The following is a 46,622-nucleotide window of genomic DNA, read 5'->3' as shown; positions in this document are numbered from 1 at the left end:
ATAAGACCCGACGGCCTACTTCGTTCACGCGGCGAACCTCCGTCAGACTTTCGTCCATTGCGTAAGATACCCTACTCCTGCCTCCCGAACGAGTCTGGGCCGTGTCTCAGTCCCAGTGTGGCCGATCACCCTCTCAGGTCGACTACGCATCGTCGCCTTGGTGAGCCATTACCTCACCAACTAGCTAATGCGCCGCGGGCCCATCTATAAGTGACAGCGTAAACCGTCTTTCCATCTTCTCTCATGCGAGAAAAGAACGTATCCGGTATTAGCTCCGGTTTCCCGAAGTTATCCCAGTCTTATAGGCAGGTTGCCCACGTGTTACTCACCCGTCCGCCGCTAATCTCAGGGAGCAAGCTCCCATCGATTCGCTCGACTTGCATGTATTAGGCACGCCGCCAGCGTTCGTCCTGAGCCAGGATCAAACTCTCCGAAGAAATGTTTGACTTGCTCATTTTGCTTTTTTGATAGTGTGTGCTCACTTAAAATTTAACGTTGGCGCTTTGTTTTGTTCAGTTTTCAAAGAGCAATTTGTTGTCGTTTCTCTCAGAAGCGACTTCTATAATGTAACACATTGTGTCTCGTTTCGTCAACAACTTTTTTTGAATTTTTTTCATCAAGTTGTTGGTTGTTTGTGTTGCTGTCTTAGCGACAAGAAATAATATACCATGTACCAAAAATGTTTGCAATACGTTTTTTAAAACTTTTTCAAAAAAAACGTTTTTTTCTTTTTTCCTCTATATATCCTTTTCATCATCCCCACCACCCTGTCCCCTTCTTCCGGAACAAGCGCATGTTTCATGAATAAACGAAGCATATTTCCAAAGAAACACAAATAGACATATATAGATATCTTTTTCCCTTGAGGTGAAGCGATGAATCTATCATTAATCGGATTACTCATTTCTTACAGTATGGCCCTTTATTTATTCAGTTCTGCTTATTATGAAGCCATTAGGTTCAGCAAAGAAAAAGGCAGGGTGAATGGCACAACGTTTTTATTCAGCTTTACTTTCGCTTTGATTTTCACACGGATCACCTATTTGTTTCACCCCTATTAAATAAAGCAGTAAGTCGGGAGACTTACTGCTTTTATACGGAGACCTTCGCTTCTTTATATACCTTACTTTTCTTTTCATCCTTTAGGAACATCATCAAACCACCCAATATGATTGTACCTCCAAGGACCTGCGTCCAGAGTATCGGTTCATCCAATATGAAGTAAGCCAGAACCGTTGCTCCAACCGGTTCAAGTAAGATTCCCATCGAAAGCGTCGAAGTGCTTAACCACTTTAAAGACCAATTGAATAAAGAGTGTCCTAATAAAGTCGGGAAAATGGCAAGCAAAACAAAATAGATCCAATCGGCAGCCGGATACGGGGCCAATCCCTCTTCCTTGAAGATCACATAGAAAAACAAAGTAACAGCACTGATTGCATACACGACAAATGTATATGTTATAGAAGAGACGCGTTTTCGAACATTTTGGCCAAATAGTAAATAACCGGTTACCAACGCACATGCGATAAGCGAAAGAATATCTCCCCAAAGCGCCATACCGCTGACTCTCAAATCTCCCCAGCTAATGACAAGGCTGCCTGCTATTGCAATGATGCCGCTCAATATTGCCTTCATTGAAAATCTTTCTTTGAAAAACAAATAGGCTCCAGCAAAAGCGAATAATGGCTGAAGGGTGACAAGCACAGTTGAACTGGCGACAGACGTGTAATTAAGCGATTCAAACCATAAAATAAAATGAAAAGCCAAGAAAACTCCTGCCGCAATCGAATATAGCCAATCCTTTTTCCCAATGAATATAAGTTCATGGCGGTATTTCACCAAAAACACCGGCAGCATAAGAAGGACGGTAAATAATAAACGGTAAAAAGCTATAACACCCGATGGAGCAGTCGCCAATTTAACAAGGATGGCCGAAAATGAAACGGATGCAACACCGATCGCCAACGCAACATAGGGATTCACTTTTGGCATTTGCATTTAAATTCCTCCTTTCAATCGGAATGACGTTACGTAGCATTGAACTCTATTCTACTATGTTAAAATTATAAGGGTAAGCTTTTTTGAAAAACGGGTATATGGCAACACACGATCTTATTCATCGATAATATTTGGAAGTGGTGAAACAAATGGAATGGACATTCGACCCGCAATCGGAACTGCAAATCCTTATAAAATTGGGCATTTCAGCTCTCCTCGGCCTAATCATCGGACTAGAGCGAGAAATGAAACGAAAACCCGTTGGATTAAAAACAAGCCTGGTCATTTCAATCGTCAGCTGCTTATTAACGATCGTTTCCATGGAATCCGCTTATAAGTTCCCAGGGAGTGAACACGTAAACATCACAATGGACCCCTTGCGTCTAGCCGCTCAGATTGTTTCTGGCGTCGGCTTTATCGGGGCTGGCGTCATTCTCCGGAGGGACAATAACAGCATATCCGGTTTAACGACAGCTGCCATCATCTGGGGAGCTGCCGGTATCGGGATTGCCGTTGGAGCAGGATTTTTTCTTGAGGCCATAGCCGGCGTCATACTATTGATTATAAGTGTCGAATTGGTGCCCTTAATCGTTACCTGGCTCGGACCGATGAAATTGCGGCAAAAAGAAATCTTTCTGCAGCTGGTGGTGAAAAATAAAGATGACATTGCCGTCGTGCTGAAAAAAATCAAAGACGAAAAAATATTCATCAAAAACCTAAGAATCAAAGATGTGGAAGAAGACCACCACCTTTTGACGCTTAAAGTATTGGTCGATCATAAAGTTAGAACATCGGAAGTGTATTATACCGTTTCCAACCTTAAGGAAATTGCACGGGTAGAGATTGAAAATGCCTAATAAGAAAACCGTTTGACTTACCCTCAAACGGTTCACTAATAAAAGGGATTCGGAATTAAACATTCCGAACCCCTTTTGAAATTCCCTTTGGATTTTCCTCAATATTAAGAGATTGATCTTCTACGAGTCCACTACGTTTAGACCATTTTTGACCCCGGGCAAGTCCAATTGCCTGCATAAACTCAATCCTCAGGTTTTATCTTTAACACCAGAATCCAACACCTAATATGCATACATGGACATTTACTATCATCCATCGGTCAGTGAGAAAGTCTAGTGTTACGTGACTTCACTGGGGCCTATTCCTTTATTTAAGGGTCCTCTATACATTTATTTTAAGTTTGCAAAATAATCAAACCGATATCCTTCTCCATACGTTTATATATAGTGAAAGGACGAACTCTGACTTGATTAAACATTTCAAAGAAAGGTGGTTAGGACAACCAGCAAGATATTGACAGGGATTTAAACAATGATCAAGAAAATAACTTCCCGAGGTGAGTAATGTTTAAAAAGATGAAGTTAAAGAGTATATGGATTATTCCCTTACTATTTGTGGTTTTTATACCAAATGTAATTGGTGCTTCTTCTACTAAATGTAAAAGCCCAGTGTTAGGGACAGGCTTTGACACCCACATCACCAACAATTCCCTTGCTGTTAGTCCGGATGAGCGAATAGCGATTGTCTCAGATAGCCGAGAACAATCCATCCTGGTCTATGATCTCGCCAAAGGCAAGTTGCGCAAAAAGATTGACGGCTTCGGTTCACCGAGAAACATCGTGTTTATTGATGACGGTTCAGAGTTTGTCGTCTCAGACAGCACGCTCGGTACACTCCGGTTTTACAGTATTAAAAATTTCACCTTGAAAGATGAAGTTGTCATTGGTCCAGGTGCATTCGGGACTGCTGTCAGTCCGGATGGAAAGACATTGTATGTGAACAATCAAGCACACAATTCCGTCACGGTCGTCGATCTGGAAAAACGAAAACCGATTGACGTCATTACCGGTTTCGCCCAACCAAGGCAAGGCATTAAAGTCTCTTCAGACGGAAAATATATCTTTGTCACGAACTTTCAAGGAGATAAAGTGTCCATCGTTGATGCCACCACTAAAAAAATCATTCGTGAAATATCAGGGTTCTCCAGTATTCGCGGAATCTCGATTACCGCTGATGGAGGAACATTATATGCCGCCAACAGCGGACGCAACAGCATTTCCGCAGTTGATACGCTAGACGGTAATATTAAGGGTGAAATCAAAGTGGGACGTGAGCCATATGGAGCGGCTCTATCGCCTGATGATAAACTCCTTTTTGCAAGCAACAAAGCTGATAATACGATTGACGTGATCAATGTCGCTGATCACCGCGTAGTTAAAACAATCGGGGGTTTCAAAGAACCAAGGCAAGCAATTGTCTTTAGCCATGACGGGGATCAGGCTTATGTATTAAATCGGGATCTCTCTATTGCGCGTGTTGATGTTAAAACATACACCATCACGGATATAATTCAGGATAAGCCAAAAAAATATAAGCTTAAAATACTAGAATCTGACGAAGTGGGGAAATATGTAGCAGATCAAGACGGAATGACACTTTATTATTTCACTAAAGATGATTCTAGTGTCAGTAATTGCAAAGGCCAATGTCTTGAAATTTGGCCGTCATTCCATGCAGATAACATCAGCTCGAATAAAGGATTCGACAAAAAAGACTTTAAAACAATCATAAGAGATGACGGACAAAAACAAACAACATATAAAGGGCACCCACTTTATTACTATGCGAAAGATAAACATGCAGGTGATATAAATGGACAAGGCGTCAATAATGTCTGGTATGTAATCAAAAAAAAGGTTTATGAGGAATAAGCGCAAGAACAAGGAATCAGGAACGCTGAAAAGTGGCACAAAAAATCGTTTAAGATAAAAACCGTTAATATTTTTGAACAGATGAAAAAAACAAACCGAGAGATGGATTAACATGATCAAATCAATTATTATTTAGTGGTAATGATTTTTTGCCTTTAATGACAGCTGGCTGCAGCTCTAATGTTGAAAAAGCGATTTCGTTGGTGTAATGGTTACATTATTATGCTTCAGGTCTTTTACCTCTAAATCGTATAAACAAAAAAACTGTAGGTTAACTTGATTCATCGCTTCTATAGTCTGATCCGTTTGACTACCCTCAAACGGTTTTTTATCATTTTTGCAAAAATCTCATATTTAATATTGACTTTTCACCAAAATCCGATAAAATAATTATTGTACCTCAATTCGGGGCATTAGCTCAGCTGGGAGAGCGCTACGCTGGCAGCGTAGAGGTCAGCGGTTCGATCCCGCTATGCTCCATACTTAGAAACCCTTGTGTATCAAGGGTTTTTTTCTTTGGCTAAAAAAAATAATAAGCGCGCGGATCATACTTTGGTCATAAAACGCTAATATGTATTAAGTGTAACTTTTAGTTGAATTAAAAACATTTACACTATCATAATCATTCTTGTTCTTTACCCAGATACTACTTCTTTACGTGCATATATCAGATAAGCTTAGAAAAAAATAAAAAATTGGTCAGTTCCTTTCAAGAATTAACCTTCATTGTGATCATTTGAATCATCACAATCTACATATACACATTTTTTGTGTGCTTTAGTAGTGGGCCTTATCTACGGTGCTTATCATTTCCAAAAGTTTGAAAGAATTTGCGATAAAATCAGCGCAAAGGAGTTAAAGAATCCTTTTATTACAAAATACACCTACCTCCTTTTAGGAAGTAGGCGCATTCAATTTATTTCAAATTTATTATCAATAAAAGCTTCGAAAAGCTTAGTTAATAAACCATTGCAATGATTTACTAACTAACAATCCTTCAGGACAATCTATGAAAAAAAGATGTGATAAGCTTCCCTAGTCTTCGAATTCCCTCGATTATTTCTTTCTCATTGGCATAACTGAACGAGAGCCGGAGAAACTCGGTTCCATCGTTTTGATCCAAGAAAAAGTATTTCCCTGGAACATATGAAACACCCTCAGCTAGAGCCTGTGATAATAAATGCGATGTATCAACACCAGGAATTCTCACCCATACAAAGTAACCACCATCTGGTACATACCAGGAAACGGATTCTGGAAGAAATTGTTCCATCGAACGGATTAACGCAGTACATTTAGAGCGATACACATCTTTTAGAAGGTCTAGTCTTTGCTCAAAATCGGTGTTTTCTAAGTATGCAGCCATTGTGCTTTGAGCAAATGGATGGTCTAAATCTTTTTTAAACCACTCTAAAGCCTTAATGAATTCACTTTCTCCTGCTATCCATCCAATCCGCATTCCTGGCGCAACAACCTTGGATAATGACCCAACGTGGAGGACCCGCCCGCTTTCATCAATAGATTTTATTGGCAGCGGATTTTTGCCGAAGGATAATTCCCCGTATGCATCATCCTCTAGAATGAGGAAATCAAACTCGATGGAAAGCTCCAATAAATGCTTCCGCCGCTCAGTAGTCATAGTCGTCCCAGTTGGATTTTGAAAGGTTGGGATTGTATATAGAAAACGCGGCAGGGTTAGACCTGTACGTTTCCTTTCATCCAGCATTTCTTTTAATCGGTATGTTTGGAGTCCCTGTTCATCTATTGATATACTAATAATTTGATTCGTATAGTTTTGAAAAATCTCTAAAGCCTCCATATAGGTGGGAGATTCTACAGCTACGACAGCAGTATCATCAAGGAGAATGCGGGCAATAAGATCTATCCCCTGACAAGCACCTGATGTAACCAAAAGCTTTTCTTCCAAAACGGAAATTCCACGCTCTGCCAACCTTTTCTGAATTTGCTGCTTTAGTCTTGCAATTCGTGGACTTCCGATATAATGGAGCGGCAAATCCTGCTCCTCATCAAGAAGTCTGGTTACAGCTACCTTGAGCTCCTCGGCAGGAACGAGAGCTGGATCCGGATAGCCTGAACTCAAGCGAATACAACCATCTGGCAGATCTGGCATCCATGCACCAGGCGGATCATTCTTAAGTGCCGCTTTAATGTTTTCAGAAAAAAAAGATTCTACATTCACTTCAACCATACACCTTTCCGTCAATCGAACCATGATTGATTTTCTCAATTTTTTTATAGATAGCTGCTTATGCAGATAATCATCAATCTTTTGCAGAAACACCCTTACATGTACTTTAGACTTTCTTCTCTGGACAACCTATTATTGATGCAAATTCAGAAGTGCCTTTTGCACTGAACTCTCTTGGCCGCTCCAATACATTAGGAGCTTTTTTCTTTAAGCTATGTGTGTATAGATTAAGTCGTTATTTTTATCTTTCAGTATCTGTAATGCAGGTAAAAGAAAGTAAAAAAGTGAAGAAGGCAGATCATCCGCCTTTCTTCACTTTTTATGAAACTCTTCGTATTTCTTAACCAAACGCTTCGGTGCCGCACGTAAATAGGCTTCTTGAATTAGAATGGTCAATTCACCCCAGCCTTCCCCATCCGGATTTTGAATGGAGACCCAGCCGTGACGTCCTATATACGGTGTTTTGAAAAAATTCTCTTTCTGCAGCAAAAATTCTTGGGTTTCCCGATCTGACTTGAACGACAATCTGAATCCATTCTCACTTTTGCCTGAAATCACGAAGGACTTTCCATTGATTTTAAAAGTATTGTGACCAAAACCATCAATATGTTCGACAGCTTCGGGCAGCGCAAGACAGATATTACGTACATTTTCAAGCATGCCTGCCGTGTCATGTAATTTCATGTTCCATTCACCTATTATAAAATCTATTTTGCATTCACATCGGGTTGATGAATTCCGAATATATTTCCTTCTGTATCAATATAGTATCCTTGCCACGCCATTCCAGGCAGGGCATATTTGGGCTTGGCGACCTTACCGCCAATCTCAATAATTTTAGCTTCCGTTACATCGTAATTTTCCACTCCCATTGTACAAGCAAATGCATTTAAAGCTTGGTTTGTTTCCGGCGGAGCACTTTGACGCTGCATCAAAGCTCCATTGACCCCAGGTTCATTCTCCTCGCCAGTTACTGCTCCAAAGTAAGGCATTCCTGCATAATCACTCCAATCTTGAAATGACCATCCGAATACCTCTCCATAAAACTTCTTTGCCCGTTCCATATCATCTACATGAATTTCGAAATGAACTAATCTTCCCATGAGATCCCCTCCTACTTTTTACAAGAATTAACCAATTCATTAAATTATCCAGTGTTTTCGCTTACAATATCCCACTTATTATTATAATAGATATGGAAATAAATACAATTATTCCAATTGAGATTAAATCAATTTTTAGAGCCTCATCATACATCCTGATATAAACCTTTTAGAATGATAACAGGAACCGTTCTTCAAAATATAGATAGTTCCGACCAACAGAATCGGCTTCATGCTCCTACTACATATCTTTTCAATTATTTTTTTAATAATTAATTCTTTTAATTTCTTATTCTATAGTGAATAGTCACTGCGTTATCCGCAGAAACCTTCGACTCCACAATACATCCAATTGCTCACTTTGTCCGTGATACCAAATATTTGCGAAACTATGTGTATATTTTTGTGAAAATTGGACGAGACTGCTAGTAAATTAAATCTAGGAGGTTATCAAAATGTTTAGATTCGGGAAAGGTAAGGCGCGAAGTAAGGTCGGTAAATTCATCGATAAGCACGGATATTCACAAGAGGAGTTTGTAAGTGCGTCTGGAATCTCACGCAATACAATAAGCAGAGTTTGCAGCGATCCAAAGTATGTGCCATCAGCTGGAGTATTAAAGAAAATCATGAAGGCAGTTCGAAGTATAGATGCTGGAGCAAAGGCAGATGACTACTTTGATTTGTAAACAAAAAGGCCCTAGCGTAATGGCCGGGGCTAAATGTATTTGTTCAATACTGTTCATACTCTCCTTATCCAGGCTCCCATGATCCATGCTTTCCTTTCACTGGAATAAAGTCATCCAGCAGCTGCATGTCCTTAACTTCCCAAGCGTACCCTCCCAGTTTATAGTCTCCTAAGAAATAATCATTGCCTGATAACGATTGTAGTAATGCCTGCATCCCGTTATTTTCATTTACCTTTAAACAATTTTCATGCTTACATATACCAATGATCATACCAGTTGGGAGGTTGCCCTTTGAGTATCCATGCTTACCAAGCAACAACTGGATTGGCTTCTCGCTTCAGAAAGCCTTATCCATTTTTTCACTAGTATGAATCGTCAGCGGACCACGAATCGTTCTCAACGACCTTGTTTCATATTTGACCTCTCCCAGGACAAATAGACTCGCCCAAGGCTGGATCATTGATAATACCTTCATTCCAACGGCCCCCAACTGAATTTAAAAATTAAAATCCCCCACTTCCATTAAGAGCGGGGGATTTTCTTCATTTTCGGATGATATGTTAATATCTTGCAGTTCATTTGTCCTTTTTAGACAAACCCTGCAGGATTTCTTTAAACAAGGGCTTGTTATCGGTTAGGGACAAAGGGGGATGTATGTATTCCGCTACATCTATTTTCGACTGACCAGTTTCTTAATGAAGCGAACAAAAGGTGAAACAACGGCTCCACGGACATTCGTGAGGGCATAACCGATCAGCCCCATTATAACCAGAGCCAATATTAAGCCTATTATCAATCCTGATGTTTCTTTAAGTTCTTCAAATACAGCATCAAATACAGCACCCATTTCTTACCCTCCCCGGCTTGCCGATGCAACTTATTTTTACGGTTTTCACCCATTTAAATTCTGAACAGCTTCATAAATCGTGTTTCTTTGAACCCTTGCACCCATTCTGGTAAATAAGGTTCATTATAACGCATTGGATGATTATGGTCGAGTTAGCACCTCTAAACGTACTATCTAATTTCATTTCCGTTATCTCTTTCTACTTATTGTCTTACCTTCTAGCTTTTCTCTTTAAGTAAATATATAAACCTCCCCTTCTTTCCACTAAAAATGCTGAAATGAAAACCTTTTCATTTGTCCATAACCGACAAAAGCGAGGCATTATTATTGTTTTTTTAGAACATTGTGAAAATTGTCGAAAAATCGTAAGCTTAATTTATTGAAATACATCTTCTTAGGGGGTGCGCTTATATGGAAGCCATTACAAGAGACTTTTTCTTATTCTTATCTAAAAATAATCTGCTTAATAATATTGCTAAGAAAAGCGGCGGAAGTTTTGCTGCTGGAAAGATCATTGGGGGAACTGATTTCCAAAGTTCCATTAAATTCATCAAACAACTTAATAATAGTGGCTTGTCGGTTACTGTCGACCATCTTGGGGAATTCGTTGATTCCAAGGAAGTGACTCAGGAACGGACGGCAGAATGCATCGAAACCATCGAAATGATCAGCAGGGAAAAACTTGATTCACAAGTTTCCCTAAAAATGACTTCATTGGGACTAGATATCGATCATAATCTCGTCATTGAGAATATGACGAAAATCCTTGATACAGCAGAAAAACATAAAGTCATGGTCACAATCGATATGGAAGATGAAGTTCGCTGTCAGGCTACAATCGATATCTTTAGACATTTCAAAGAAAAATACAGCTGCATAAGTACTGTTCTACAAGCATATTTATTCCGCACAGAGAAAGATTTGGATGACCTTGCCCAATATAAGCCATTCCTGCGTCTCGTAAAGGGTGCCTACAAGGAATCTCCCGAGGTGGCTTTTCCCGAAAAGGATGATGTAGATGAAAACTATAAAAAGTTGATTAAGCAAAGTCTTCTTAACGGAAATTATACGGCCATTGCCTCACATGATGACAAAATCATCGAATATACAAAAGAGCTGGCCAAGAAATATGACATCCCAAATACACAATTCGAATTCCAAATGCTTTATGGCATGAGGAACAAGACTCAATACGAATTGGTCAAGCAAGGTTACAAAATGCGCGTCTATGTACCATATGGTCTGGATTGGTATGGATACTTCATGAGAAGGCTTGCGGAAAGGCCATCCAATATTGCTTTTGCCTTCAAAGGGATGGTCAGAAGCTAAATATATTCAATATTCAACATTCTTGATTGCTACAAAAAATCTATTAAAAGGTGTGATTATCAATGATTTCATATAAACATGAACCATTTGTCGATTTTACAAACGAGGAAAACAAGAAAGCTTATCAGGAGGCTCTTCAAACTGTTGAAGGCTACTTAGGGCAAGACTACCCTCTTTATATCGGTGCAGAGCAAGTGACGACTGATGAGAAAATCGTTTCATATAACCCTGCAGATAAGCAAGAGGTCATCGGCCGCGTATCGAAAGCGAATAGGGACCTTGCTGAAAAAGCCATGCAAGAAGCTGTTACCGCTTTTGAAAGCTGGAAAAAAGTGAAGCCGGAAATCCGTGCTGACGTTTTATTCAAAGCTGCTGCCATCATTCGCAGACGCAAGCATGAGTTCTCTGCGTTATTGACGAAAGAAGCGGGAAAACCTTGGAATGAGGCTGATGCCGATACAGCGGAAGCGATCGATTTCCTTGAATTCTATGCCCGTCAAATGTTGACGCTTAAAGATGGTGTGCCAGTTCAAAGCCGTCCAGGAGAATTTAACCGCTATGATTACATTCCATTAGGAGTCGGCATCATCATTTCTCCTTGGAACTTCCCATTTGCCATCATGGCAGGTACAGCTGTTGCGGCTATCGTAACTGGTAACACAATCCTATTGAAACCAGCTTCGACTACGCCTATTGTTGCTGCGAAATTCGTTGAAGTGATGCTTGAAGCCGGCCTTCCAGCAGGTGTGTTGAATTTCGTTCCAGGAAGCGGGGCAGAGGTCGGCGACTACCTGGTCGATCATCCTAAAACACGTTTCATCTCCTTCACAGGTTCACGTGATGTAGGTCTGCGCATTTACAAACGTGCTTCAGAAGTGAATGAAGGCCAAGTTTGGCTGAAGCGTGTCATTGCTGAAATGGGCGGAAAAGATACGATCGTCGTCGACAAAGAGGCAGATCTTGAATTGGCTGCTCAATCGATCGTGAAATCTGCATTTGGCTTCTCGGGACAAAAATGTTCTGCTTGCTCCCGTGCTGTCATCGTAGAAGATGTGTATGATCAGGTTTTAGCTCGCGCTGTTGAATTAACAAAACAGCTTACAGTTGGTAATCCTGTAGAAAATCATTTCATGGGGCCTGTCATCGATCAAGCAGCTTTTGATAAAATCATGAGCTACGTTGAAATCGGAAACCAAGAAGGACGCATTTTGACTGGAGGAGAAGGAGATAGCTCTACAGGCTACTTCGTTCAACCGACAATCGTTGCTGATGTCGATCCGCAAGGCCGCTTGATGCAAGAAGAAATCTTCGGGCCAGTCGTTGCCTTCACAAAAGCGAAGGACTTTAACGAGGCTCTTGAGATTGCCAATAACACTGAATATGGTTTGACTGGGGCTGTCATTACGACAAATCGCCTTAACATGGAAAAGGCACGCGAAGAATTCCATGTCGGTAACTTGTATTTCAACCGCGGCTGTACTGGTGCAATCGTAGGTTATCAGCCATTCGGCGGGTTCAACATGTCAGGAACTGATTCCAAGGCAGGCGGACCGGACTACTTGCAGCTTCATATGCAAGCCAAAACAACATCCGAAACATACTGATAATGTTCCATTGAGCTATTTGAAGATGATTTGAATCCCTATGGTTTTCGTATCCTCCATTCTGGATACGGAAACCAAAATGAAGTTAAATGGAGGAAGTGACAAATAGGTTGCTTCCTCTTTTAAAACAAAAATTTATATATTTCATCACGAAGGGAGTCTTTTATGGATTACGCATTAATAATTTCGATCAGCATTTACATGGCTGGCATGCTTCTCATCGGTTACTTCGCTTACAAAAGGACATCCAATTTAAATGATTATATGCTGGGCGACCGGGGTCTTGGACCTGCTGTCACTGCATTAAGCGCCGGTGCCGCTGATATGAGCGGTTGGCTTTTAATGGGGATGCCTGGTGCCATGTTCGCAACAGGACTAAGTTCAATCTGGATCGTAATCGGGCTGACATTAGGAGCCTACGCGAACTGGCTGTATGTTGCACCAAGATTGAGAACCTATACGGAAGTCGCCAATAACTCCATTACGATCCCCGCTTTCCTGGAAAATCGTTTTGGCGAGGGCTCACGGATCTTAAGACTCATTTCCGCTTTGGTTATCCTAATATTCTTTACCTTTTACGTTTCTTCCGGAATGGTATCAGGCGGAGTGTTATTCCAAAGTACATTTGGCCTTGATTACCATACAGGTTTATGGATCTTGACAGGTGTCGTCGTTGCCTATACTTTATTCGGCGGATTCCTGGCAGTAAGCTGGACAGACTTTGTTCAAGGAATCATCATGGTCGTTGCCCTGGTTCTTGTACCGATCGTCACCCTTTTCCATGTTGGCGGTTTCGGTCCTTCGATCGACACGCCACGTTCCATTGATCCAGCTCTATTGAACATTTTCACAGGGACGAGCTTTTTAGGCATCATCTCATTGTTTGCCTGGGGACTGGGTTACTTCGGACAGCCTCATATCATTGTCCGCTTTATGGCAATCAGTTCTGTTAAGGAAATAAAGAAAGCCCGTAATATCGGGATGAGCTGGATGATTTTCTCCAGTATCGGTGCGATGTTGACTGGATTCATCGGAATCACGTATTATTCCCAGAACAACCTGAAGTTAGCTGATCCTGAAACGATTTTCATAGAGTTAGGGGAAATACTATTTCACCCATTCATTACTGGTTTCTTGATTTCAGCAATACTGGCAGCCGTCATGAGCACGATTTCTTCGCAGCTTTTGGTTACAGCCAGCTCTTTAACCGAGGATATATACAAAACCTTCTTCCGTCGTTCCGCTTCAGATAAAGAACTTGTTTTCCTCGGCAGACTTTCCGTACTGATCATTTCAATCATCGCGCTTATTCTCTCTTGGGAGAAAAATGACACGATCCTTGGACTTGTCGGGTACGCGTGGGCTGGATTCGGTTCTTCATTCGGTCCATTGGTCTTACTAAGCCTCTGCTGGAAACGGATGACAAGATGGGGGGCATTAGCAGGGATGGTCGTTGGTGCCGCTACTGTAATCTTCTGGTCCATGGCCGGATTATCCAATACGCTTTATGAAATGATTCCTGGTTTTGGCGCAAGCTTGATTGCCATCGTCCTGGTCAGTCTTCTAACAGCAAAACCATCAAAAGAAGTAGAAGCGAAATTCGAAGAATTCGAAAAAACTTTAAAACAAAAATAAAACCCCTAAAAGGAACGGTATTTTTTCATATACCGTTCCTTCTTTGTTCTTGCCCCTATACACATCTTCCGTTTAAAAGTATTATTAAACTAAGTTATCTTCCAATTCAAAAAACAGGGGGCCATATATGTCATTAGAAAAAATCCTGACTCTCACAAACATCAACGATATAACGGATATGGTCAGCACTTATTTAAAAAAACCAGTCGTCATCGAAAATGACCAATTTTTATTGCTGGCATATAGTTCATATTATATCGAACACTTCGACCAAGCCAATCGGCAAACCATCTTCACAAAGCATTGGCCGATTCCAATTCTGGAGAAATTCATGGATGAGGGCATTGTCGAACAGCTTAAAACGGTGGAGCATCCATTTAGGGTGAAACAAATCGAGGAAATCGGCTTAAATCAAAGAGTCGTTGTAAGCGCTGTCCACAAAGGGCAGGTATTCGGATTCATTTGGGTCCAAGAAACGGAAATGATGACTGATTCCGAATTGGAATTTTTACATGAGGTTTCCCATCATATTGGCAAGCTCCTCTATCAGAAAAAACAGATAAACATGAAAAAAGATGAAGAGAAAAATGAGTTTTATCAAAAGGTCATTGACGAAGTCTATCAAACTGAAAACCAAATAAAATGGGAAGCAGCCAATATGAATCTTCTCATTCCGGAAACATTCCTTATTAATGTCTTTACCATCGCTCAATCCGATGCGGAACATTTCGATGAATTAGCGGATACAGTCAGTCTATTCGCCAATGCATTGAATCATTTTTCCCATGTATTCACAAACCAATTGAAAATCATCGTCCTGATTGGCAGCAATGGTAAAGGGAAAGACCTGCTTTCTGATAGCGCCAATGATTTAACGAACACGGTTCTTGCCCAATTCAATGATCAAAGGGTGTTCCCGGGAATCGGAAATGAGTATTCTTCGATTCTTCAATTAAGAAAATCCTATCTCGAAGCCCTTGAAGTGATCAACGCAGCCAAGTTCATCGGTGAACCTGAACAGCTCCCCTTCCAATATAGCAAGCTTGGGATTTTCCGTTACCTCGAAATGATCTCCAACCATCATACTAAAACGAATTATATCAATACGGATTTAGAGATACTTCAAAAGAAGGACCAGGAAAGCCAAACCAAACTCCTTCAAACAATGGAAATATATCTGTTTAACAATTGCCGGATCAAACCGACAGCTGAACAGCTATACATTCATACCAACACATTGAAATATAGATTGAATCAAATAACCGATCTCACCTCAATCGATTTTGATGACTTTCATTCAAGAATGCAACTATACATCGATTTACAGCTTATAAAGCAGAGATCTTAAGGCATTCCTATTTTGAGGCCGAGAGCTTCAAACATCTAAGGAGAGAGGAAAAGCAGCTATTCTGCCGTGTTCCTCTCTCCTTATACATTGTTTGTACGCTTTTATCATATCAAGTCCAATCGGCTGTTTTATTTACCTATACACTTGCATAGTCAGTGGGATGCATATGATTTTGACACCGATTAATTTTTATAAATATTACCTTCCAAAAGATCTTCCAAAGTTGTATGATCCAGCAATTCTGCCACTTGATCTCTAATCAGTGCCCAAAGGGGTTTTAATAAACAGTTATTATCTTCAAGGGGACAATATTCATATGCTGTAATACTTACACAGCTCATAGGGGCAAGCGGTCCTTCTAAGTCCCGAATTACGTTTCCAATGATAATCTGATTGGGCAATTCCTTTAAGCTATACCCTCCGTAGACCCCCCTTTTACTTTTAACATAACCGTGACTTTTTAAATGTAAGAGAATTTGCTCCAGATATTGAGGCGACACTAACGTCTCATTCGCAACATCTTTTATCTGCATGAGTCCTTTTTCGTTCTTTGCTAAAGCTATTAAAGCTCTTAATGCATATTCCCCCTTACTTGAAATCTTCATATGATCATCACTCCCAGCCAATACACTTTATATCATGCTATTTTATGAATGAAGATTATATACGTGGAATTTTGTGTCTATTTCATTCCTGGAAATGCACATCTATATACTTTATTCATACTATATTTCAGAAAGTTGACAAATTTAATCATGTTTCTATGGAATCAATTTAATATAGAAAGAAAATATTAAAACCCTTTAATAACGGGACAAGTTCAACTTCCTCATTGTAAAAAATGAACACTATCTTATTTGCAAGGAGACGCGAAGAATGGATTTTTTAGAGTCTGTCAAATGCACTTTCGATAATTTACCCTCGTATGATGAAGGTAATTTAGTACAAGCCGTTCAATCTTTAAATCTAACTTTTCATGAGGTTTCTAAGTATGTTACTGAACCGATGGATTTAGAATACGGAAGGAATGTTATTTACAAATCCGAAAATGTCGAAGTAATTGTCATTCATTTACCTAGTATGGCCAGGACTTTTATCCATGATCATGGATTGTCTATTGGATGCATTTTTGTGGTAGCTGGTGATTTTTTAAACGTATTATATAAGTCGGAAGACAAAGAATCTAATCCAATTTATGATCAAATAGAGGAGTTTTCCCAAAATGATATCCTCCTTGTTAAAGAAGATACCATTCACATGATGTATAATCCCACCACTTCTCCTGTTATTACCTTTCATATTTACACTCCACCATTAAAAGGCGGAACAATCTATACTTCCCCATAAGATAATCATCATCCAAATATATGAGTATATCAAATAATCTAAAAGAGAAAGAGATGTTATATTTCACAATCAAAAAAACCATGGTTCATTAGGAGGATGTTATGAATTCGCAAGGCGATCAATTTATCCAAAGCTTACAAGACGGAAGAAGTGTTTGGTTAAACGGAACAAAAATTGATGTCACAACAGATGAGAACTTTAAAGGTACATTAACTACGATCTCTGAGTTATTTAATATGATGGATGATTCACAAAAGAGAAACTCGGTAGGCTACCTTAGTCCTAAAACGAAAGGGTTTGTCCATTCAGCCTTTTTAGTTCCACACTCTTATGATGATTTACTGAGGAGGAGGATAGCTTTTGAAACTTGGAGTCAAACAACAGATGGCGTGATGAGCCGTTTGTCAGACTATGCTAGATCAAGGTTAACAGGATGGTATGCATCGCGGGAGGACTATAAAAAGTTTGATGAACACTTTCCCCATAAAATTAAAGCTTATTATGAGGAAGCAAGAGATAAGAATCTTTTTTTAAGTGTAGTGCAACGAGATCCTCAGATTAACCGTGCCAATCAATCCTTCAAAGATATAAAGGATCTAGGATTATTAAGAATTACAAAAAAGACGAGTGATGGTGTTTTCTTAAGTGGAGCCAAAATGATTGGTACCGCAGCACCCTATTCGAATGATTTAATTGTATATCCCCTCGTAAATCTGAAAGAAGAACAGGAATCCATAGCTCATATGCTTATTGTTGCGGCCAACTCTCCTGGATTGCATATGGTTTGTCGGGAATCCTTTGCTGCAAATCAGACAAAAATAGTGGATTCTCCTCTAAGTTCAAGGTACGACGAGATGGATGCTTTATTAATTTTTGACAATGTATTCGTCCCCTGGGAACGTGTTTTACTTTACGACAACGCTGATGCTTTGCTGCAAATTAAATTGAATCCCGCATCAAATGGCTTAGCGTACCATCAGGCTATCGTTCGGTTATTAACTAAGCTGGAATTCGTTACAGCAATAGCTTGTGAGATTGCTGAAGCAATAGGGGCCGATGCCTATCTGCATGTTCAAGAAAAAATAGGGGAACTATTAATCCAGGTTGAAACGATTAGAGCATTATTGATAGCTTCGGAAAGGGAAGGAAATCTAGATCAATATCAAACGTTCATCCCAAATTTCACGTACATTGAAACAGCAAGAAACCTCGGGACCAAATATTATCCCCGTGCCATAGAAATTTTACAGCTCATAGGAGCCGGAGGATTCATTCAATTACCCTCAAGTGTACAGGACTTCCAAAGTCCCTTATCGGATTTGCTGAAAAAATATTTTAAAGGAGCGAATCTGGAGGCAGAAAAGAGAACAAAACTATTTAAATTAGCCTGGGATCTTGTGGGGAGTCCTTTAGGATCTAGGCATGAATTATATGAACGTTTTTATGCAGGAGATCCAATACGCAATATAGCTAATCAGTATAATAATTATGATAAAAAAAGATTTAAACAAATGTTAGAAAAATATTTAGATCATTAATAGTTAGGGTCACAGCAAAATATTCCAAGCAGGAAGTCCATCAGCTTTGATTTAAGCGGAAGACCATGATGAAACAGGTACTGTAATTTGAAAACCTTCTTTAACTTTGCACTTTATTGATCCAAGAGCCACATGAAAAATCTATTTAAAATCACGATAACTCCATAGATCCAAGCTAATTTAACGCTTTTAAGGGACAAAAGTAATCCTACTGGAACCAAGAAAATAAATGCCTCCAGCATGAAATGAAGTTTCGCTGATAGTTGTATACTGGCCTAGGGGAACCAAATAACCCCCAGAGGACCGCTATTCCAAGTGGGATGACAATGCTTAAAATACCTTTCATAATACCGGCATTTCCCACTTTGAAACCCCAATGACCGTATACAGCAAGTGCAAAAATTTCTAATGAAAATCGAAGGGATAAGTTTACCATTTGCAAGACTGCCAGAAAACCCATTTTAACCTTCCACCAGATCATATTTATCTTTATTCATTACAATTGAATGGATTCCCTCTATATATGTATTTAGCAGAATAGAAAAACTTTTATCGATATCAATTGGCATTCCAAACCCACCCATTTTTTCAATTGAAGTAAAACCATGTAAAATACTCCTTAATCCTCTCACCAAGTGAATCGCCATTTCTTCCTTTAAATCATAGGCTTGTAGTACTTGGACAACAAGCTCCACAACTGCTTGCTGTGCTTGCTGTAATTCCATGTCTTCAGAATTTTGAAAACGGGTGGTGGCATCATAAAGGCCTGGATGAACTCTAGTAAATTCAACATACGCCTCACTAAGTGCCCTGATTGCATCATCACCGGAACGTCCCACTGCTGCTTGAATCATGTATTCATAAAGTTTTTTAACTCCATTTACTGCTAGTTTCTGTTTTAATCCATTTAGGCCGTCTAAATGGTTATATAACGAGGGGGGCCGTATTTGTAATTCTTCAGCCAACTGGCCTAAAGTAAGATGATCAAGGCCGTTTTCATCAACTAGTTCAGTCGCTTTCTGTAAAATGATAGACAAATCCAACCTTATACGTTGAGACATTCATTTTAACCTCCTTTTTCATTGTTGAAGTTTTAATTCGGCTTCAACTATTGCTCTGTCCATAGAATTCCCAGGGTGTTCCAGCATCTTTCCATGACCTACAGCAAGTAAAGCTGGTTTATGACTTCTTAATTTCTTTGCACTTTCAAGTGCGATGAGTTTATCCCATGTGGCAAAGGCCGGGAATGGAAATAAAGGTTTGATCATTCCAGAAACCGCAGTTCCACCTCTTGTTTGCAGGGCATCCCCGACAATTAAACTATGATTACGGGTATCAAGAAGCGATATCGAACCAGGGGTATGTCCAGGTGAATAAATAACTTCCAATGAACCGATACGGTCACCCTCTTTAAGCAGTAAGTCTGGTCGAGTTTGAATATTCTTAGGGACTCCGCCACGGATTGGGTTTTCATTTTGCAGGAGCGTGACATCACCAGCAAGTAATGATGCTTCCCTAATAGAAATACTCACTTGTACATCAGGCATTGATGCTTTTAGCCCGTCAAGTGCACCAACATGATCATCATGAGCATGAGTAACTATTATTCTTGTTATCGGTTTTCCAATAATTTGCGCCGCTTTCATTATGCTTTTTCCGCTATAGGGTAATGCTGCATCTACTAGTGTAAGGCTATTCTCTTCCTCTACTAAATAACAGTTTACGGGAAATACACGTGGCATGAAAGATAGTTGAAATACTGTACCAACCTTTGTCATCTTCATCTTTAATCAAACTCCTCCCTCTAAACTAATATAATTAATAATAAAACTAATATGATTAGTTTTACAATATTATTCCACAATTAACTAAAACTTTCAGTCTCACAATAATGCTAACAAAATATCCTAGTTATCGAAAAAACCATAAAAAACCAGCTCTCAATTACCTTGAGCTGGTTTTTCATGTATCACATCATATCAATTTATTTTCAGGAAACATTTTCCTTGTCGCCGACATATTCATTCTCCCAAAAATCGGCGTTCTTAATGCCTAACGGTTTGGGGTCGAAAACGGGATCCAAACCTTTCTTCTTTTGCCTCTCATAATCCTTTAAGGTAATAAGTGCTGGTTTAGCGAGAATTAAAATGGCAATGACATTGAGCCATACCATAATCCCTAATCCAGCATCACCTAATGCCCAAGCCAGCTCTGCCGTACGAATGGTTCCATAGAAACTGGCCGCAAGAATGATGAGTTTCAATGCAAACATGGCCCACTTACTATTCCGCTTGCGCATTAAATAAGCAATATTCGTTTCTGCAATATAATAGTATGCCATGATCGTCGTAAAAGCGAAGAAGAAAAGCGCAACAGCAACAAACCCAGCACCAAATCCCGGTACTGCGCTATCGATGGCTGCTTGTGTATACCCCGGACCCGGTGTTACTTTTCCTAAATTATTGACAATATATGAACCATTTTCTGCTTGTGTATTATACATGCCTGTGAATAAAATCATAAATGCTGTAGCAGAACAAACGAACAATGTATCGATATAGACAGAAAATGCTTGTACAAGACCTTGTTTGGCAGGGTGCGAAACTTCTGCCGCAGCAGCCGGGTGAGCACCTGTGCCTTGCCCCGCCTCATTCGAATAAACTCCGCGTTTCACTCCCCAGGCTATCGCCATTCCGATGAGCCCGCCAAATGCAGAATCCATCCCGAAGGCACTTCTGAATATTAATGAAATGACATCTGGTAATTCTGTAATATTCATTATGACGATGACAACAGAAAGTAATATATAGCCCAGGGCCATGAACGGTACGATTATTTGCGCAGCATTAGCTATCCGTTTTACACCACCGAATATAATGAAACCAAGTAAAAGGATGATAGCTATACCTGTGATTGCAGGTTTAATGCCAAATGCATTCTCCATTCCGGCAGCAATTGAATTGGACTGGACACCAGGCATCAGCACGGCCATGGCTATTAGTGCAGCGAGTGCAAAGAGAACAGCGAACCACTTCACTCCCATTCCTTTTTCAATATAATAGGCAGGGCCCCCTCGATATTGACCGTCTTGTTTGACTTTATATATTTGAGCTAAGGTCGATTCCACAAACGCACTTGATGCTCCTATGAAGGCTATGGCCCACATCCAAAAAACGGCACCAGGACCACCAAAAGCGATAGCCGTCGCCACGCCAGCAATGTTACCTGTACCGACCCGACCCGAAAGAGCTATGGATAAAGCCTGGAAAGAGGAAACGCCCGCTTCTGAACTTTTCCCTTGGAACATCAAAACGACCATTTCCTTAATATGCCTCACTTGCAGAAAACGGGTCAAAATCGAGAATACTAAACCTACTCCCAATAAAATGTAAATGACTGGCGTGCTCCATAAAACTCCATTTAAAGCCGTAATAAAATCAGACAATCAAGCTCCCCCTTTGATTATATTTTGAAAATTCAAACTTATCTATTTTTGATTATATTTCATCTTAATGCATTAAACAATAGTTTTTGCGTCAAAAGACCTAACATGCCATTCTTTTATTTTTCCAACTGAGATATCCATACTTTCCTCCCGAATTGAAAAAAACGCCAGCAATTCCGCCGGCGTCATGTTTTTGCATATAGGTCAAGATACTCTAATCGCACTGAGTATTTCCTGCTCCAATTGATTGGTTCTCTCCATTTTTGTCGATTCTGACCATCCAAAATATCCAGCCATATAATCGATCACTGCATTTTTATGCGTTTGGACTAAATCAATATCGAATAACAAGGTGCCGGTCCTGCGGAAGAAGAAGTCCACTGGAGTTGCAGCCATTTCATGATCAAGTGCGTATTTCAGCTGTACGAACAACTTCTGCGGAACACCAGTGCTTATTCCTCCGTTTCCTTCGCTTTTGGCGATATTGAATAACACAGGTGCGTTAGACCCGTACATAGCCAATATATCCTCGGAGTCTTTAACAGCAAGTCCTGAGTCTACCCCCATTTGAATATTTTGCTTGATATAATAGGAGAAGTTGCTTGATCCCCCGACATCCCCGCCCGAAATCGGCATTCCTTTAGTGCTGCTGGCTCGGTAAGTCTTATTGGACTGCTGGGAAAGCTTCCCTGCCACAAGGTCGACCGTCGTTTTTGCCATTTTGCGATAACCGGTCAATTTCCCTCCAGCAATCGTGATAAGGCCCGAATCGGACTCCCAAATTTCATCTTTCCTTGATATTTCAGAAGGATCTTTTCCTTCTTCAAGAATCAACGGTCTCACTCCAGCCCAGCTTGATTCGATATCTTCATCCGAAATTTCCACTTCCGGAAACATATAATCTATCGCCTTTAATAAATAGGCACGGTCTTCGGATGTAACGGTTGGCACTGCAGGATCACCATCATAAAAAGTGTCCGTAGTCCCTACATAAGCCTTACCGGCTCTCGGGATGGCAAAAATCATCCGTCCATCTGGTGTATCAAAATAAAGCGCCTGCTTCAATGGGAATTTCGATTGGTCGATGACCACATGAACACCTTTTGATAACTTCAGCGTTTTCCCTTTTTTCGATTGGTCTTTCTCTCGGATGGAATCAACCCATGGACCTGCTGCATTAATAACTTTGTCTGCGTATATATCATAAACATCACCCGAAAGTAAATCAGCAACTTGGACGCCGTTCACCTTTCCATTTTCATACAATAATTTTTCTACCTTTGTATAATTTATCGGTGTTGCACCTTTATCGACTGCTGCCTTCATGACTTCGATCGTCAGACGTGCATCATCTGTCCGGTATTCAACATAATGGCCTCCGCCTTTAAGCCCTTCTTTCTTTACAAGGGGTTCCATTTTCAGTGTTTCACTAACCGATAGCATTTTCCTTCGTTCGCTTTTCTTAACGCCTGCCAGGAAATCATAGACTCGGAGTCCAATGGATGTACTAAATTTCCCAAAGGTGCCGCCTTTATGCATCGGGAGCAGCATTCTTTCTGGTGTAGTCACATGTGGCCCATTTTCATAAACAATCTCTCTCTCTTTTCCAACCTCAGCAACCATTTTTATTTCAAATTGCTTAAGATATCGCAGACCACCATGGACAAGCTTTGTTGAACGGCTTGATGTGCCTGCCGCAAAGTCCTGCATTTCAACCAATGCCACTTTCATTCCACGGGTCGTTGCATCCAGGGCAATTCCTGCACCGGTAATTCCCCCACCAATGACTACCACATCATATTTTTCTTTTTTCAGAAGTTCGATCGTTTCTTTCCGATATAAATTTGAAAACCTCATGCCTGACTCCTCCTTTAAGTAATGCCTTCCATTGTCAATTAGCCTGTATTACTCGTGAGTTCTACACGTTTACTCGTCAATTCGTGCTGTTTACTCGTGAATTCTGCACGTTTACTCGTGAATTCGCGCTGTTTACTCGTGAATTCGCGCTGTTTACTCGTGAGTTCGCGCTGTTTACTCGTGAGTTCGCACTGTTTACTCGTGAATTCGCGCTGTTTACTCGTGAATTCTGCACGTTTACTCGTGAATTCGCGCTGTTTACTCGTGAATTCTGCACGTTTACTCGTGAATTCGCGCTGTTTACTCGTGAGTTCTGCACGTTTACTCGTGAGTTCGCGCTGTTTACTCGTGAGTTCGCGCTGTTTACCCTTATATTCAATTGGTTCATTTGTTCTCATAGTGTCCATATAGATATTAATATCCCTAATCTGCCTTTAAAAACAAAAAAGAGAGACCATAAATGCACATTATCGAATTCACGATAACGCATTCATGGTCTCTCCTGTTCTCCGGCCGAGTTATTAACTTGATTTTAGTATATCATACTCTAGCTTATATTAGAAAGACTTCGCTTTGTTTTTTATTTAAAAGCCATTGCTGCATGTACAGCTTTTTTCCAGCCTTCATATAATTTATCTCTATCTTGCACTTCCATGGATGGTTTAAAGGTTTTGTCCACCGCCCATTGCTGAGATATTTCTTCTTGATCCTTCCAATACCCGACAGCAAGGCCCGCCAAATACGCCGACCCGAGTGCCGTAGTTTCGTTTATTGTCGGCCTTTCGACTGGCACCTGTAATAAATCGCTTTGGAACTGCATTAAAAAGTCATTTTTGACTGCCCCGCCATCCACTCTCAATGTCTGCAGCTCGATTCCCGAATCCGCCTCCATTGCATCAAGGACATCCTTCGTTTGATACGCCAGTGATTCAAGTGTGGCACGAATGAAATGTTCTTTTGATGTCCCGCGCGTCAAACCAAAAATGGCTCCCCGTACTTCACTGTCCCAATATGGAGTCCCAAGGCCTACAAAAGCCGGTACTACATATACTCCATCTGTACTTTCCACCCGCTTTGCATAAGCTTCGCTGTCCTTGGCATCATTAAGCATCCGCAGACCATCACGCAGCCATTGGATTGCGGAGCCAGCTACGAATATACTGCCTTCCAATGCATATTCAACCTTCCCATTCAATCCCCAAGCAAGTGTCGTCAATAGTCCGTGTTCGGAACTGACAGCCTTGGCTCCCGTATTCATAAGCATGAAACAACCTGTTCCATACGTATTTTTTGCCATTCCTTCATTAAAACAAGCTTGGCCAAATAATGCCGCCTGTTGGTCACCGGCTGCTCCTGCGATTGGAATCGACTGGCCGAAGAAATGATATTCAATCGTATGGGCATACACTTCGGAAGAAGGTCTAACCTCTGGCAGCATCGACTTCGGCACAGTCAATATCTCCAGCAGTTCTTCATCCCATTTCAGTTCATGGATATTGTACATCAATGTCCGGGATGCATTGGAATAGTCCGTTACGTGAGCTTTGCCTCCTGAAAGCTTCCAGATCAGCCAAGTATCGATGGTACCGAATAACAGCTTGTCTTCATCTGCCCTTTGTCGTGCCCCTTCCACATTATCGAGGATCCATTTCACTTTCGTTCCGGAAAAATAAGCATCTATCAACAATCCCGTTTTATCCCGGAATAGATCATTAAGTCCCTTCTCCTTCAAATCATCACAGATTTCACTTGTTTGCCTTGACTGCCATACAATCGCATTATAAACAGGGGTACCCGTTTCCTTATCCCAAACGACTGCCGTTTCACGCTGATTGGTGATCCCGATACCGGCAATTTGCTCTGGCTTTACACCTGATTCCGATAGTACACCAGCAATTACCGCTAAAATTGATCCCCAAATCTCATTGGCGTTATGCTCGACCCAGCCCGGCTTAGGGAAATGCTGCGTGAATTCCTTTTGGGACGAGTGGACGATCTCGCCTTTTTCGTTAAACAAAATCGCCCGTGAACTAGTTGTTCCTTGATCCAATGATAAGATATATTTTTCCATACTGTGTTTCCCCCCTTTTTTAATTTAACTAGCCATGTTGCTAATTTCTAACTCACTTGATTGCTTTTTGCCAAAAGTATATGCTAACACCAATATTATCAGACTTGCTCCTAAAACAGCCCAAAAGGCTGTCGTCAATTCACCTAAAAAGACCGCTTTATAGAAAACAGCTCCAAGTGCTCCACCGACAATCGGACCAACAACAGGAATCCAAGCATAGCCCCAATTTGATTTTCCCTTACCCGGTATTGGCAGCAGGAAGTGAGCAATACGAGGTCCAAGGTCACGGGCAGGGTTTATGGCATAGCCTGTCGTTCCTCCTAGCGACATCCCGATAACAACAATCAATAAACCGACAGCAAATGGGTTCAGACCTTCTGTAAACTCGCCGGCTCCAATAAACAATAAGCCAAGAACAAGGATGAACGTACCAATCATTTCACTTAATAGATTTGAAAAAGTATGTGGGATAGCCGGTGAGGTTGAAAACACACCAAGCTTTGTACCTGGATCCTCCGTAGCTTTCCAGTGAGGTAAATAATGTAGGAATACAAGAGTCGCACCTATAATTGCCCCTATCATTTGGGCCATGATGTACCCTGGCACATCAGCCCAAGGAAAATCTCCATTGATAGCTAATGCTACTGTAACAGCCGGGTTTAAATGTGCCCCGCTTATGGAACCCACTGCAAAGACACCCATTGTAACAGCCAGTCCCCACGCAATCGTGATGACAATCCAGCCAGCATCCTTGGCATAAGATCCTTTTAAGGAAGATCCCGCCCCAATGCCTGCACCAAATAAAATTAAAATCATCGTGCCTACTACTTCTCCCCAAAATGGAGTCATGAATAAAACCCCTCCCCTGATAAATTTTAAAAACCAAATAAAAAAGGAGATTCACAGCAGAAATATCCTCATAATAATAATGAGTATATCTGTTGTGAATCTCCTAGTCTCCGTCACATATATTAACTTATAATTTACAATATACTAGTTTGTGAAAACGCTGTCAATTATTTTGCGAGGAATTATTCTATTTTTCTGTAATTTTTTTCAACTTCCTCGTTCGACCCCATTAAACGATATCCCATAATTCAGTTTTGGAAGTGGTGATTGACGAAGCTCCAGCATCAAGGGCGTTCAGGACTTCATCCGAAGTACGTATGAGGCCGCCTGCAAAAATCGGTGTTTGTAATCGTTCCTTCACTTCCTTAATCATCCATGGCATGGCGCCCGGCAAAACTTCGATATAATCCGGCTTGGTTTTCTGCACCAGCTTATAACTTTTCTCCAGAGCATGTGAATCTATTAAAAAGATTCGCTGGATGGCAATGACCCCTTTTTGCTTCGCTTTCAAAATGACGCTTGATTTAGTCGATATCAACCCATATGGATTATACTCCTGGCAAATGAATTCTGTCGCATATTCATCACTTCTTATGCCATGGATCAAATCGACATGATAAATCATTTTCTTATTATGCTGCTTTGCCATCATACTTACGTTTTTCAATTGTGATATATGCAAATCAAGAAACACACCTATTTCATAGGAACTTTCTAAAAATCTTTCGAAATCCTTCATGCTTGCTGAAGCAGGCAAAATCTTCTGGTCCATTATTTCCCCCCTTATTTCCTGGAAAACTATAAGTAATTTAGTATATTTTATTGAGCTTGATTTATCAAACACATTGTGAGGTATGGCATTTCAACCTACCCTTACACTAACATACCTGGCATCCCCTTTAAATATTGTGGCTAAAAACGATCCATCATATTGAAAGTTTCATTTTCAATGCACCTTCGACCAGCTCATATGATTTAATTGTGCCAACGGGGATTTTTCTCACGATGTTCCAAGCATTAACATTCATTTTGATCGTTCTATTTTCGAATTCAAAAAATGGCGGTTTGTTAAATATCCTTTGGTTAATGAAATTCCTGTCAATAGGCTCCATTTCCACTAATTCAAATAAAATTGTTCTTTTTTCCACATGAAGCGGTTTTAATGTAATCCGGAAAGCTACGTTTTTCTTTAACATCATTTTTTTCACTTCCATCGTTCCGGAAAGCACTATATGCTTTGGCGTAATCTCGACTTTAATATCCTGACCATATGATTTCATTCTTAAGATTTTCTCTATCATGGCTTCAGTTACCGTTATCGGTATGCCATTTTTGAATGGACTGAATGTACTCATCCTTGCATTCCCCTCCTGCCGCTCAAATGAAACGTCGGTTATAGCATATGCCGGGTTCCCTGATGTAGTTAACATTTCAGCCCATATTAATAATCGGTATATTCGAAATCTTCCACCTTCATTACTTGACCTTTATAAAAACTACCTGTATAGTCTTAATTAATTTAATAGACAACTCTTATCCAGAGAGGTGGAGGGACTGGCCCTTTGATGCCTCAGCAACAGACTGATCATGTACTGTGCTAATTCCAGAAGTGTAGAAACTTGAAGATAAGAAGAGTATATAGCTTTGCTGCCAACACCTCTTCTTATTTTTAAGAAGAGGTGTTTTATTTTTAGGCTGTTTTCACATACTTTGTTGCTATTTACCAGGTAGTGAGTTGTGGTTGATTTCCCCTCCAGATGCTCGCTTTCCGCGGGGCGGGCGGTGAGCCTCCTCGGCGTAAACGCCTGTGGGGTCTCACCTGTCCCGCTGCTCCCGCAGGAGTCTCGAACTTCCGCTCCAATCAACCTTAAATAGTTTCGTTTTAAAAACAACAATCTTTACGAAAAGAGCCTATTTTTAAAAGGAAAGAAGGAATGCAACATGTCAATCACATTAACGAAGGCACCATTCAGGGCCGATCACGTCGGAAGTTTATTAAGACCTGAACGTTTACATATTGCCAGAAAGCAATTTAAGGAAGGTACCATTTCAGCAGAGCGGCTTCGTGAAGTTGAAACCGAAGAAATCAATCGGATTGTCGAAAAACAAATTGAAGTTGGATTAGAGGCCGTGACGGATGGTGAGTTCAGACGAACATGGTGGCACTTTGACTTCCTCGAACATTTAAATGGCATCGAGGGATATGTGACTGAAAAAGGTCTCACATTCGATGGTGTGGAAACAGAGAGATATAACGTTCGCAATACCGGGAAGGTTTCATTCAATCCTGAACATCCCTTCATTCGCGATTTCATTGAATTGAACAAAATCGTGAACGGACGCGCCGTTGCCAAGCAAACCATTCCCAGTCCGAATCAATTATTTGCTGTAGGCATTCATAATAAAGACATCTACCCTGATATTGAAGACTATGCTAATGATATCATCAAAGCGTATCAGCATGCTTTGAAGGCTTTTTATGAAGCAGGTGTACGTTATCTTCAATTGGATGATGTATATATTGCCAGACTTTCAGCTCCAGACTTCCAGTTCAAAGATGGAAAATATACGAGGGAACAATTAATCGATCTTGCACTTCGCGTAATTAATGGCGCATTGGAAGGCAAACCAGAAGACCTTGTCGTCACTACACACCTATGTCGTGGGAACTACCAGTCGACTTGGGCGTTTGAAGGAAGCTATGCCCGTATCGCCCCAACTTTATTGGCAAAAGAAACAGTGGATGGATTTTTCTTGGAATATGATGATCAACGCTCAGGAGATTTCAAGCCATTGGAATACATTCCAAATGGCGGTGCACGGGTCGTACTGGGTGTCGTCACTTCAAAAAATGGAGAAATCGAAGACAAGGAAGCTGTTAAGGCACGCATTGAAGAAGCCTCGCACTTCGTTCCTCTCGAACAATTATGCTTAAGTCCACAATGCGGCTTCGCCTCCACCCATCACGGCAACAAGCTGACCGAAGAACAGCAATGGGAAAAGCTGAAATTCGTCGTTGATGTAGCAAAAGAAGTATGGAAATGATTTTTTAGCGGAGACTTTAATTCTGATTTACAGGATTTGAACAACCTAATCGGCCCGCACTGATAAGGGAGCCGATTAGGTTCTTGCAATAATACATTTCCATTCCTTTAATGACTCTTTAGATAACGGTATCAAGTTTTGCTATTTATGAAACTAACGATGAATGATAAAACCATTTGACATATCGATAATTCTCGATATAATGAAATGTATGAAAACAATCGAGATATTTAAAGCATTATCCAATGAATCCAGGTTGCAAATCTTACAATGGCTCAAGGCGCCTGAACTCCACTTCACCCCTCATGAGGGAATAGACATGAAGGAAACCGGCGTTTGCGTAAGTCAGATTACCGAAAAATTAAACATGACCCAGTCCACGGCCTCTCAATACCTCTCGATGCTTCTTAGAGCAGGATTGATTAAAACGGAGCGGATAGGAAAGTTTACGTATTACAAACGAGATGAAGAGGCAATCTCAAAAATTACTGATTTCTTGAAAGAAGAAGTATGAAAATGAACCTGATCCGTACCTTAGAGGGTTGGGTTCATTTTTCTCTCTAACATTTCGATATTTCGCGATATGTTTATTTTTTATTCATACATATTAACATATTGCGATATGTCTTTATATAAAATTAATAATCATTAATGAGGAGTGAATCTATTTTGCTTAATACATGGAAAATTTACATGTTAGCGATTATCAGTTTTTTAGTAGGAACATCCGAATTCATCATATCCGGAATTTTGGATAAGATTGCGGATTCTCTTGGAGTGACCCTTGCTGCCGCAGGACAGCTCATTACAATTTTCTCCCTTGTCTACGCAATCGGTACACCCATTCTCATGGCTTTGACAGCAAGTTTAGACAGACGAAGATTAATGTTGTATTCCCTTGGACTATTCGTAGTGGCCAATCTGCTTGCCTTTCTATTACCAGGCTTTGGACCTTTTCTATTTGCACGCATAATCATGGCACTTGGTGCAGGATTGGTTGTAGTCACCGCTCTGAATATTGCCGCTAAGCTTGCTCCGCCAAATAAACAAGCAAGTTCTATTGCGACAGTTGTCATGGGGTTTACAGCTTCCCTTATCATTGGCGTACCTCTCGGAAGAATCATGACAGATGCATTCGGGTGGAAATCCGTCTTTGGCGGAATCGCCCTATTCGGCCTGATTGCCATGATCGTTTTATTCTTTACCATTCCTCCTACCAAAGGGGATAAACCAGTACCACTTCTCCAGCAGCTGGCCCTTCTTAAAAAAAGGAAAGTTGCCCTTGGATTATCGATAACCTTCTTCTGGCTTGGCGGATACTCGATAGCTTATACCTATCTATCCCCTTACTTGCTATCCGTATCAGGGATAAGTGACTCTCTACTTAGCACGGCCTTGCTTATATTCGGTATTGCAAGCTTGATCGGATCAAAGTTTGGCGGTTATAGTACGGATCGATGGGGTGTATCATTTACACTAATTGGCGGTATGGCGCTGCATATTATGATGATCATCATGTTATCCATCGTTACGAATTCATTGATGGGCGTTTTGATAATCCTTACATTATGGTCGTTCGCAGCATGGTCATCAGGGCCGACACAGCAATATCATTTAGCGACCCTTGAACCTGAATCATCAGGAGTCATGCTCGGTCTGAATCAGTCGATGATGCAATTGGCCATGGCGGCAGGTGCTGGAATCGGCGGTGTTGCTGTAGAACAAGTATCCCTTGCTTCCATAACCTGGATCGGTGCAACAGGGGTTGCCATTGCCATGGTCATAGTTCTGGTCCTTTCAAGTTCATCGTCAAGCAGTAAAATAGCACAATCCATAAAATCCTAGACCGTTATATAAACATTCATCATAAGGCTAGATTTTAGCCTTATGATAAATCCTAAAGCTGAAAGCAAACAAAAAAGGAACGGTCACTAGCACGTCCCCTTTTTACTTGCAGCTATCATCATCATCCATTTTCTTCACAAATATATCATCCGTCACCCTATCTTCCAGCTTGTTCCTCAAGGCCAATTCCGCAGCCTTCCCATCACTAGGCGACCCGTCCGCGAAATACATCGGAAACAAGGAGAAAAACATAATATAGAAAGAAAAATAGATGAATTGATACCAGATCACCGAGCTGTCCAGGATATTCTGATACACTAAGCTATATATGATCAGCATGCTGACTAAATTAAAGATAGCCCCCCCTAAATATATCAGCGTATTCGTCAATCGATTATCATGTTTTAATCCCTTGAACTCGCAAGTCCCATTCCAAAAATAATATTTCCTCACCTCTATGTTCCGAAAGGCGAAAAGTTTATTACCACAACCGATCAAGATCTTCTTTTCTGATCCCCCAAAGATCGTAACAAAGAAAATATGCCCGCTCAAATGTATCAGCGTAACGATTGGCATGATCAAAAAAAAGGAAAATAGAAATTTAATGATATCAGAGAGACCAAACATGTTTAAGCAACCCTCCTTACCAGGATGCTACTCTGATACCCTGCCCACATTAGTTATAACTAGTAAATTTTCACAGCAGGTATGTGTGGATTTCCATAATGATAAGAGAACAATTTCTTCATCCACCAACTTAAATTTGGCTGTTTCCAATTCGACCGGACTCCTACTTAATTCGTCCTATCTCCGTTTAATTCGTCCTATCTCCACTTTATTCGTCCTAACTCCTTTTTTTTCGGCCTTTAATATGAGCCTATTGATAAACAAATAAAAGCCGGACAATTTAATTGTCCGACTGATTTTACTTTACGCTTGTTCATTCATATTTTTTGTCAAAGTCAAATTCTACTTCATCAAGTTTAACGAATTTAGTTTTTCTTACCAGTTTATAGCCAAGCCAAAGGCCAAGGAAAAGCGGGATTCCTAGGTAGGCAGCTATAACACTGCCCCAATCGATCTGGTCTGAGAAAAATGCTTGGATATTTTGGGACAGGATGACGATCATGCCAATTAAAATGGCGAAGATTGGCCCCATCGGGAACCATAATGCCTTATATGGAAGCTTCTCCAAAGAATTGCCTTGAGCGATGAATGCTTTGCGGAAACGGTAATGGCTAATGGAAATGCCGAGCCAAAAGATAAATCCTGTTATTCCAATCGCATTCATTAACCAAATATACACTTTACCATCACCGAATACGGAAGCTAAAAAGGCTAGCATTCCGATGGAGCACGTCAAAATCATTCCTGCAACCGGTACGCCGCGTTTATTAAGTTTTGCAAAAATGCGCGGTGCTTGTCCATCTTTTGCCATTGAATATAACATACGCGTAGATGCATATAGACTAGAGTTACCTGCTGATAATACCGCTGTTAAAATGACGGCATTCATAAGCGAAGCTGCAAAGGCCACACCAGCCTTTTCAAATATGAGCGTGAACGGGCTTACCATGACGTTATCCCCTTGTAAACTTGAATTCGTATAAGGGATAAGCAGTCCTATCACAAAGATTGCCAATACGTAAAAGAGCAGGATTCTCCAGAAGACACTTTTAATGGCCTTTGGTATATTCCGTGCAGGATCTTCACTTTCACCGGCAGCCACGCCGACAATTTCGGTACCCTGAAAAGAAAAGCCAGCCGCTATGAATACGATGAAGACACCCATGAATCCACCCGGGAAAGGAGCGTCGTCGACTGTGAAGTTTTTAAAACCTACTGCTTCTCCACCCATGATGCCGACAATCATTAGTATTCCAACGATTATAAAAATAACGATGGCCGTTACTTTTATGAAGGAAAACCAGTATTCCCCTTCACCGTATCCTTTAACGGATAAGTAGTTTAATAGGAAAATGAGCACCAAGAATGATGAACTCCACAACAACGATGGACTATTCGGAAACCAAAATTTCATGATCATTGTTGAGGCTGACAACTCAGCCGCTATGGTCATCGACCAATTGAACCAGTACGTCCATCCCAAGGCAAACCCAAATGCCGGATCGACGAATTTCGTTCCATAGGTACTGAATGAACCGCTTGTCGGCATAAAGGCGGCCAGTTCCCCTAAGCTGGTCATCACGAAGTACACCATTGCCCCAACTAAGGCATAAGCAAGTAATGCGCCGCCTGGTCCAGCTGTATGGATAGCTGCCCCGCTGCTAAGAAACAGTCCGGTGCCAATAGCCCCTCCAATGGAAATCATCGTTAAATGACGAGATTTTAAACCGCGCTTTAATTCCTGTTCTTCTTGCTTTGGAGGATGCTGTAAGATGTCGTTTTCTTGTTTTGGTATCATAAATTTTCATCCCTTTCTATATAAGCGCTTTCATTTATGGGGAAATCCATTTAATAAATTTTCCTATTTCATCGACTTTCAAATAGAGCTAATTTACAATCGAATATTCCTTTTCTGATATATATGCAAGTTCTATGCCAGAATTAAAAAACCGCAATATTCAACAAATTATCAAAAAAAAACGACTTAAATAGACAAAATATTTTGCACTTTACGCCACGTTTTTTTGCACTTTATGCCACGGTTTTTTGCACTTATAAAAAAGCAGGATTTTTAACGGGGTAAATATTAAGATCCTTTTACATAATTAAAATATTACTGTAAGAATATTCAGAAATAATAAATCTATCAAAAACCATTTTTCTCCATTTTCTACCTTTAAATGTCATATTTTTTGCGAGTTTTCTCCATTTGATAATAATATGAAATGATGCAAAAATGAGGTATTCTCATGAGGGAGTTGAGTGTTTATGAAAGGTAAGGTATTTTTAGGAACTGCACTATCCATCGGTCTATTATTTTCTGCCATTCCCCATCAAGAAGCTTTAGCGGCAAAAAACGTGTTAAGTGTTGAAAAGTACAATAAGCATAGGGATTCGCTAGAATACAAGTCTGGGAAGCTTACGGAACCCTCAAAGCAAACGGCAGAAGATATCATTCTTACCTTTTTTGATGAGAACAAAAAGTCTTACAAGCTAGAAAAGCAAAAGGCGAAGGACTCCTTCACGATCGAGAAAGAAAGCAAGGATGAACTGGGCAATACCGTCCTTAAATTGCAACAAACCTATAAAGGCGTACCAGTATGGAATTCCACACAAGCCGTATTGATTGACGCTAAAGGTGTATTGACCGTCGTGTCCGGTACGGTTGAAGCCAATCTAAACACGAAGTTAGGGAAAAAGGCTAAAAAAGGCATCAGTGAATCAGAAGCTATCAAAATAGCTGAAGCCGATCTGGGGTTCACTCCTGCCTACGAACAATCACCTGAATCTGAGCTATATGTATACGCAAATGAAGGCAAGGCCGATTATGTATATAAAGTCAATTTGAAATTCTTAAGTCCGGAACCTGGAAATCATAATTATTTCATTTCAGTCAAAACGGGTAAAATCCTGAATAAATACAATACACTAGATGAAGTGACGGGAACCAATTCCGTCGGAACGGGCACTGGTGTCTTAAACAACACCGTATCGTTGAACACTACCTTATCCAACGGTCAATACTATTTACAAGACAATACACGCGGCAAAGGCATTTTCACCTATAACGCCAATAACCGTTCAAGATTGCCTGGTACACTCTTTTCCAACACGACAAATGCTTTTACTACTTCTACCGATAAAGCTGCGGTGGATGCCCATTTTTATGCAGGTAAAACCTATGATTATTACAAATCCACATTTGGCCGGAATTCTTATGATGGTAATGGAACCATCCTGAAATCAACCGTCCATTATGGCTCGAGATACAATAATGCTTTTTGGGATGGCACCCAAATGGTTTACGGTGATGGAGATGGCACGACGTTCATCCCATTGTCCGGCGGTCTCGATGTCGTTGCACATGAACTGACGCATGCCGTGACTTCCACTGAATCGGATCTTACCTATCAATATGAATCCGGTGCATTGAATGAAGCGATATCTGATATTTTTGGCACTGTCGTAGAATTTAAGAATCAAAGTGCCAAAGCCGATTATTTGATCGGAGAAGATATTTACACACCTAACATTTCCGGTGATGCACTTCGTTCAATGGCTAATCCAACATTGAATGGTGACCCTGACCATTATTCAAACCGTTATACAGGAACGGGTGATAATGGCGGAGTCCACACGAACAGCGGAATCATAAATAAGGCAGCTTATTTAATCTCTGCAGGCGGAACTCACCATGGTGTGAGCGTATCCGGGATTGGCATCGATAAACTGGGAACCATCTTTTACCGGGCAAACACGATTTATTTAACTTCCTCGTCGACATTTTCACAAGCCAGAGCTGGAGTCGTACAAGCGGCCTCTGATTTATACGGTTCTAGCAGTGCAGAAGTCACAGCTGTCAAAAATGCCTTTACAGCTGTCGGTGTGAATTAAGGGATTTACCTATATGACCGACACCTCCCTAGCTTCACTTCTAGCGGAGGTGTTTTTTGTATGTATATATATTTTCCGGCCGAATGATCACTTTTTTCGGCCTTCATGTGAATTATTCCGTCACACGGAACCTATGATAAAAGGTAGGGCCTCAATAAATTCCCAAAATGAGTGTGAAAATGATTATTTCCGTAAAATAGTTGCTTTTCTCCTTATTAACTGTCAAGCTTAGATGATCTGGACTATATTGAATAGAACAAGTAGGTGACGAACATGATTGAAGTTAAAACTTCCACACTCAGTGATGGTGAGTTCAATAGAGGCGTATTCGCAACACAAGACATTAAAAAAGGTGAGCTTTTGCATGAAGCACCTGTCATTGCTTACCCAAACGAGGAGCATGTTTTCATAGAGAAAACATTGCTTGCTGATTATGCATTTGAATATGGAATTAACCATACTGCCATGCTTTTAGGTTATGGCATGCTGTTTAATCACTCTTATACACCAAATGCTACGTACGACATCAACTTTAAGAATCATACGTTTGATTTCTTTGCTTACACTGACATAAAGGCAGGAGAAGAAATCCTGATTAATTATAATGGTGAAGTCGATAATGAGGATCCGCTTTGGTTCAATAAAGAAGATAATGGTGAAGATGAAGCTGAATGATCATTGATCATTCATGAAAGCACTTGTACTTTTGACAGGCCTGTCCAAGGTCTTCGGAAGAAACGAGTGCTTTTCATTTTCCTTTCACCGGATTCTAATTAATGGAGGTCTTCTTTGAAGTCAGGTAACACGCCATTAACCGTTATTTTTTTTAACCAGTCGGATCGGGGGAAGAATGGAAAAGTGAAGATGTTTGATCAAAAAGGGAGCAATGAAAAAAAGCCCCATCAAATTGCATGATTGAGCAACCTGATGGGGTTTTTCATCTTAATGAGCGGATGGGTCACTTGATTTTGATTTAGTTAATGATTGGAGTTGGCTCTTAACCTTATCAATGGTTTCCGGTGTGGCTAGCGATTTTATTTGACTCATGGTTTTTTCACGAGTTTTCTTATTGCGCATTAAAAATGCTGCAGCTCCTATCAGGACGGTTCCAATCATTTTGTTTGATGGCATGTGAATTTCCTCCTTCAAGTTAGTTATAGTTAGTATTCCCTCTATCAACTGATTTAAACTAAAGCATCCTGTTGTGTGCGGTTTCCCTTTTATTTATCCAAATTCAGACTTTCAATATACTTTATGCTTTCAGGGCTTTTCACCACTTTTTCAGCTTGATCCGGGTCTGCCTTCGTTTGCTTCATAGTGTAGAATTTATATGTCAACACTCTTTTCACTGACTCGTTAATTCTATCTATTGGAACTTCTCCTGCTTTTACAGCTTCGAGTAATCCGTTATATACCTCAAGTTCATGGGAGTATTCATGACAGACAAGTAATAAATCAGCTCCTGCAAGGATTGCTTGCTTCCCCATCTCTTCATAAGAGAAATACTTGTTCACAGCTCCCATTTCCAAATCGTCCGTGACCACAAGCCCTTCATACTTAAGTTTCCCCCGAAGCAGGTCTTCTATGATGACTTTAGAAAGGCTTGCAGGTTTTTCTTTATCATAGGCTGGATATTTAATGTGGGTCACCATCACGAAAAACTTTTGGTTATCCATTTCACTTATGATTTGCTTGAAAGGATAAATATCCGAGTTTTCTAGATCAAGTTGGTTTGTTTCCACTGACGATGTTTCGACATGCGGATCGATTTCGCTGCGTCCGTTTCCTGGAAAGTGCTTCAATGCACCAGTTATGGATACATCATTAAAGCCTTGAATGGCTTTCTTTCCGTATTGATAGACCTTTTCCGGATCTTTTCCAAATGAACGCTCATCCGTTTTCGATAGATCAAGAACAGGGGCGAAATTTATGTTAATCCCCATTGAACCAAGTTCTTTCCCATTCAATTTTGCCACCTTGTACATGTCTTCGACAGATGCATTTTTCCCAAGGTCCTTTTGCGCCGGGAGTGGCGATACCCGTTCCCTCATCCGGATTGTGTCCCCGCCTTCCTGATCGACGGCCACCATGAGCGGAAGCGGATGTAAGCTTTGATCGGCTGTTTGCTGTAGCGAATTGGATAACTTAGCCACTTGTTCAGGCGATTTCATATTGCGGTCAAAATAAATGACGCCCCCTATATGTTTTTGTTCGATAAGCTCCGTAATTTCACTGTTTTTTTCAGTTCCCTTGAAACCGACCATCATAAGCTGTCCGATTTTCTCTTCAAGCGTCATTTTTTCGAGCATTTTTTCTATTTTCTCATGGTTATCCGTGTTGGCATCGAAGTCTTTCCCTTTACCCTCTTTAGAATTCGCATCCATATTCAACTGAATGAACAACACTGAAAAAAAAGAGAGGATTGCGATAAAGGCCAGACCCAAATATATATTTTTTTTCTTCATGCTTTGCCTTTCTTTTGGGGGCCTTGCATTTCAAAAGCGTTTCTTTTCTTCATTGATTCTTCCTCTTCAAATAGTACTTCATCATTCATACTGCCCGTCCTTCCTTAACTGCGTATTTATTTATCCCACACCTGACAACATGATTTCGTAGAACACTCTCTTAATCATGTTCATAAACGGACAATTCTATAGCATCATTGAGTATTTTTTGCATAAAGCATTTGCCACGTACCATACTACATACATACCCTATTTCAAAGGAGATGCCCCCATGGATGGAATCTTGAAGAATCTTGCCGAAACCTTCAGTCATGCAGTCGATTATGCAAAAGAAAAAATAACAACAATTACAGGAACAACTTCTGTTACAATAGTGGAATTGAGTGAGCGCATCATCAATCAGCCTGAAACAAAACTAATCAGGAAAGACCTTTTAGGTATACCCTTTTCTTTTTATCATTTACAAAAAGAAGGTGTTACGTACTATGTGGAAATGAAAAGCTCACAAATTCTCCAGTTGGATGTTCTAGCGCATGACCATATCATTGTGTCGTACAGGTCTTATCGAGATAAATCCAACTTACCGACGGCGATTAGATTTCCTAAAACCCTTTTATCCAGATGACTCTGATTTATACTGTGATAATAAATAATAAAAAAGCTGATATCCCCTTACATAAGGGGTTATCAGCTTTTTTCATATGGTTCCAACTGCTATAGCGAGAAAAAACGGTCCCTTTCCCTCGAAATCCATTTCTCAGCATCTTCTTCGTCCTTTTTAACTAAGCGGTTAACGAGGATATCATGCCAAATGTAATTTTCGAGAAAATTAATATGAATGGGATCATCTGTGTAAAACGCCGTTTCTCTCGTTTCCGAAGAAGGGCCGTAAATCGTCTCCTTGCCATCAATGGATAGGATGAACCATTTGTTCTCTCCTATATTGTCCACATAGCTGGTTTTACGATGTCTATCTAAACCTGATAATGGGTGTTCAACCTGAAATACAATCCCCTTGAGAGTGCAATGTGCAGCTACCCCCTTAAGCTCTTGTTCAAGTTTCCCATACATCTTGTCCCATAAGGAAACTACCACCCTTCTCTCCGCTTTTTGAATCAAAGTACGGCAAAAGGATAGGATATGCGCTTCACCCTTAAGCGTCATTACACGATTGTCGGTCATGGGCTCGATTTTCTCGAATTGCTTTAGTGTATGGCTGATGGATTGATAGGTATTGTTCCATTTCGATTGGACGGATTCCAAAAACACATCGACTGGTAATGGTGAATATTGTATCGATTCATTGATTTCCTCTTTTAATACGACTCCTTCTTCTTGAAGTCCATTTAATATTTCATAGATACGTGCCCTGGGAATTCCAGATTCCTTGCTTACTTGATAGGCACTGGTTGGACCTTGGCGAACTAAAGAAACATAAGCCTTTGCTTCATATTGACTAAACCCGAGAGACTGTAGTTTTTGAATGATATCTTGCATAGTACCTCCTAGTGCATTAAGTAAGTTATATGCCTATCATACCAAATCTCCTATCGAAATCTATTCGATTTCAAAAGGTATGGGAACATAACTCATCATATTCTTATTTACAGAAAGATTTTAATTAGTTACTATCTAAATAGTGACTAATTAAAATACTTTGGGTTATGGCTGCCGCAAAAGCAAGCATTTCGGCCATAATGCCCTTGATACGGAGGCTTCTTGGATGGAAGATATACAAATTTCAACACTCTTGCTGCTGATGTTTTTTGGCTTTTTGGCAGCATTTATTGATTCTGTGGTCGGCGGTGGTGGCCTGATTTCCATACCCGCTTTATTATTTTCTGGACTTTCCCCAACAGCAGCGATTGCAACGAATAAGTTAGCAAGTTCCATGGGGTCTTTAACAAGTACAATTGCCTTCATTCGTTCAGGTAAGGTCGATTTTCGGTTCGTGGCCAAACTTTTCCCATTTATTTTTATAGGATCGTTACTGGGTGCCTGGGTCGTCAATTTCGTCTCACCCGAATTATTAAAACCACTGATCTTAGTTCTTTTACTAGCTATAGCCATTTATACCTTTTTAAAAAAGGACTGGGGACAAGAATCGACTTACAAGAGGCTCACATGGCAAAAGGCAGCACTATTTGCGTTCGCTATATTTGCCATTGGTTTTTATGATGGATTTTTAGGGGCTGGAACGGGATCTTTCATTTTGTTTGCCTTTTTAATGATTGGCTTTGATTTCTTGCACTCTGCAGGAAACGCAAAATTTCTAAACTTCGGAAGTAATCTGGCAGCACTGATCATGTTCATATTTCTTGATACCGTCAACTTTTCCTATGGAATACCGATGGGGATCTCCATGATAGCAGGAGCATTGGCAGGTTCTAAATTCGCCATTAAGAAGGGAGTGGCATATGTAAGAGTATTATTCATCATCGTTACCGTCATCCTGATCATGAAAAATATAATTGATTACTTAATGGGCGGCTAATTAAAAAATTCCGGTTACATCAGAAAAATAGAATACAGCACCTGATTCCCTCCACAGAATGTGACATATAGGAATTATTTGGGTATATGATAGGTATAGAATGTGTGGAAAGGTGTGATTTGGATGATTGAAAAGTGGAATGGGGAAGATATGGCCGATGTATCAGGGCAAACCATTGTGATTACTGGTGCAAATAGTGGACTTGGCTTTGAAACGGCTTTTGCCCTGGCCGGTAAGGGGGCAGAGATCATTCTTGCCGTCCGGAATGCTTCTAAGGGTGAAAAGGCGGTCGATAGAATCATCTCGGTGCATCCTAAAGCGAATGTACGCGTGATGCAGCTGGATTTAAGTGATTTAAGCAGCATTCGGCATTTTGCTGATTCCTTTAACGAAAATTATGATTCACTCTCCGTCCTTATCAATAACGCAGGTGTGATGATTCCGCCATACAGCAAAACGAAGGATGGTTTCGAGCTGCAATTCGGCAGCAACCATCTCGGTCATTTTGCTTTGACAGGCCTCCTTCTTCCGCGTATCCTTTCTACACCAAAATCGCGGGTCGTCACATTGAGCAGCTTGGCCGCCATCAATGGATTCATAGACTTCGGAAATCTAAATGGTGAAAACGGCTATAAACCGATGAAATACTATGGGCAAAGCAAGCTGGCCAATCTTCTATTTGCCCGCGAATTACAGAACAAATTCAACCAGCATGAAGCAAACCCGATTAGCGTTGCCTGTCATCCAGGCCTTGCCCATACTAATCTCATGTCACGCGGATCTGGCAAACCCATGAATAGGTTCGTCCACTTTCTTTCCAAAACCTTCACCCAGCCGGCAAATATGGGAGCACTCCCCACTCTTTATGCCGCAACGGAACCAACCTTAACAGGCGGGGAGTATATCGGACCCGATGGAAAGAAAAGCAGAAAAGGCTTTCCTAGAAAAGATACTATCATCGATACCTTGTATAATGAAGAAACTTCGAAAAGATTATGGGATATTTCGGAAACCATGTCAGGGGTCAAATATTGTTTCAGTGAAAGCATTACGCCAAAATGACTCAATATTTTAAAGGGTTCCCTCTTTTCGTATATGTGTATCTCTAACAAAAATGCTGCCCCCTGATTTACATTTAAAAAGGGTCATGAATTAGGACAGACAAGAAACAGACGGTATGGGGAAATTATAAAGGATCCACAGGTGGTTCTATTGTAAAGATGTAAAAAGGAGTGGGGAGCATGAACAAAAGTGGTAGCTGGGATCTTTGTGTTGGAACAATGGGTATGTGTCATTCTTAACCATGCTCCTGCAAAAGAAGTAAAACCGACAATCAAAGCCGAAGTTCTAGACAGCGAGAAATGGCCCCCGAAAAGGGTTCTTTCTATATTTGTTTTGCTCTAATGAAAAGATTTCTTCAAATAGGTTTACTTTCATTAGTTACTATACAAAATGGGCTTATAGTTTAAGTCTGCTGCCCTTTAAATAGCAAAAAGAAAGAGGGAGCATATGCCCCCTCTTTTCACTTCCATTATTCAGCGTCAAAAACTTCGACTTTTTCCATTTTGTCGCCATTTTTCATAGCTTTAGCCGTTTCAAGTCCAGATGTCACTTTACCGAATACTGTGTGAACACCGTTAAGATGCGGTTGTGGCGCGTGCACGATAAAGAATTGGCTTGAGCCAGTATCTTTTCCAGCGTGTGCCATCGATAGGCTGCCTGCCTCATGTTTGTGAGGGTTTCCTACTGTTTCACATTTGATTTGCTTGCCGCTTCCGCCTGCACCTGTACCTGTAGGATCTCCGCCTTGGCTTACGAAACCAGGGATTACACGGTGAAAGACTACACCATTATAAAATCCTGTGTTTGCTAAGTTTTCGAAGTTAGCCACTGTGTTCGGTGCTTCGTTCGGGAAAAGGTCGAATTCGATCTTTTCTCCATTTGTCATAAGTATGTATCCTTTTTTAGCCATGTAAAACATCTCCTTTAATATGAACTGAATCAAATCTAATAGTAACATTTTTAGAAGTAGAAAGAAAAGGAAGCGCTACTTATTTCGAATTTCATCATTATACTTTTTGACGTATTTTCTTCTATAATGGAGTAGATTCAGTATAAAAGGGGGAACGAACCATGTTACAGCAATTTGATGCATTGGTTGTAAACAAGCAAGATGATCGATTTTCCGTTAACATTCAGCAACTATCACTTGATGATTTGCCGCAAGGGGAAGTGCTCATCCGTGTCCATTATTCCGGTGTGAACTATAAAGATAGCCTTGCCAGCATTCCGAATGGAAACATTGTCAGCAGCTATCCGATCGTTCCAGGAATTGATATGGCTGGTATAGTCGTTTCATCTGAGGATTCCCGGTTTCAGGAAGGCGACGAAGTCATTGCGACCTCCTATGGGATTGGCGTTTCACAATCCGGCGGCTACAGTCAATTTGCCCGCGTTCCTGCAGATTGGATCGTTCCACTTCCTGATGGCCTTACACTGAAAGAGGCGATGATCATCGGAACTGCAGGTTTCACTGCTGCCTTATCAGTTCTCCGCCTTGAAGAAAATAACCTCACTCCTGATCAAGGGAGCGTTCTCGTCACTGGTGCAACTGGCGGGGTCGGCAGTTTCGCTGTCTCGATCCTTGCCAAACTTGGCTATTCAGTGGAAGCAAGTACAGGAAAGGAATCGGAACATGGATACCTAAAGGAAATCGGCGCGACGACCATTGTATCCCGTGAAGATGTATATGATGGCAAGCTTCGGGCACTTGGCAAACAGAAGTGGAGCGGGGCGGTAGATCCCGTCGGCGGTGAACCGTTAGCCTCGGTCCTTAGCCAAATCAAGTATGGCGGATCTGTGGCGGTAAGCGGATTAACAGCTGGCACAAGCCTTCCTGCCACCGTCTTTCCATTCATCTTAAGAGGTGTTAATTTACTTGGGGTCGATTCGGTCAATTGCCCGATGGATACAAGATTGCAAGTTTGGCATCGCCTTGCCACCGACTTTAAACTTGCACATTTAGAACAGCTCGTTCAACAGGAAATTACTATTAAAGAATTGCCTGACATCCTTCCTACCCTATTAAAAGGGGAAGCAAGAGGCAGAACGATCGTTAAGCTATAATCCAAAAAGTGACGAAAGCATGGCTTCTCGTCACTTTTCATTGTGAGCTCTCATTGAGGGGGAGAATGATTTCTACAATCGTCCCTTTTCCCACTTCGCTACTGAAATGAATTTCCCCATTATGCCCATGAATGATTTTAGTACTGACCATGAGCCCCAACCCTGTTCCTTTTTCCTTGGTGCTATAAAAAGGCTGCCCCAAATGCTTCATGCGCTCTTTTGAGATTCCACAGCCTTGATCAATGAATCGGATCATCGCGTAGACTCCCTCATAGTTTAACTGTATATGAAGTTTGCCGCCTTTCGGCATGGCTTCAATCGCATTATTGACGACATTCGTGAAAACCTGTTTTAACTGATTCGGTTCGCCAATGACCGATCCCAAACCCGTATTATATTCCTTGATGATTTCAACATCATACAATATCGCTTGAAACTCGGCTAATGTAATCACACTATCCAAAATATCGTTAAGCTGAATCGATTCACAAACCTTCGCTTCAGGCTCTGCTAAACTTAAAAATTCATTGGCCAGCATTTCAATTTTCTCAACTTCGCTGACCGTCATTTCAAGATAGTCCTTTTGCTCAGGGTATTCGCTTAATAATTGTAAAAATCCTTTGACCGTAGTTAATGGATTTCTTATTTCATGTGCGATACCCGCAGCCATTTGTCCAACGGCCGATAACATATTGGATTTACAAAGCAGCTCTTCGGTTTTTTTACGCTCCGTAATATCCCTGCAGAATACCTGTATGGCTGGATGACCTTTATAAATAATCGGAAGACCGAGTGTTTCTCCATAAAATACTTGTCCGTCAAGTCGAATGAACTTTTGTTCCAGTAAACCAACCGCCTGATAATCGTCCCTCATTATCTCGATTCTTTTTTGTACACTTTCCCGGGAATCCAGGTGAACGAACTGAAAGACCGACTTACCGATAATATCTTCCACACTATCCATCCCCAGCATTTTTGCCCCCATGGGATTCATATACTCTATTATCCCATCACGATGTACAAAAATCGCTTCAGGTGACACCTCCACTAAACTGCGATATCTTTGCTCACTTTCCTTCAAGGCAGCTTCAGCAAGCTTTTGGTTCGTGATATCCCGATAAACGAAGACCAGTGCGGACGGCTCATATTCATTATCCCGGATATTAAACAGGGAGATGCTCACATTGATTAACCGGCCATCCTTCCTTTGCCTGACCGTCTCAAAGCCTTTCTTTTTTAACCCTGCCTTAATTTGGTCATGCAATTCCTTGGCTGATTCCTTCAAGAATTCAGGAATAATTGGATATGGCATGCCAATGAGCTCATCATTCTTCCAACCGAAAAACTCTTCAAAAGCGGCATTTACTTGAAGGGTCTTTCCTTCCAGATCAACAATGGATATGGCGTCCGGGTTGTTCTCCATGAATGACTTAAGTGTATCATCCACCGACTGTTCTCCCATTTGCCCTTGTCCATAATTAATAAGCCTTTTACTCATCAAATTTTTTTATTCCTTTCTTATCCGGAAATTTACAGTCTCAATTTTACAGTATCAGTAAATCATTTGCCAGTTTTATCATATGATATTATCCTATTTAAAGATTGATGCACAAAGAGGCCAAACCCCCATAAGGTTCAGCCTCTTCCTTAAAATGTACTATAAATATTTTCACATTCTGCACCTGTTGGTTCATAAAAGCAATGAAGCTTGAAACGCCCAACGAGGGGCTGATTATACCAGGTTGCCGGACAATCTCCCTGTGGCCTGAAGTACCATAGACTAAATTTCGAGGGCCATAGCCTTTCACCATTTATACTGCGACGTGCAAGCCTTATTTCCCTTTCCCTTGCTCGTTGATAAAAATACCCCTTCTGCACAGCTTCAAAGGCATGTTCCTGATAAATCATGTCTGGAATCGTCCTCAACCCTTTGAAATCGGAACAATTAGACCTAATCCGATTGATCCCTACATTCCCGATCATCAACATGCCTTGATCACCTTCACCCTCGCCTTCAGCTCTAAGCAATCTTGCCAATAAGGCACGATCGGCAGCAGTGTTCTTTACAACAGCCATCCTATCACCTCCACTTTTTCATCCTATGCCCCAGAGATGGAAAAATACTCCGTTTTTTCACAAAACCTTCATATAAAGTACACGTCCCATCAATATTAAAACATTATACTTAAGTAAGGCTGGGTAGCACGCGTGGCTATCATGGTATTTGGCGAAGGCGGGGCCAATACTTTCTTTCTACATATAAAGAGGCGACACATATTGTGCCGCCTTCAAGCTGTAGACAAACTCGATAAATAATTGAGTTTGTCTACAGTTTTTTTGAGGGTTTGTAACTTTTGAATGTTGATTGGAACGTAGGGCACTCGCTTTCCGCAGGAGTCCCGCACACCCGTTCCTTAGTTCTAAACAGTTGTTCGTTCGGTAAATATAAGGTAAAACTTGGTCTCAAGGAACCGGCGACTGTAAATGTCGCTGGAGCCGTACAGGACATGCAAAAATCCATAGACGAACAG

At 40.8% G+C, this 46,622-nt stretch carries 46 protein-coding genes, 1 tRNA gene, 1 rRNA gene and 1 riboswitch; of the genes, 21 read left to right on the top strand and 27 right to left on the bottom strand.

What is annotated here, in order from left to right; translation table 11 throughout:
• Positions 1 to 437: ribosomal RNA gene (locus N9I19_RS15480) — 16S ribosomal RNA — on the bottom strand; the annotation flags it as partial.
• A 438-nt stretch (positions 438 to 875) separates the two neighbouring features.
• Between N9I19_RS15480 and N9I19_RS15475 the strand changes: the two genes are divergently transcribed.
• Positions 876 to 1,061: a hypothetical protein gene (locus N9I19_RS15475; RefSeq protein ID WP_141133607.1), complete on the top strand. Its 186-nt coding sequence runs from the start codon at positions 876 to 878 to the stop codon at positions 1,059 to 1,061.
• A gap of 31 nt (positions 1,062 to 1,092) precedes the next feature.
• Here N9I19_RS15475 and N9I19_RS15470 read toward each other — a convergent pair whose 3' ends face one another.
• Positions 1,093 to 1,998: a DMT family transporter gene (locus N9I19_RS15470; RefSeq protein WP_317778309.1), complete on the bottom strand. Its 906-nt coding sequence runs from the start codon at positions 1,996 to 1,998 to the stop codon at positions 1,093 to 1,095.
• 149 nt (positions 1,999 to 2,147) lie between these two features.
• On the opposite strand from N9I19_RS15470, the gene N9I19_RS15465 reads away from it, so the two are divergent.
• From N9I19_RS15465 to N9I19_RS15455, 3 genes are all read left to right on the top strand, one after another.
• Positions 2,148 to 2,855: an MgtC/SapB family protein gene (locus N9I19_RS15465; protein ID WP_061465345.1), complete on the top strand. Its 708-nt coding sequence runs from the start codon at positions 2,148 to 2,150 to the stop codon at positions 2,853 to 2,855.
• Between the two features lie 504 nt (positions 2,856 to 3,359).
• Positions 3,360 to 4,727 (top strand): beta-propeller fold lactonase family protein, encoded by a 1,368-nt coding sequence (locus N9I19_RS15460; protein WP_317778308.1) that lies wholly within the window; start codon positions 3,360 to 3,362, stop codon positions 4,725 to 4,727.
• Between the two features lie 407 nt (positions 4,728 to 5,134).
• Positions 5,135 to 5,207 (top strand) — tRNA-Ala (locus N9I19_RS15455).
• Between the two features lie 517 nt (positions 5,208 to 5,724).
• Here N9I19_RS15455 and N9I19_RS15450 read toward each other — a convergent pair.
• The 3 genes from N9I19_RS15450 to N9I19_RS15440 all read right to left on the bottom strand — a co-directional run bounded on the left by N9I19_RS15450 (position 5,725) and on the right by N9I19_RS15440 (position 8,039).
• Positions 5,725 to 6,927 carry an aminotransferase-like domain-containing protein gene (locus N9I19_RS15450; RefSeq protein WP_317778307.1) on the bottom strand — a complete coding sequence of 401 codons (1,203 nt, stop codon included), beginning with the start codon at positions 6,925 to 6,927 and terminating at the stop codon, positions 5,725 to 5,727.
• A gap of 321 nt (positions 6,928 to 7,248) precedes the next feature.
• A complete protein-coding gene (locus tag N9I19_RS15445; protein WP_317778306.1) occupies positions 7,249 to 7,620 on the bottom strand; it encodes an MmcQ/YjbR family DNA-binding protein in 372 nt (123 codons plus the stop codon).
• A 23-nt stretch (positions 7,621 to 7,643) separates the two neighbouring features.
• On the bottom strand, positions 7,644 to 8,039 hold the full coding sequence (locus N9I19_RS15440) for a VOC family protein (RefSeq protein WP_061465347.1): 396 nt from the start codon (positions 8,037 to 8,039) through the stop codon (positions 7,644 to 7,646).
• 455 nt (positions 8,040 to 8,494) lie between these two features.
• Between N9I19_RS15440 and N9I19_RS15435 the strand changes: the two genes are divergently transcribed.
• Positions 8,495 to 8,725, top strand: coding sequence for a helix-turn-helix domain-containing protein (locus N9I19_RS15435; protein WP_061465348.1), 231 nt, complete (start codon positions 8,495 to 8,497; stop codon positions 8,723 to 8,725).
• Between the two features lie 64 nt (positions 8,726 to 8,789).
• On the opposite strand, the gene N9I19_RS15430 is transcribed toward N9I19_RS15435, so the two are convergent.
• The 3 genes from N9I19_RS15430 to N9I19_RS15420 form a co-directional block, all read right to left on the bottom strand.
• Positions 8,790 to 9,044: a hypothetical protein gene (locus N9I19_RS15430; protein ID WP_317778305.1), complete on the bottom strand. Its 255-nt coding sequence runs from the start codon at positions 9,042 to 9,044 to the stop codon at positions 8,790 to 8,792.
• 18 nt (positions 9,045 to 9,062) lie between these two features.
• Entirely contained in the window at positions 9,063 to 9,200 is a 138-nt protein-coding gene (locus tag N9I19_RS15425) for an ASCH domain-containing protein (protein WP_317778304.1), read from the bottom strand.
• A 195-nt stretch (positions 9,201 to 9,395) separates the two neighbouring features.
• On the bottom strand, positions 9,396 to 9,572 hold the full coding sequence (locus N9I19_RS15420) for a hypothetical protein (RefSeq protein WP_176431794.1): 177 nt from the start codon (positions 9,570 to 9,572) through the stop codon (positions 9,396 to 9,398).
• A gap of 411 nt (positions 9,573 to 9,983) precedes the next feature.
• On the opposite strand from N9I19_RS15420, the gene N9I19_RS15415 reads away from it, so the two are divergent.
• The 4 genes from N9I19_RS15415 to N9I19_RS15400 all read left to right on the top strand — a co-directional run bounded on the left by N9I19_RS15415 (position 9,984) and on the right by N9I19_RS15400 (position 15,488).
• Positions 9,984 to 10,901 carry a proline dehydrogenase family protein gene (locus N9I19_RS15415; RefSeq protein ID WP_317778303.1) on the top strand — a complete coding sequence of 306 codons (918 nt, stop codon included), beginning with the start codon at positions 9,984 to 9,986 and terminating at the stop codon, positions 10,899 to 10,901.
• Positions 10,902 to 10,963: 62 nt separating this feature from the next.
• Complete coding sequence (gene pruA / locus N9I19_RS15410) at positions 10,964 to 12,505, top strand: L-glutamate gamma-semialdehyde dehydrogenase (RefSeq protein ID WP_317778302.1); 1,542 nt, start codon at positions 10,964 to 10,966, stop codon at positions 12,503 to 12,505.
• A gap of 165 nt (positions 12,506 to 12,670) precedes the next feature.
• On the top strand, positions 12,671 to 14,140 hold the full coding sequence (gene putP / locus N9I19_RS15405) for a sodium/proline symporter PutP (RefSeq protein ID WP_317778301.1): 1,470 nt from the start codon (positions 12,671 to 12,673) through the stop codon (positions 14,138 to 14,140).
• A gap of 127 nt (positions 14,141 to 14,267) precedes the next feature.
• Complete coding sequence (locus tag N9I19_RS15400) at positions 14,268 to 15,488, top strand: PucR family transcriptional regulator (protein WP_284469414.1); 1,221 nt, start codon at positions 14,268 to 14,270, stop codon at positions 15,486 to 15,488.
• A gap of 182 nt (positions 15,489 to 15,670) precedes the next feature.
• On the opposite strand, the gene N9I19_RS15395 is transcribed toward N9I19_RS15400, so the two are convergent.
• Positions 15,671 to 16,093 (bottom strand): RrF2 family transcriptional regulator, encoded by a 423-nt coding sequence (locus N9I19_RS15395; protein ID WP_061465352.1) that lies wholly within the window; start codon positions 16,091 to 16,093, stop codon positions 15,671 to 15,673.
• A gap of 271 nt (positions 16,094 to 16,364) precedes the next feature.
• On the opposite strand from N9I19_RS15395, the gene N9I19_RS15390 reads away from it, so the two are divergent.
• Together N9I19_RS15390 and N9I19_RS15385 are read left to right on the top strand one after the other, a co-directional pair.
• Positions 16,365 to 16,835, top strand: a complete 471-nt coding sequence (locus tag N9I19_RS15390) for a cysteine dioxygenase (protein ID WP_089361787.1) — start codon at positions 16,365 to 16,367, stop codon at positions 16,833 to 16,835.
• Between the two features lie 101 nt (positions 16,836 to 16,936).
• The gene (locus N9I19_RS15385; RefSeq protein ID WP_317778300.1) at positions 16,937 to 18,373 is read left to right on the top strand and encodes a 4-hydroxyphenylacetate 3-hydroxylase family protein; all 1,437 of its coding nucleotides are present in this window, start codon (positions 16,937 to 16,939) and stop codon (positions 18,371 to 18,373) included.
• A 208-nt stretch (positions 18,374 to 18,581) separates the two neighbouring features.
• Here the strand turns inward: N9I19_RS15385 and N9I19_RS25260 are convergent, their stop codons facing one another.
• The 10 genes from N9I19_RS25260 to N9I19_RS15340 all read right to left on the bottom strand — a co-directional run bounded on the left by N9I19_RS25260 (position 18,582) and on the right by N9I19_RS15340 (position 27,950).
• The gene (locus N9I19_RS25260; RefSeq protein WP_411730453.1) at positions 18,582 to 18,809 is read right to left on the bottom strand and encodes a YrdB family protein; all 228 of its coding nucleotides are present in this window, start codon (positions 18,807 to 18,809) and stop codon (positions 18,582 to 18,584) included.
• 25 nt (positions 18,810 to 18,834) lie between these two features.
• Positions 18,835 to 19,434: a TetR/AcrR family transcriptional regulator gene (locus N9I19_RS15380; protein ID WP_317778299.1), complete on the bottom strand. Its 600-nt coding sequence runs from the start codon at positions 19,432 to 19,434 to the stop codon at positions 18,835 to 18,837.
• A gap of 18 nt (positions 19,435 to 19,452) precedes the next feature.
• The gene (locus N9I19_RS15375; RefSeq protein ID WP_317778298.1) at positions 19,453 to 20,157 is read right to left on the bottom strand and encodes an MBL fold metallo-hydrolase; all 705 of its coding nucleotides are present in this window, start codon (positions 20,155 to 20,157) and stop codon (positions 19,453 to 19,455) included.
• Positions 20,158 to 20,363: 206 nt separating this feature from the next.
• Positions 20,364 to 21,818 carry an alanine/glycine:cation symporter family protein gene (locus tag N9I19_RS15370; RefSeq protein ID WP_284469395.1) on the bottom strand — a complete coding sequence of 485 codons (1,455 nt, stop codon included), beginning with the start codon at positions 21,816 to 21,818 and terminating at the stop codon, positions 20,364 to 20,366.
• Positions 21,819 to 22,022: 204 nt separating this feature from the next.
• Positions 22,023 to 23,675: a glycerol-3-phosphate dehydrogenase/oxidase gene (locus tag N9I19_RS15365; RefSeq protein WP_317778297.1), complete on the bottom strand. Its 1,653-nt coding sequence runs from the start codon at positions 23,673 to 23,675 to the stop codon at positions 22,023 to 22,025.
• A 38-nt stretch (positions 23,676 to 23,713) separates the two neighbouring features.
• Complete coding sequence (locus tag N9I19_RS15360; RefSeq protein ID WP_317778296.1) at positions 23,714 to 24,082, bottom strand: hypothetical protein; 369 nt, start codon at positions 24,080 to 24,082, stop codon at positions 23,714 to 23,716.
• A 173-nt stretch (positions 24,083 to 24,255) separates the two neighbouring features.
• Positions 24,256 to 25,746, bottom strand: a complete 1,491-nt coding sequence (glpK, locus tag N9I19_RS15355) for a glycerol kinase GlpK (RefSeq protein ID WP_317778295.1) — start codon at positions 25,744 to 25,746, stop codon at positions 24,256 to 24,258.
• A 24-nt stretch (positions 25,747 to 25,770) separates the two neighbouring features.
• Entirely contained in the window at positions 25,771 to 26,595 is an 825-nt protein-coding gene (locus N9I19_RS15350) for an MIP/aquaporin family protein (RefSeq protein WP_125161642.1), read from the bottom strand.
• Between the two features lie 229 nt (positions 26,596 to 26,824).
• Positions 26,825 to 27,367, bottom strand: coding sequence for a glycerol-3-phosphate responsive antiterminator (locus tag N9I19_RS15345; protein WP_048683275.1), 543 nt, complete (start codon positions 27,365 to 27,367; stop codon positions 26,825 to 26,827).
• 154 nt (positions 27,368 to 27,521) lie between these two features.
• Positions 27,522 to 27,950, bottom strand: coding sequence for a hypothetical protein (locus tag N9I19_RS15340; RefSeq protein WP_317778294.1), 429 nt, complete (start codon positions 27,948 to 27,950; stop codon positions 27,522 to 27,524).
• Positions 27,951 to 28,125: 175 nt separating this feature from the next.
• A riboswitch (SAM riboswitch) is annotated at positions 28,126 to 28,227 on the top strand.
• A 309-nt stretch (positions 28,228 to 28,536) separates the two neighbouring features.
• Here N9I19_RS15340 and N9I19_RS15335 point away from each other — a divergent pair.
• From N9I19_RS15335 to N9I19_RS15325, 3 genes are all read left to right on the top strand, one after another.
• Positions 28,537 to 29,640 carry a 5-methyltetrahydropteroyltriglutamate--homocysteine S-methyltransferase gene (locus N9I19_RS15335; protein WP_061465363.1) on the top strand — a complete coding sequence of 368 codons (1,104 nt, stop codon included), beginning with the start codon at positions 28,537 to 28,539 and terminating at the stop codon, positions 29,638 to 29,640.
• 211 nt (positions 29,641 to 29,851) lie between these two features.
• Entirely contained in the window at positions 29,852 to 30,154 is a 303-nt protein-coding gene (locus N9I19_RS15330) for an ArsR/SmtB family transcription factor (RefSeq protein ID WP_061466270.1), read from the top strand.
• Positions 30,155 to 30,309: 155 nt separating this feature from the next.
• Positions 30,310 to 31,485 (top strand): MFS transporter, encoded by a 1,176-nt coding sequence (locus N9I19_RS15325; protein WP_317778293.1) that lies wholly within the window; start codon positions 30,310 to 30,312, stop codon positions 31,483 to 31,485.
• 102 nt (positions 31,486 to 31,587) lie between these two features.
• Here N9I19_RS15325 and N9I19_RS15320 read toward each other — a convergent pair whose 3' ends face one another.
• Together N9I19_RS15320 and N9I19_RS15315 are read right to left on the bottom strand one after the other, a co-directional pair.
• Positions 31,588 to 32,112 (bottom strand): hypothetical protein, encoded by a 525-nt coding sequence (locus N9I19_RS15320; protein ID WP_061465365.1) that lies wholly within the window; start codon positions 32,110 to 32,112, stop codon positions 31,588 to 31,590.
• Positions 32,113 to 32,425: 313 nt separating this feature from the next.
• Complete coding sequence (locus N9I19_RS15315; RefSeq protein WP_317778292.1) at positions 32,426 to 33,910, bottom strand: amino acid permease; 1,485 nt, start codon at positions 33,908 to 33,910, stop codon at positions 32,426 to 32,428.
• Positions 33,911 to 34,380: 470 nt separating this feature from the next.
• Between N9I19_RS15315 and N9I19_RS15310 the strand changes: the two genes are divergently transcribed.
• The 3 genes from N9I19_RS15310 (at position 34,381) to N9I19_RS15300 (ending at position 36,921) form a co-directional block, all read left to right on the top strand.
• Positions 34,381 to 36,006 carry a M4 family metallopeptidase gene (locus N9I19_RS15310; RefSeq protein ID WP_317778291.1) on the top strand — a complete coding sequence of 542 codons (1,626 nt, stop codon included), beginning with the start codon at positions 34,381 to 34,383 and terminating at the stop codon, positions 36,004 to 36,006.
• Between the two features lie 273 nt (positions 36,007 to 36,279).
• Positions 36,280 to 36,681, top strand: coding sequence for an SET domain-containing protein (locus tag N9I19_RS15305; protein ID WP_056523115.1), 402 nt, complete (start codon positions 36,280 to 36,282; stop codon positions 36,679 to 36,681).
• Positions 36,682 to 36,795: 114 nt separating this feature from the next.
• Positions 36,796 to 36,921, top strand: coding sequence for a hypothetical protein (locus N9I19_RS15300; RefSeq protein ID WP_317778290.1), 126 nt, complete (start codon positions 36,796 to 36,798; stop codon positions 36,919 to 36,921).
• A gap of 27 nt (positions 36,922 to 36,948) precedes the next feature.
• On the opposite strand, the gene N9I19_RS15295 is transcribed toward N9I19_RS15300, so the two are convergent.
• Together N9I19_RS15295 and nagZ are read right to left on the bottom strand one after the other, a co-directional pair.
• Positions 36,949 to 37,137 carry a hypothetical protein gene (locus tag N9I19_RS15295; protein WP_089361802.1) on the bottom strand — a complete coding sequence of 63 codons (189 nt, stop codon included), beginning with the start codon at positions 37,135 to 37,137 and terminating at the stop codon, positions 36,949 to 36,951.
• A gap of 89 nt (positions 37,138 to 37,226) precedes the next feature.
• Positions 37,227 to 38,471, bottom strand: a complete 1,245-nt coding sequence (gene nagZ / locus N9I19_RS15290; protein ID WP_317778289.1) for a beta-N-acetylhexosaminidase — start codon at positions 38,469 to 38,471, stop codon at positions 37,227 to 37,229.
• Between the two features lie 271 nt (positions 38,472 to 38,742).
• Between nagZ and N9I19_RS15285 the strand changes: the two genes are divergently transcribed.
• Positions 38,743 to 39,096, top strand: coding sequence for a hypothetical protein (locus N9I19_RS15285; protein ID WP_317778288.1), 354 nt, complete (start codon positions 38,743 to 38,745; stop codon positions 39,094 to 39,096).
• 89 nt (positions 39,097 to 39,185) lie between these two features.
• On the opposite strand, the gene N9I19_RS15280 is transcribed toward N9I19_RS15285, so the two are convergent.
• Positions 39,186 to 39,968 carry a TrmB family transcriptional regulator gene (locus tag N9I19_RS15280; protein WP_317778287.1) on the bottom strand — a complete coding sequence of 261 codons (783 nt, stop codon included), beginning with the start codon at positions 39,966 to 39,968 and terminating at the stop codon, positions 39,186 to 39,188.
• Between the two features lie 226 nt (positions 39,969 to 40,194).
• Between N9I19_RS15280 and N9I19_RS15275 the strand changes: the two genes are divergently transcribed.
• Both N9I19_RS15275 and N9I19_RS15270 read left to right on the top strand, forming a co-directional pair.
• Positions 40,195 to 40,965: a sulfite exporter TauE/SafE family protein gene (locus N9I19_RS15275; RefSeq protein WP_317778286.1), complete on the top strand. Its 771-nt coding sequence runs from the start codon at positions 40,195 to 40,197 to the stop codon at positions 40,963 to 40,965.
• Positions 40,966 to 41,088: 123 nt separating this feature from the next.
• Entirely contained in the window at positions 41,089 to 42,027 is a 939-nt protein-coding gene (locus N9I19_RS15270; RefSeq protein WP_317778285.1) for an oxidoreductase, read from the top strand.
• Between the two features lie 469 nt (positions 42,028 to 42,496).
• On the opposite strand, the gene N9I19_RS15265 is transcribed toward N9I19_RS15270, so the two are convergent.
• Complete coding sequence (locus N9I19_RS15265; RefSeq protein WP_089361807.1) at positions 42,497 to 42,937, bottom strand: peptidylprolyl isomerase; 441 nt, start codon at positions 42,935 to 42,937, stop codon at positions 42,497 to 42,499.
• 161 nt (positions 42,938 to 43,098) lie between these two features.
• Between N9I19_RS15265 and N9I19_RS15260 the strand changes: the two genes are divergently transcribed.
• Positions 43,099 to 44,091, top strand: coding sequence for an NADPH:quinone oxidoreductase family protein (locus tag N9I19_RS15260; RefSeq protein WP_317778284.1), 993 nt, complete (start codon positions 43,099 to 43,101; stop codon positions 44,089 to 44,091).
• Positions 44,092 to 44,128: 37 nt separating this feature from the next.
• On the opposite strand, the gene N9I19_RS15255 is transcribed toward N9I19_RS15260, so the two are convergent.
• Both N9I19_RS15255 and N9I19_RS15250 read right to left on the bottom strand, forming a co-directional pair.
• Positions 44,129 to 45,589, bottom strand: coding sequence for a PAS domain-containing sensor histidine kinase (locus tag N9I19_RS15255; RefSeq protein ID WP_317778283.1), 1,461 nt, complete (start codon positions 45,587 to 45,589; stop codon positions 44,129 to 44,131).
• Positions 45,590 to 45,738: 149 nt separating this feature from the next.
• Complete coding sequence (locus tag N9I19_RS15250) at positions 45,739 to 46,167, bottom strand: cell wall hydrolase (protein WP_061465376.1); 429 nt, start codon at positions 46,165 to 46,167, stop codon at positions 45,739 to 45,741.
• Between the last annotated feature and the right edge of the window lie 455 nt (positions 46,168 to 46,622).

Source organism: Peribacillus sp. CSMR9, from assembly GCF_033141925.1.
Classification (GTDB): Bacteria; Bacillota; Bacilli; order Bacillales; family DSM-1321; genus Peribacillus; species Peribacillus simplex_A.
Note: the sequence above shows the minus strand (reverse complement) of the source record. Positions and strands in the feature narration are given on the sequence as shown.

Excerpts from the sequence above, each read along its gene's own strand:
- N9I19_RS15475 (WP_141133607.1), top strand. The coding sequence starts at position 876 with ATGAATCTATCATTAATCGGATTACTCATTTCTTACAGTATGGCCCTT.
- N9I19_RS15470 (WP_317778309.1), bottom strand. The coding sequence starts at position 1,998 with ATGCAAATGCCAAAAGTGAATCCCTATGTTGCGTTGGCGATCGGTGTT.
- N9I19_RS15465 (WP_061465345.1), top strand. The coding sequence starts at position 2,148 with ATGGAATGGACATTCGACCCGCAATCGGAACTGCAAATCCTTATAAAA.
- N9I19_RS15460 (WP_317778308.1), top strand. The coding sequence starts at position 3,360 with ATGTTTAAAAAGATGAAGTTAAAGAGTATATGGATTATTCCCTTACTA.
- N9I19_RS15445 (WP_317778306.1), bottom strand. The coding sequence starts at position 7,620 with ATGAAATTACATGACACGGCAGGCATGCTTGAAAATGTACGTAATATC.
- N9I19_RS15440 (WP_061465347.1), bottom strand. The coding sequence starts at position 8,039 with ATGGGAAGATTAGTTCATTTCGAAATTCATGTAGATGATATGGAACGG.
- N9I19_RS15435 (WP_061465348.1), top strand. The coding sequence starts at position 8,495 with ATGTTTAGATTCGGGAAAGGTAAGGCGCGAAGTAAGGTCGGTAAATTC.
- N9I19_RS15425 (WP_317778304.1), bottom strand. The coding sequence starts at position 9,200 with ATGAAGGTATTATCAATGATCCAGCCTTGGGCGAGTCTATTTGTCCTG.
- N9I19_RS15420 (WP_176431794.1), bottom strand. The coding sequence starts at position 9,572 with ATGGGTGCTGTATTTGATGCTGTATTTGAAGAACTTAAAGAAACATCA.
- N9I19_RS15415 (WP_317778303.1), top strand. The coding sequence starts at position 9,984 with ATGGAAGCCATTACAAGAGACTTTTTCTTATTCTTATCTAAAAATAAT.
- pruA (WP_317778302.1), top strand. The coding sequence starts at position 10,964 with ATGATTTCATATAAACATGAACCATTTGTCGATTTTACAAACGAGGAA.
- putP (WP_317778301.1), top strand. The coding sequence starts at position 12,671 with ATGGATTACGCATTAATAATTTCGATCAGCATTTACATGGCTGGCATG.
- N9I19_RS15400 (WP_284469414.1), top strand. The coding sequence starts at position 14,268 with ATGTCATTAGAAAAAATCCTGACTCTCACAAACATCAACGATATAACG.
- N9I19_RS15395 (WP_061465352.1), bottom strand. The coding sequence starts at position 16,093 with ATGAAGATTTCAAGTAAGGGGGAATATGCATTAAGAGCTTTAATAGCT.
- N9I19_RS15390 (WP_089361787.1), top strand. The coding sequence starts at position 16,365 with ATGGATTTTTTAGAGTCTGTCAAATGCACTTTCGATAATTTACCCTCG.
- N9I19_RS15385 (WP_317778300.1), top strand. The coding sequence starts at position 16,937 with ATGAATTCGCAAGGCGATCAATTTATCCAAAGCTTACAAGACGGAAGA.
- N9I19_RS25260 (WP_411730453.1), bottom strand. The coding sequence starts at position 18,809 with ATGGTAAACTTATCCCTTCGATTTTCATTAGAAATTTTTGCACTTGCT.
- N9I19_RS15380 (WP_317778299.1), bottom strand. The coding sequence starts at position 19,434 with ATGTCTCAACGTATAAGGTTGGATTTGTCTATCATTTTACAGAAAGCG.
- N9I19_RS15375 (WP_317778298.1), bottom strand. The coding sequence starts at position 20,157 with ATGAAGATGACAAAGGTTGGTACAGTATTTCAACTATCTTTCATGCCA.
- N9I19_RS15365 (WP_317778297.1), bottom strand. The coding sequence starts at position 23,675 with ATGAGGTTTTCAAATTTATATCGGAAAGAAACGATCGAACTTCTGAAA.
- N9I19_RS15360 (WP_317778296.1), bottom strand. The coding sequence starts at position 24,082 with ATGGACACTATGAGAACAAATGAACCAATTGAATATAAGGGTAAACAG.
- glpK (WP_317778295.1), bottom strand. The coding sequence starts at position 25,746 with ATGGAAAAATATATCTTATCATTGGATCAAGGAACAACTAGTTCACGG.
- N9I19_RS15350 (WP_125161642.1), bottom strand. The coding sequence starts at position 26,595 with ATGACTCCATTTTGGGGAGAAGTAGTAGGCACGATGATTTTAATTTTA.
- N9I19_RS15345 (WP_048683275.1), bottom strand. The coding sequence starts at position 27,367 with ATGGACCAGAAGATTTTGCCTGCTTCAGCAAGCATGAAGGATTTCGAA.
- N9I19_RS15340 (WP_317778294.1), bottom strand. The coding sequence starts at position 27,950 with ATGAGTACATTCAGTCCATTCAAAAATGGCATACCGATAACGGTAACT.
- N9I19_RS15335 (WP_061465363.1), top strand. The coding sequence starts at position 28,537 with ATGTCAATCACATTAACGAAGGCACCATTCAGGGCCGATCACGTCGGA.
- N9I19_RS15330 (WP_061466270.1), top strand. The coding sequence starts at position 29,852 with ATGAAAACAATCGAGATATTTAAAGCATTATCCAATGAATCCAGGTTG.
- N9I19_RS15320 (WP_061465365.1), bottom strand. The coding sequence starts at position 32,112 with ATGTTTGGTCTCTCTGATATCATTAAATTTCTATTTTCCTTTTTTTTG.
- N9I19_RS15315 (WP_317778292.1), bottom strand. The coding sequence starts at position 33,910 with ATGATACCAAAACAAGAAAACGACATCTTACAGCATCCTCCAAAGCAA.
- N9I19_RS15310 (WP_317778291.1), top strand. The coding sequence starts at position 34,381 with ATGAAAGGTAAGGTATTTTTAGGAACTGCACTATCCATCGGTCTATTA.
- N9I19_RS15305 (WP_056523115.1), top strand. The coding sequence starts at position 36,280 with ATGATTGAAGTTAAAACTTCCACACTCAGTGATGGTGAGTTCAATAGA.
- N9I19_RS15295 (WP_089361802.1), bottom strand. The coding sequence starts at position 37,137 with ATGCCATCAAACAAAATGATTGGAACCGTCCTGATAGGAGCTGCAGCA.
- nagZ (WP_317778289.1), bottom strand. The coding sequence starts at position 38,471 with ATGAAGAAAAAAAATATATATTTGGGTCTGGCCTTTATCGCAATCCTC.
- N9I19_RS15285 (WP_317778288.1), top strand. The coding sequence starts at position 38,743 with ATGGATGGAATCTTGAAGAATCTTGCCGAAACCTTCAGTCATGCAGTC.
- N9I19_RS15280 (WP_317778287.1), bottom strand. The coding sequence starts at position 39,968 with ATGCAAGATATCATTCAAAAACTACAGTCTCTCGGGTTTAGTCAATAT.
- N9I19_RS15275 (WP_317778286.1), top strand. The coding sequence starts at position 40,195 with ATGGAAGATATACAAATTTCAACACTCTTGCTGCTGATGTTTTTTGGC.
- N9I19_RS15270 (WP_317778285.1), top strand. The coding sequence starts at position 41,089 with ATGATTGAAAAGTGGAATGGGGAAGATATGGCCGATGTATCAGGGCAA.
- N9I19_RS15265 (WP_089361807.1), bottom strand. The coding sequence starts at position 42,937 with ATGGCTAAAAAAGGATACATACTTATGACAAATGGAGAAAAGATCGAA.
- N9I19_RS15260 (WP_317778284.1), top strand. The coding sequence starts at position 43,099 with ATGTTACAGCAATTTGATGCATTGGTTGTAAACAAGCAAGATGATCGA.
- N9I19_RS15255 (WP_317778283.1), bottom strand. The coding sequence starts at position 45,589 with ATGAGTAAAAGGCTTATTAATTATGGACAAGGGCAAATGGGAGAACAG.
- N9I19_RS15250 (WP_061465376.1), bottom strand. The coding sequence starts at position 46,167 with ATGGCTGTTGTAAAGAACACTGCTGCCGATCGTGCCTTATTGGCAAGA.